This is a genomic window from Heyndrickxia vini (genome assembly GCF_016772275.1).
Classification (GTDB): domain Bacteria; phylum Bacillota; class Bacilli; order Bacillales; family Bacillaceae_C; genus Heyndrickxia; species Heyndrickxia vini.
Genome location: NZ_CP065425.1, coordinates 806,648 through 864,318 on the forward strand (window position 1 = coordinate 806,648; position 57,671 = coordinate 864,318).

The window sequence follows — 57,671 nt, forward strand, 5'->3', positions numbered from 1 at the left end:
CATCGAAACCTTTCGCCATGACTGGAGAAATGTCGTACGGGCAATCGGTCTAAAAATTGGGGACGGCTATTTTAATGTTTTTATTATGTCATTTATTTTGGTTTATGCTACTACTTATTTAGGATACTCTCGTGAAACTGCCCTTGGTGCCTTAACCGTTGGATGTGCGACGATGCTGTTAACCATCCCGATTGTTGGATATTTATCAGACTTTATCGGAAGAAAGGTCATCTATGTTGGTGGATTGATCTTAATGTTCCTTTTGGCGGTACCGTATTTTTCAATGATCAATAAAGGAAGTGCTTGGCTTTACATCATGGAGGTAGTTGTGCTCGGCGTTGTCTGGGGAGCGATATTTGCTACACAGGGAACACTATTCTCGGAGCTTTTCCCAGCAAAGGTTCGCTACACGGGTTTATCCGTCGGTTATCAAGTGGCTGCCGCAATTGTTGGATTCGGTCCAATGCTCTGGACAACTATGGCTGAATCGTATGGACCATCCCCTTGGGTTTTCGGTGGTTTCATGATGGCAGGGCTAGTACTCTCATTAGTATTTTGCCTCTTTACACCAAGCGTTACAACATCCGGTCATTCGGACAAGCAAAAGACAGCTTAAGCATTTGACCCCCTTTTGTGTAAGGGGGTATTTTGGTGAATCAAGTTTCTAAGTTTATTTATGTTTACGGTAAATGGGAAAGGTGTTGGTACCATGATGAAACTAGCACTGTCCCTTCATGGTGTCTGGAAGAAGGTGATATTAAATGATGGGATAATAGACCCGTACCACTGTTCAAAATGGAAAAGAAATTAAAATTCATTATAAAGAGAGAGGGTTTATAAACAAAGTATTGAATAATGTAATAACAAACAGTTTTAAAATAAGGCTGTTTTCGCAAACCTTGTTGCTATTGACCAGTATGAAGGTGATTTCCGCTCCAGGGTGCTCGCTTTCCGCGGGGCGGGCGGTGAGCCTCCGCGGGCGCTTTCGCGTCTGCGGGGTCCCACCTGTCTAGCTCGAGCGCCTAGCCCCTCGAGGTCAAATAACCTTCGCCAATTGAAGTTAAAGAGCAAACTTCATTTGGCGAAGAACATTTGCTTGTCGGGGCTGACCAAGGCGCTTCCGCTTTTCTTACTGTCCCGCTAATCCCGCAGGAGTCTCGCACCCTTCCGCTCCAATCAGTCTTTTTTAACGGAACTTTATGTCGAAATCATTGAGAACAGAAATTCAATTCAATAGGTCGTAGTATTTAATAAATATGAAAACGCAGAGTGGATTGGAGCGGAAGGAACCTGACTCCTGCGGGACATAGAGGAAAGCAGGTTCCTGAAGCGGAAAGGAACGGTCTTTGTTCCCTAAGACAACAATCTTTACGCAAAGAGCCTAAAATAATTAGCAAAGAGGTGAAGCCGTATGCGGGCAGATGCTGTTTTTGAAGGTGGCGGTGTCAGAGGGATTGCTTTTGCTGGTGCCATCCAAGCGATGGAAGAGGCACATGTGGAATGGCAAAGGTTAGCCGGTACATCAGCGGGAGCGGTTGTAGCTGCGCTTTTAGCGAGTGGCTATAACAGTAGTGAAATTAAAACCGTAATGAGTGAATTAGATTTTTCAACTTTACGAGGAAAGACCATTCTCAATCGGATTCCGCTTGCTGGCAGTTTATTAGAGCTCATTATTCATCTTGGCATTTACAAAATTGATTATTTAGAAACATGGTTAGATGAACTCCTTTTAAAAAAAGGCATACGAACTTTTGCTGATCTTCCAGAAGGAAAATTGAAGATTATTGCATCAGATGTAACAAATGGACGAATCCTCATTTTACCTGATGATTTACATCGCTATCATATCACCCCTGCAGAATTAAAAGTATCAACAGCAGTTAAAATGAGTGCCTCACTGCCCTTTTTCTTCCGTCCAGTTAAATGGAAATCAAAAGATCAGCAAAAATCCTATATTTTAGATGGAGGTCTTCTGAGCAATTTTCCAATCTGGCTTTTCGATGTACCCAACCCACGCTTTCCAACATTCGGATTTTACTTTGTGAAAGATGAAGTAGCCATCAATCCAGTCATCCCAACACCAATCCATTTATTCAAAAATATTTTTAAAACGATGCTCCAAGCGCATGATTTAAGGTATCTGAATGCAGAAACACTTGAACGAACGATTCAAATTCCAACAGGTACAATCAGCACAACGGATTTTAAACTAACTGAGGAGGACATCGCCTTTCTCTACCAATCGGGATATGAAGCGGCTAAGAAATTCTTAACTCAGTGGGATTTTGAAAAGCATAAAAAAAATCGGATCAATGGTGTGATTTAGGAACGATTTCCGCTGTCTCTTTTTTAGAGGCAGCATTAAAGAAATGAAGGAATTCGCATAAATACATAGAATACATTACATATCATGCAGCATTTGATAGTGTAATAATTTTGAATAAATGTCTAGGAGGTCCTCATGCATAATAATCGAAATGAAATAGTTGAGACGAATTCACCGGGGCTTATTCAAACGAACAATTATATTCAGAAAGATTCACGTCAATGGTCGAACAAAATTCAATGTTTTTTAGTGATTTGTATTTATGATAAAGATCAGAAAATGAATGAAATGAATAGTATTGTAAAAAAGTATCGGGATCAAGGGAATGTTATGAGTTTCCCAGTTTTTGAGAATGTGAGCGGTTCAAAGTCTTTCGTTATTTGGGACCAAGCGTATAAGGAAAACGAACAATTATTTATAGAATTGCGGCTCGCTTCGAGAAATGAACTCATATCAAAAATCTCTGAAAAAGTGGTTTTCTATTTATTATCAAGATATGAGGAAATTTCTTCTACTCCCCATCCAATTTTACAAGACAAACGCTCATGTGCTCAAGCGATTAGAAGAATTGAGGAATTGTTAAAAAAAGATACCTTTTTAGCGGATTATTCGATTTGGGATGAATTTTGTGACTGGTTTAGAATGTATTTAATTGAATGGGTTCTTGAGGAAATTGCCTTTTCTATCGGTTTTGATGAAATGGAAAGGTTAACTGATCGAGAAATTAATCAATTATTTTATCAATATATTACAAAAAACTTAGAAGATAATATCGAGTTCCAAACGAAATTTACCCATATCGTCAATCGCTATACGAAGGAGTGGGTCAAAAAAATTATAATTGCTTTACGGTTAGAAACATGTTCAATTGACACAATTAATAAACTGCTAAATTATGAGGAAGCCCCATTACATACAAAAGAACACTTACTTAATCTTACAAAAGACTTCACGTTTAACATGGCCATCCACGATCATATTCTTGTTATGAATAATACACCGTATCATTCCGTAAGAGAAGCGATTTACAAAAAGGATTTTCAGAAACAACTTCACTCACCATGGCCAACAACTCCAATTGTAAAAGGGAATACAGAAGGGTATTTGCAAATCCGACCGCAATCGCAGACAAGGGAGCTAAATGATTCAGCATGCATTGAAAAAGTATGGATTCAAGTGCAAACCTTGTCTGATATTGATGTAGATGTATTTGACTCACTTTGCAGTATATTTTTATCAAGGGCAAGAAAGAACGATGAGTTCATCACGATTTCACTCGATGATTTGTTGACGATACGCGGGTTGAAGCACAAATTGGGCGGGGATGGTCGACGAGGTGGCTTTGATCATAAACAACGAAAGAATATTTTGAAATCGCTTTCAATAATTCAGAATCTATGGTTACATTTGGATCAGATTACCGTGTATAGCAATGGTAAACCGGAACAAACCACCCTTCAGGGACGAATCTTTTTGTTCAAAAATGATGAAGAACTTGAAAATGCGAGCTTAACGGATCGATCAATCACTTTTTCAGTGGATCCTATTTTTTCTCGTTATCTCAATGGGAAGACTCGCCAAGTCGCTCTTCTTTCCTTGCAGGCCTTGCGTTATGACCCGTACAGGCAAAATTGGGAGAAGCGATTGGCGCGCTATTTAAGCTGGCGTTGGCGTACCCAGGCACGTAAAGGAAATATTCTTCATCCTAATAAAATTAGTACACTTCTAGAATCAATCGGAAAGTCTTTGGATGACCGTTCACCCTCACGCACCCGTGAACGTTTCGAAAACGCATTAGACACATTAGTAGAGGATGGCGTTATTGTCTCCTGGCATTATGAGAAATGGGATGAATCAATTGCAAATCATAAAGGATGGTCTCGCATTTGGTTGAATTCATTGGTACTCATCGAGCCGCCAGATATTATTCTAGAACAATATCATTCTATAGAAAGAAAAACAAAATCATCTTCATTAAAGAAAAAGAACGATAATCAACTAGGAAAACAGATTAAAAGAAAAAGGAAGAGTCAACAACTTTCTTTATCTCAACTATCAGAGAAGCTTGGGATATCTGCCCCATATATTAGCGGAATTGAAAGAGGAATGAAACATCCATCTTTTAAGCTCCGCACAAAAATATTGAATTGGTTAGAAAATAATTAAGTTCGCCGAAGGGAAATAGAATGGTGTATCCAACTATTCCCTTCTTTTCTTATATTTCCCCGCAACATCGTCTCTGTTCACTACGACTAATTTGCGTTTATCTTGTTCCGTAGTCGCGATTATCGCTATCAAATGTCGTGGCTATTACGTACATAAAATTTTTCACTCAAGCAAAAAGTCCATCTATTATTACATTCTCTATACGATAAAAATTTTTTACTCACCTAATAAGGTTAATAAATTAAATAATTTTTATTTTTAGAAATAAATAGATGGTGATTGTACACTAATGTCACAGATTCTTTCTGTTACTGATTTGGAATGGGGTGAGATTTATGAGTCATGAAACATTGGATCCACTATTTAATCCAAGGTCTGTTGCGATTCTTGGTGCTTCGGGAAAAAGAAATAAGTTAGGATACTTGCAAGTGAAAGCGCTTATTGATGGAAAGTTTACTGGGACTGTTTATCCAATCAATCCAAAGACAGAAGAAATAGAAGGATTAACCTGTTATCCATCTTTACTTGATATACCGAACCCAGTCGATTTAGCAATTTTTTGTTTAAGTGCTGAGAATGTATATAAAGGTCTTGAAGACTGTGCCAAAAAAGGGGTAAAGGCTGCGATTATTTTCGCCTCAGGTTATTCGGAAACTGGAGAGGATGGGGAGCAAAAACAAAGACTTCTAACAGACTTTGCGAATAAGCACGGCATTCGTCTTATTGGACCTAATTGTGTTGGATTAGTGAATACGACAAATGGCTTGTTTGGCACATTTTCCCCTGCAATCTTAGCTGTCCCTCTTAACGAACAACGTGCAGTAGGTTATGTATCGCAAAGTGGGGCATTTGGGGTTTTGACCTATATGGCAGCAGCACAAAATGGACTTAGCTTTAATTACTTCGTGAGTGTTGGAAATGAAATGGATACAGAGTTCTCTGATGTGATAGAGTACATGATTCACGATCCTAAAACGAAAATTATTACAGGCTATTTAGAAGGAGCAAAAAATCCGCAAAAATTACGCTCTCTTGCAAAAGAAGCTCTTGATTATAATAAACCGATCGTTCTCATGAAAGCGGGTCGAAGCTCTGCGGGAAGTCGCGCGGCAGCCTCACATACAGGTTCAATGGCCGGATCGGATAAAATCTATGATTCTTTCTTTCAGCAAACTGGTATTGTTCGAGTGGATGACTATGAGGATATTATTTCTTTTTCTAAGCTCTTTTTGTCCAATAAACTACCATCTGGAAAAAACACTGTTATCATCACAAGCTCTGGTGGACGAGGAATAAATGAAGCGGATCGCTGTGAAGCCTATGGGCTGAATATCATTCCGCTAAAGGAAAAGACAACGACTGAAATTAAGCGTCATATTCCAACATTTGCAAGCGCTTCCAACCCGATTGATTTGACAGCGGCTGCTTCTGTGTCTAATCCGGAATTATTCATTGCTCCATTGCGGGCGCTTATTGAAGACCCCGACGTGGATAATATCGTATTGACTGAATTTCCATTAAATTGGACAGATGATCATCCGTTGTTACAGGAGTTCATAGAAATTAGTCGACAATCAAATAAATTTATTTTTATTACGACCTTTCCTCTCGAAGGTATGTCGATTCCAAAAGGAATTAAATCCCTTGAGAACAATGGTATTCCCGTTATTCCAGGTCATCTAAATCCAATTAAAGGATTGGCCAAACTAGTAGAATACAGTGAGCAAAATAGAAAAAACCAACGTATTTATCAATCGGAAGAACTTGACTACCTACAAAAACCTGATGTTCAGTATCTATTCACAACGAATGAGCGATTAAGTGAATCTCAGGCTTCACACATTCTAGAAAGCTATGGAATCCCGGCAGCAAACAGAAGGGTAGCAACTACTAAGGAAGAAGCAGTCCATTTTGCAAATGAAATTGGCTATCCTGTTGCCTTAAAAATTGATTCTCCTGACATTCTTCATAAAACAGAAGCAGATGCGATTCGATTGAATCTTTCAAGTGAACTTGATGTGGAGCAGGCATTTACTGAGATTTATGAAAATGCCACATCTTATAAAAAAGACGCACATATAAATGGGGTTTCTATTCAAGAAATGTTGCCAGAAGGCATTGAAATTATTATTGGCGCGACGAATGATCCTGTTTTTGGACCAGTCATCATGTTTGGATTAGGTGGGATATTTGTTGAAGTATTTCAAGATATCTCTTTCCGAGTGGCACCTTTAACCCGTTTAGATGCGATAGAAATGATTGAAGAAATCCAAGGAAATTCGATTTTAAAAGGAGCTCGAGGAAAGGCAGCTGTTAATGCCGATCAAATTGTTGATGTGTTGTTACAAGTATCAACACTCGTTATGGATAACAGCGAATGGATTGAAGAGTTAGATATCAATCCTATTATTGTTAACGAGAATGGACTAAAAGCAGCAGATGCAATGATTGTTGTGCGAAATAATATTCAACAAACAACATCGGTGAGGGGGTAACAAAATGGAACTGAAGAAAAGTCTTATTGGCCGATCAGGATCGCCTTTTGTATTTGAAGTAGAAAAAAGACATATTCGTCAATTCGCGGAAGCCATTGGCGATCCGAATCCGTTATATGTCGACGAGGAGTATGCGCGGAATACAAAATTTAGAGGGATTATCGCCCCGCCAACTTTCCCTATTGCCATTGGACAGGAAGGGGAAGGAATTGATTTACCACTTGATCAGAGACGAATGCTTCACGGAGAACAAGAATTTATTTATGAGCGTCCGATACGCCCGGGAGATAGGTTGTATTGTCAAATGAAGGTGACAGATGTGTATGAACGCGAAGGCAAGAAAGGACCAATGCAATTCATCGTCCTTGATACTGAAATGAAAGATGAAAACGGACAATTAGTCGTAATTAGTCGCACCAATATCATTTATCGAAGCATTACTTCTTAATAATCATATTGCAAGGAAGGAGGAAGGAATTGATGTTAAATTACGATGATTTACAGGAAGGACAAAAACTACAATCATTAGTAAAAAAACCCGTAACAAAAGTACAATTGGTAAAATACGCCGGAGCATCTGGAGATTTTAACCCGTTGCATACAGATGATGAGTTCGCCAAAAAGGTTGGTATGCCTGGAGTCATTGCCCATGGCATGCTTGTGATGGGTTTTCTAGGTCAATATATTGGAGAACTTGCCGGAGAAAAAGCGGAAATCTCAACCTTTCAAATGAGATTCGGTGCAATCACTCAGCCAGGCGATCAAATTACTTGTTATGCGGTTGTGAAAAATATATATGAAGAAAATAATCAAGCTTTTGCAGGGCTGGAATTAATCGCTGAAAAAGCACCGGATAAGATAGTAGGATCAGGCTATGCTGTTCTATCGTTTAAATAACCGAAAGTTAATTCTCTATAGTACCTAGGTATCAATGAATATAGAAAAAAGGAGGGTTTTTCATGGGTAATATAAAAGATCGATATGCCATTGTTGGTGTCGGAGAAAGCGAACGTTCGAAAAACTCGGGCACTACTCCATTACATTTAGCTTTAGATGCAGCCCGTGCTGCATTAAACGATGCAGGTTTAACTGCAAAGGATATAGATGGGGTTATGAATTATTCAGAAAATGATTCATGTACATCCCATCAACTTGCAACCTATTTAGGTGTTCGTCCGAAATATGTGAAAGATATTTTGGGTGGTGGAAGTAGTACAGAAATGTTGATTGCTGATGCCATTGGGTTAATTGAAACAGGCCAATTAAACACAGTGTTGATTTATCGCTCAATGAATGGCCGTTCTGGTGTCCGTATGGGTGGCGGCAATTGGGATATGAACATGTTACAGAATGTCATTGAGGGAGGAAGCTACATTATTCCTTATGGTGCAGGAGCTCCAAGTCAATGGTTTGGTCTTTTTGCCTCCCGTCATATGTACGAAACAGGTCTTACAAAAGAGCATCTTGGTCATGTATGTGTTAGTTTCTATGAACATGCCCAACGAAATCCAAAGGCTTTCTTCTACGGTAAACCTTTGACGATGGAAGAATATTTACAAACACCGGAATTAACAAGTCCCTTTAATAAACATGATTGCTGTTTAGAATCAGATGAAGCAAATGCGATAATCGTTACTTCGGCAGAAAGAGCAAAGGATTGCAAGTCAAAACCAGTGTATATTATGGGAATCTCTGCGAGACAATGTATTTCCCATGCGCATTATTGGTCCAATCTTTCGGAAGTAGCGTCTGATTATGTAGCAAAGGACATTTATCAAAAAGCGGGTGTGTCACCAGCAGATATCCAAGTAGCTTCTATTTACGATTGCTTTAGCTGGGTTGTTCTCCGTCAGCTAGAGGCGTATGGTCTTGCTCCTCGTGGTGAAGTCGGTGACTTTGTTGCCACAGGAAATTTAAAAATGGGGGGAAGGCTCCCAACGAATACAGCAGGAGGAATGTTGTCGGAAGGATATACACATGGGATGAATAATGTTCTCGAAATTGTTCGCCAAATCCGACATGAATATGGAGATACGGATCGTCAAGTAAAAAACTGTGAAATCGGAATTTGTACCGGTTGGGCGGGTCCTGATATTGCCGGTGCGATGATACTTAGAAATTAGGAGGAATTATGATGAATTTTGCAAAACCCATTCCGGTGAAAAATCAAGATAATCATCCATATTGGGATGCCGCTGATCGTCATGAACTTGTGGTACAAAAATGTCAAAGCTGCGGAGAATATGCCCATCCACCAGGTCCGAGCTGTGCGAAATGCGGAAGTAGTGAGCTTTCTTGGGAGAACTTTGGTAATGACATCAATGGAACGGTTTATTCGTTTATCGTTTCTTATCGAGCGTTTCTTCCAGGCTTTCAAGATGACCTACCTTTAATCATTGCCATTGTTGAATTGGAGGATGCACCACAAGTGAAAATTATCGGAAATATATTGGATTGCTCTCCAAAGTGCGTTGAAATTGGCATGAAAGTAAAAATGACATGGAAACAGTTATCAGATGATCGTGCCATTCCGCAATGGATTCAAGTATAGTTTTTTCAAGTAGTGGCAAAGGAGGACGAAGGAAAATGGACTTTTCATTTACAAAGCATGAGGAAGAATTTCGCCAAGAGCTAAGAACCTGGTTAGAGGAGCATTTACCTAAGGATTGGGTAATGAGTAATCAAAAGTATGTGAAGGACCCTGTTTTTTTAAGAAATTGGCAAAAGGAACTATATGAGGGAGGTTGGGGAGCAATTGCCTGGCCAGAAAAATATGGTGGCCGGAATGCCACCCTTATGGAGGAAATTATATACGAACAAGAAATGGTTCGTGCAAAAGCACCCTCACCAATTAATTATGTTGGAATCCATATGGTTGGACCGACATTAATGGACATTGGTACTGAGGAACAGAAAGAACAGTACTTACAGAAAATGCTGACGGGTGAGGAAGTTTGGTGTCAAGGATATTCAGAACCAAATGCAGGTTCAGATCTTGCAGCAATTCAAACGAGTGCGGTAAAGGATGGAGATCGTTGGATTATTAATGGTCAGAAAGTTTGGACCAGTTATGGTCATGTTGCCGATCGCTGTTTCTTATTGGCACGGACGAACCATTTTGAGAAAAAACATAAGGGGATTACCGTTTTTCTTTTAGATATGAAACAGGCAGGAGTTGAAACGCAGCCAATCATTCAAATGAATGGAGAACACGATTTTAATGAAGTGTTTTTAAAGGATGCGATTGCGTATGATGCGGACATTGTTGGCGAAGTTGATGAGGGCTGGAGAGTCACTATGGCCCTGCTAGCACATGAAAGAACGGGGATAGGAGCCCAAGTATTTACATTGGAACAGCAATTTCAAGATCTTGTTACCCTTGCAAAAGAGAGGGAAGACCATGGTCAGCCATTAATAAAAAACCCATTCATTCGCAAAAATATGATTGATTTATATGCGCGTTCACGTGGTTCCCTATTAAACTATTATCGGAATTTAACGAAAACATTAAAGAATGGTTATCCTGGACCTGAAGGATCGATGGATAAATTAATCGTTAGTGAAATCACGAAAGATTTGTTTGCCCAATCAATCTCTATGCAAGGACATCAGGGAATCCTTTCGGAAGATGTTGACGGGGAACATTCATACTGGTCCAATAACTATCTCTATTCCTTTGGTCAAACTATTGGTGGAGGAACAAGTGAAATTCAACGGAATACTATTGGTGAAAGAATACTAGGATTACCTAAGGACTTAAGACGCTAGGTTAATGGAGGTGGAAGGAAAATGGATTTTGCTTTAAATCAAGAACAGGAATTGTTTAGGGGATATGTACGCAAATATCTAGAAAGTAAGGGGCTAACGAAAATTGCTAGAGATTATATGGTGGATCAGGGTGAATCATTTCCGGCAATTCATACGGGATTAGCAGAGCTTGGCTGTTCAAGCATTAATATTTCGGAGTGCTACGGTGGAATGGAGCTGGGTGCACTAGATTTAGTTCCTGTCCTTGAAGAAATTGGGCGAGCCCTGCTACCTGGTTTATTTTTGGAAACAAATACATTAGTTGTCCCTCTTCTGGAACAATTTGGAACAGAGGAACAGAAAGCAAGCTACTTACCGGACATTGCTGAAGGAAAAAGTACCTTCACCTTTGCTTGGCTTGAACATGATTACAACTATCAGCCTTCTGGAATCAAGCTTAAAGCACATCAAGAAAAGAACAGTATCATCATAGATGGTGTGAAAACATTAGTTCCAGAAGCTCAGATAGCCGATTATTTCGTTGTTGTCGCTCGAACAGGTAAAGAAGAAAAGGACATCTCCTTAGTAATTGTTGATCGTTCCCAATCCAATATGACAATTCGGCCACAAAAAACGATTGATGAAGCGCGCTGCTTGTCAGAAGTGACGTTTAATCATCTTGAAGTACCACCAACACAAATACTTGGACCAATAAATGGAGGGTGGACTATTCTTCAAGAAGGTCTTTTATCCTTCAATGCCGCTCTTTCAACAATAATGGTTGGAAGCACAGATAAAATTGTCGAGATGGCAGTAGAATATGCAAATATTCGTGAGCAATTCGGTCAACCGATTGGTCGATTTCAAGCGGTTAAACATAAAATCGTGGATATGAAAGTGGACCTGGAAACAGCACGCTCTCTTGCCTACTATGCCAATTGGGCTTTAGAAAATAAGACAGATGATCGCGTCCAAGCAATTACGATTGCCCGTATATTTGCTACAGATGCCTTTATACGTGCTGCATCCAACAATATTCAGATTCACGGTGGGATTGGATTTACTGAAGAAGTGGATTGCCATCTTTATCTTAAACGAGCACGATTTTATGAAAATTATTTAGGAAGTACTCAACAATATTATGAACAGGCAGCCACTGCACTCGGATGGTGAAAATGACTGTGAAAGGATGATTTTTATTGAAAACAATGAATGAAATAAGAGTGTTTCAAAATGTAATCAATGGCAAACTTGTTTCAAGTTCTTCAACAAAAACAATTGAGAGTATTGATCCATCCACAGGAAAATGCTGGGCGACTATACCGAATAGTACGAAGGAAGATGCTAAACTAGCGATCGATGCGGCACGAAAGGCTTTTCCCACCTGGGCTGCGCTTTCCGCTATGGAACGTAGTGAATACTTAAGGAAAGTTGGGGATGTCCTCTCCAAACATGGAGAGGAATTGGCTGAATTAGAAACGAGGGATAATGGTTGGGTTATTCGTGAGACAATCTATGGTCTCATCCCTAGTTTAACGAGTATTTGGTATGATGCAGCTAGTCGGGCTGCTGAAGGGGGAAGAGGTGAGACGGTTCAGCTTGGTGCATCTGCAGTTGGATACACTTTACGTGAACCATATGGAGTAGTAGTTGGGATCACACCTTGGAATGCCCCTTTATTTACATTCACAGTAAAAGCAGCATCGGCCCTTGCAGCAGGAAATACGGTCATTATAAAACCTTCTGAGCTGGCATCGGTTTCCTCCTTGCACTATGGTGCGATTATTCAAGAAATCCTGCCACCGGGAGTTGTAAATGTTATTACTGGTTTTGGAGCAGAAGTGGGGGAACTGTTAGTAAGCCACCCTAATGTAAACAAAGTTAGTTTAACAGGTTCGGGGGCAACCGCACGTGCCATCGCAAAGTCAACCGCAACTAACCCTAAACCATTTATATTTGAACTAGGTGGCAAATCACCGAATATTATTTTTGAAGATGCTAACCTTGACAAGGCAGCTTTCGGTGTCACATTAAATGGGATTTTTACCGGAAATGCGGGACAAATTTGTGTGGGCGGATCAAGGATTTTGATTCAAAGATCCATTTACGACGAAATGATAGCAAAAATGAAAAAAGTGATTGAGGAACAAATGAAATTTGGAGACCCAATGAATCCTGAAAGTGCAATGGGCCCGATCGCGACCCTTGCACAATTTGAAAAGGTTTGCTCCTATATAGAATTGGCGAAGAAAGAGGGAGGAGAAATTATCCTAGGTGGCCGTTATGGTTCAAAATGTCTTCAACCGAATGACTCTCATTTGGAAAATGGGTATTGGGTGGAGCCTACATTAATTCGAGTGGATGATCACTCCCTTCGAGTATGCCAAGAGGAGATATTCGGTCCAGTTGCGGTCGTAATGCCGTTTGATACGGAAGAAGAAGCCCTCTCCATTGCTAATGATACTGAATATGGATTAGGGGCAGGAATATGGACGAACAATCTGGACCGTGCCCATCGCCTTACCCGGCAATTAGAATCAGGAAATGTATGGGTGAACACGTACCGTCGTGTTGGTCCAGAATTACCATTCGGAGGTCAAAAAGGAAGTGGTTTCGGAACTGATTCGGTCCTAGAATACACACGTGAGAAAACCTGTTATATAGAAATTGGATAGTTTTCTATGATAGATAGATTATGAATCGATTGGGGGAGTCGATCATTACTCAAACGAAGGTTTTTTACGGTTGGTATGTGGTGATGAGTGGATTTGTCATTATGTTTGCAGCTTTTTCAATTATTAATGCTCTCCACAGTTTATTTCTTGTCCCTGTTACGGAAGATCTTGGAATGAGCCGTACGACATTTTCTCTTGCGCTTTCCATTACTGGTCTTGGAGTTGCAGGTGCCTCACCCTTTATGGGGAGGTTTCTTGTTAAAAGCAATATGAAACTTATCATGTCGGTTTGCGTGATAGTAGCAGGACTTGGATTTGCTTCGTTTTCACTTGCAAATTCTGCACTATATTTCTGTGTTGTCGGCTTTTTAATAGGAATATGTGTTGCAGGCTTTTCCAATATTCCTATTTCCATCATGATCACTAATTGGTTTTATGAAAAAAAAGGAATGGCAATGGGGATTGCATTTGCAGGATCAGGGGTGGGCGCTGCAGCACTTAGTCCATTATTATCGTCCTTTATCGAGCAATTTGGCTGGCGGATATCTTATGTCATTGCCGGGGGATTAGTCATCGTTATCACCCTTCCATTCGTTTTATTGTTTACGAAGAAAAGTCCGATTGAAAAAGGGGTAATTGCTCTCGGATCCAACAATCAAGTAACAACGGTACAATTGCATGAAGAGGAAAGTGGAATGACAGTAGGAGAAGCTAAGACATCCGCTAAATTTTGGTTGTTTATCATAGGAATTGTTTGCTTTGCTCTTGTGGCCGGAGGAGTACAGATGCATATTCCTGCATATTTAGTTGACATCGGGCACCCGGTTCTTTTTGCTGGAACGATTTTTGGTCTATTATCGTTAACGAACACAGTTGGAAAGCTAATTCTCGGTGTAGTACTTGATAAATTTAGAACGGTAGGTGGAGCGATTTATGTAGGAATATGTATGACCATAGCTATGCTTGCTCTTCTCTCAGCTACAACGCAAAGTCTAGCATTTGTATTTGCTATCGCCTATGGATTAAGCATTTCCATCGCTACCCTTGGACCGCCATTCATGACCGATGACCTTTTTGGCAAAAAGAACTTTGGGCAACTATTTGGTATTGTTCAAGTATTCTTCGTCGCAACAAGTTCACTCGGAGTCATCGTATCCGGGTTCATCTATGATGTAACAAACAGCTACCGATTCGCCTGGATCTTCTTTATGTGCTTATTTATCCTTGGAATGGCATGTGTACTCATCGCCACCTCCATCAAAAAAAATCATCCCTAAGCACTAACATAAGTGCCTGACACCAATTATTCATTTTAGTGAATAATTATTGCAGAAATTGCATAAATGGTACCTGACACTGTGTGAAGCTTTGAATATTAATTTTTTAATTGGGTGGTTGAGCTTGGTGAGTTACGAAGCTGTTATCGCACTTTTATATATGTATTGATTGATGATGGGAGATAACCAGTTGGTTAATCTCCCACTTTTTATGGATTGGAATTATGGTGGAATGAACGGGGAGGCACATATTACTTTCCTTAATTTAAAGAAGTGAAAAATTTTAAGATAATTTTGAATTATGAAAGGGAAAAAATTCTTCTAAAGCGAATAGTCTTTAAATAGATGGAAATCAATTAGTAATTTTGGAAGGAGAGATGTAAAATGGTGAAAATTTATACGAATGGTTCTATCCATACCTTCGATAAAATGTATCCAATCGTTCAGTCTGTTGTCGTTGACAATGGGAGATTTATTGATATGGGGACAACGGAAGATATGCTCCTACAATGGGGAAGACAGGATGCACTAGTTATCGATTTACAAGGAAAAACAGCAACACCCGGATTGATTGAAAGTCATGTCCATATCGGTGGAGTGGCCTTGAACTTTCTGAATTTGGATGTGACGGGGGTCACCTCCAAAAAAGCAATGTTAGCGAAAATCAAAGAAAGAGCAAACATCCTTAAACCAGGTGAATGGCTTATTGGACGTGGCTGGGATGAACATCTATTTACAGACTCGACAATCCCAACGCTTAAGGAGCTGGATCATGTCGCCCCTCATTGTCCGCTTTTTATCCCGAGAATTTGCGGACATGCTGCCCTTGTAAATAGTAAAGCGCTAGAAGTATGCCAGTATCACCCTTCCATAACAGTACCTGAAGGTGGAACAATCGTTAAAGATAATAGTGGGCAGCCAACCGGGTTGCTTTTAGAATCGGCTACAGATCTTTTTACAAAATATATCCCCGAAAAATCGTATCCCGAATTAAAAAATGCCGTACGTCAAGCCGTCCAATTTGCGATGGAAAAAGGATTAACGAGCGCCCATACAAATGATCCAACTTTCTTGAATGGATTGTATCAAACATATCAAATTTATGATGAATTAATTAATCAAGAAAAGTTGGGACTAAGATGTAATTTATTAATTGATTATATGTATATGAACGATCTGAGAGAAAGCGGGATGTATGCAGGGTATGGTAATGAACATTTGCAAATCGGGGCGATTAAAATTTTTGCAGATGGAGCATTAGGACGCAGAACCGCTCTTTTATCCAGTCCCTACCACGATGATCCAACAACAGTAGGCGATGCTATGATGGACCAGGAGACATTGTATTCGATTGTTCACGATGCAAGAATGCTTTCGATGCCAATCGCTGTTCATACGATTGGTGACCAAGCACTTGAAAATGTGTTAGACATATTGGATCAATTCCCAGCAGTCGCCTATCGTGACCGATTGATTCATGTGCAAGTCCTTCGTGACGAGCTTATTTCACGACTTGTATCACCAAGTAGAATAGTAGACATTCAACCAAGATTTATCGTTGGTGATTTCCCATGGGTTCAAAATAGATTAGGAGAATCACGGATTAAAAGATCTTATGCATGGAAAACTCTATTATCTGCAGGGGTGATATGTGCAGGTGGCTCCGATGCGCCAGTTGAACCGATTGATCCACTGCTAGGAATACATGCTGCAGTGACACGTAAAGCACCCGGCCAAGAACATAATGGTTGGAACCCATCCGAAAAATTAACAATGGAGGAGGCAATCAAACTTTTTACGATAGGTGGGGCATTTGCGACGAACGAAGAGCATGTAAAAGGAACGATATCTAGAGGGAAGTTCGCTGATATGACGGTTTACTCTACGAATATTTTCGAGCTTGAACATCCTGATGAATTACTGACGACAAAAATTGAAAAGACCATTATTGGTGGAGAAGTGACTTATGAATCAAAATAGGAAACATATTTTTATCAAAAAATGTAAGCGTTTAAATTTCCGCAAAATCAATTAAATTTAAGGGGGAATTTCAAATTGGCTATTTGGAGATGGTATGCACGTAAATCTTTTATTTTAAAAATTACAGTTGGATTCCTATTAGGAATTATTATTGGCGCTATTTTTGGATCTTCCGCAGACGTGTTATCACCATTTGGAGATTTATTTCTCAGACTTCTTAAAATGATTGTCGTTCCTTTAATTTTTCTTACATTGATTGTTTCCGTCAATAATTCAAGTCCGAAAGAATTAGGGCGAATTGGCGGCAAAATATTTCCTTATTATCTTATTTCCACAGGAATTGCTGTAGGGATTGGTTTAGTTATTGCAAAGCTAATCAACCCTGGTCTTGGACTTCAAATGCCGAAAAACACAACGATGGAGGTACCAGAGGCACCATCGATTATTGATATTATTCTTCAAATTGTTCCGTCAAATATTATTGATTCCATGGCAAAGGGTGAAATTTTAAGTATTGTCTTCGTCGCGCTTATTATCGGATTCTCCATTTCATTTATTCGTCATTCAAATGACCCGAAAATGAAGGAATGGGGAAACTTGCTATTAAAGTTTACTGAGGCAGGCAGTGAAGTAACATTTCGTATCTTAAATGGGATATTACAATATGCACCAATTGGGGTTCTTGGAATAACAGCGACATCAATTGGAAATCAAGGAATGGATACATTACAATCTCTTGCTAAATATGTAGGTGCCTCCTACCTGGGGGTGGCCATTCAAATGCTGATTGTTTTCCCACTTATTTTATTTTTGTTTAAAGTACCCATTATAAAATTTTTTCTTAATACCCGCGAAGCAATTATGACCGCATTCGTTACTTGCAGTAGTTTAGGCACACTTCCGGTTACGATTAAATGTGCATTAAAGGCGGGAATTAGTGACAGGGTTGCCAATTTCACCTTACCAATCGGAGCAACGGTAAATATGAATGGTTCAGCTATCCATTTTGGAGTAGGGGTTGTGCTTGCTGCTGAAATCGTCGGTTATGATTTAAGCGTTGGGGCAATTATTGGAATCATCTTAACCGGAACTTTAGCAGCAGTTGGAACCGCAGGTGTACCCGGTGCGGGATTAATTGGGATGTCCATCGTCTTCACTCAAGCAGGGCTTCCGATTGAAATTGTCGGACTTACAGCCGGAGTAAACGTCATTACCGACATGGTCTTTACGATGTGCAATGTGACAGGTGATATAGTAGGAGCCGCGATTGTTGATAAAAATGAAAAAAGGGAAATCGGACATACCGGTTATTTGGATAAGGAGAATCGTTCTACGGCCGATGTGTAGGTTTAACTGTGAAAAGGAAAAGAGAACCTGTAAATGGAACTGGAATTTACAACCTATAGATAAGTTTATAGATTGTAAAAATGAAGTTCCTAAATAAATAAGTATTTGAATTGAGGAAAGGGCAGATTGGAGTGGAAAGTAATTTTAATCTGATAGAAAGGAACGAATTAGACTCATTCTATTAGTTGTAATTATTTTTGCATTATTTTAACTGAAGAATATAAGTCAAAAGCGTTCAGAAAACTCTGAGCGTTTTTATTTGCTGTTTAAATTGCTAATGTAGGACTTCATCGCATAATTAGAGAATTACAAATGAACCGAATGAACGAGTCATTCGGTTCAAAAAGTTACTACACATGGTAAGAATAATTTCTACTATCTCCAAAAAATAAGTACTTCTAAGTTATTCCCGGTTTAAGTTAATTATTAAATGGAAAAATCGAATGGAAGGAGAATAGAGTTTCAACGTATTCAATGGATTTTGATCTTATCAATCTCCTGTAAGGCTTGGAGTGATTTTATTGTTTCATTATCCTTCCCCGCCTTATTTGCTTTTAGTTGAAAATCAATAATATAGAATGTTTGATTCTCATTGGCTTTCAATTTTACTTGATACGATACCACTACAAGTTGTAGGGAGGAAAAAATATCAAGGATTGTTGGAATGATTGTATCAGAACGAGAATGGATAGATATTTGTTGGTATTTCGCAAATACGGGTTGAAATAATCGATTCAATGCTTCCAAACCTAACAAAACAAGTATCGTTCCACAAATACTCACAATGTACATCCCTGAACCAATGGCCAGTCCAATGCCTGCTGTTGACCATAGTCCGGCAGCGGTAGTTAAACCGCGTATTGATTGACGTTGGACTAGAATTGTTCCTGCTCCTAGAAAACCAACACCGCTAATGACACTTGCAGCTATTCTGCTCGGATCAAGCTTGATTGAATTGTTCACCACATCATAAAATGCATATTTAGATACGATCATGGCAAGGGCACTTCCTACGGCTACCAAAAAATGTGTACGTAATCCTGCCTCCTTAAAACGTTTTTCACGTTCAAAACCAACGACTGCTCCTAAAATACCGGCTAATACTAATCTTGCGATAAGTTCAAGTTCTACCATAAAAATCTCTCCTGGCTATCTTCATTCTTTATCATTAACAATATTATTTCGAGTATATGAATATGTATTGTTCTTTCTTATTTACCCTTCGTTTATGTATAGTATTCTTAACTAAAAGCAAAAAAAAGAACACCCTAGGTGCTAAAAGCCAAACAACATCATGAAAATATTTCTCTTTTTTCCTTTTCTTTTTCATGGATTTGATTAAGTTTAGTGAGCTTGTCAGTGGCCTTCGTTTGATTGGCTTCTGATAATTTTTTTTCTAAAAGCTCAATCCGCTTATTGAGAAGAATCACCTGATTTTCTAATTCCTCCAGTTCTCTTCGATGGGAGAGAAGTTGATATGAAACAACATTATCTGCTTTTTCGTTTACTCTTCTATCTAGGTCATTTACCTTTTCGATTATCGTTTCCATTTCTGGTTTTTTTATTGTATGGACTGCTTTTCCTTTTCGCGCCTTTTTTGCAGGGAGGACTACATCATGAAGAAGGATTCCTTTTTGAACCTGTACTTGAATTTGTTTCAACATAGAAATTTCTTCTTCAGTAAAATCAAAATGCCCTAGATCATTGCGACTCATATCGAGGTCAAGCTGCTTAATCCAGCGTTGAATCGTACTTTTCGAAACACCTAATAAATTGGCAACATTTGTCGTATTCAAAGCCAATCCCTCCTTTACCCTCAATATTCGATGCTGCTACTCCGAAATCCTCCGGCTATGACAAAACAAGAAAAACTTCGGCAAAAAAAGTGAAAGTTCTACCTTTCTCGATAAAACCTCCATCAAAATGCATAAATGGTACCTGGCACCATTTATGCATTTTTTTAAATAAATATTCGTGATTTTGAGTATTTGGTGCCTGGCACCTATTTGAAGGTGAGGAGGATGCCTGTTTTGTCGTCGTGTTTTTTTAGGCGGGGGTATTGGATGCAGGCGGGGTCTTCTTTTTCGATTTGGCTAATTTGTTTATATAGCTCGTTGATTCCGTGATTAAAGGCGATGGCGGCACTTTGTTCCCAGCCATTTTTTTGTGTTCCAGTATCCTGTTGGTGGGTGTGCATTTTCAATCCATCGGTAAGGAGGAGAATGTGTTTAATATTGATAAGAGGGATAACCCCATATTCCATAAATTTTAATCCTTCTTCACTCCCATCGATAATCCCATAGCCTTCGTAAGTATTTAATTTGTTTCGATTTTCTAATAGGAATGTTTTTATTTTATTCTTCTTTTCCTGTAAAAGGGATAAACTCTCCATTTCTGGTAGTTGATTTAAATCGATTCCCTTTTCTGCCTGCTCATCAAGTAACATTCGATGGACTATTGTAATTGCCTGTGTATCTAATATATCCACATGATCATGGGTAACGATACGGATGGAATGATCTTTATATTGTAAAATAATCATACAATCACCATAAGATACGTACTCGAAATATTGACTATCGTTTAATTGAATTGCTGCCAGACTGCAAGTGCTTCTTTCATGCTTAGGAAGGTTTGCAAGCGAAAGGTTCATTAATTCTTCCGTTTTCAGACGCAATTTTTTATTTCCTTCCCGCACTTTCTCACGTAGAGAGTGCTCGGAGATATTTTCCAAACTTTGTTTAATTATATTCGAAGCAACATCACCAGAAAGACCACCAAAACCTGTTGCCCCATCAATTGCAGCGAAAATACGATTTTCCCGATTAATAACGCATGCATCTTCATTTTGACTGTGAGAGCCATTTTTATGAATAAAATCGATTGAATGGATCATTTGGACCCTCCTTTTCGTTTGTATTATGATATTCAAAAACTAAAAAATGAAACTGCCTGTTTGCATAGAGGGATAAAAACTCAAGCTGTAAAAAAGCCACCAATATTTTATCAAACTATTAGGCAAACAGACTAAGTCTTAAATAAATCGAACTTACTGTAATATATGGTGATAAAGGCTAACAATTAATTGAAGAAAAATCATCATTTGAACGAGGCAGGATAATCCTAAAGGTTTATCGAAGAAATGAAGAAGGATAGTTGTAAAGGGGGAAATTTGTAACGAATCAACCACACGCATTTCTGTTTTTATCTTTTATTTATAGACTATAAAAACAGAAGGAGAAATTATTATGTATGAATTACAAAGAAACGAGTATTCAAAAATTAGGCATTTAATAAAAGATATTCCGACCAATCCCGTTATTAATGGGGTGATAGATGGTCATAATAGAGGCCGTATCTATGTAGATGAACATCAAATTCCATCTGCAGCAATGTTGTGGGCAAAGAATGAAATGTTTTATTTGATTGGAAATCCTAACAATAAAGCATTCAATTCCTCGGTAGAAAAGCTAATTATTAATAAGATTAAGACGGAAGCTATATCAATTGGTGATGATTGCTTTAATCTTGAGCTGTATCCTTATAAGGGATGGGAGCCAATGATCAACTTCATATTTACTAATAAGCTTTGCATAGGTGAGAGAGTGCCATTCGAGTTTGATTACAACGAATATGTAAGAAAAACTGTTGATTTGAATTTGACAGTACCTGAACATTATCAGATTGAAAAAATTGATCGGAAGCTGATCAAAATGGATGGTGAAGGCATTATCGAGCAAGAGGTGTTAAAATTTTGGGAAACGATTGATACATTTCTTGAAAAAGGGATAGGCACAGCAGTAATTAATGAAGGGAAAATTATTGGAACATGCCTTTCAGTTTTTGTTAGTGGGACTGATTTTGAAATAGGGATTAACACCTATCAAACGGAGCATAGGGGAAAGGGACTTGCTACAGCAATGGCCAATCGTTTTATCCAAATCTGTATAGAACGCGGCGGAACCCCCTATTGGAAAACCGAAAACTTTCGAAAAGATTCAATTGCAATTGCTAATAAACTAGGGTTTAGACAACTAAACAATTATTACGTGTTTTACCTCCCATTTCATCAATTTCATGCATAAGCTGTAATAACAAACTACATTCTTAAAGATTACTACCATTTTCAAAAAGCACCAAAAAAAGTACCTGGCACCATTTATTCAAAAACGCGCATAATTATGCCGAAAAATGAATAAATGGTGCCTGGCACTATTTGAGGAAGTTTTTAATGCGGGTGATGGCTTCTTGGAGTTGGTCGATGCTGGTTGCGTAGCTGCATCGGATGTATCCTTCACCACTTGCGCCGAAGACGGACCCTGGGACGACGGCGACTTGTTGTTCAATCAAAAGTTTTTCGGCAAATTCTTCGCTAGATAAGCCGGTAGATGTAATATTCGGAAATACATAGAATGCTCCACCGGGTACATGACATGGGAGACCGATTTCGTTTAACTCTTCAACCATATAGTTTCTTCGACTATGATAGCTCCGTATCATTTTTTTCATTTCTGTATGACCATTTTTTAATGCCTCGATGGCAGCGAACTGAGACATGGTAGGTGCACACATGATGGCGTACTGATGAATTTTTAACATTGCTTGTAAAATTTCATTTGGGCCACAAACGAATCCTAATCGCCAGCCGGTCATGGCAAACGCTTTTGAAAATCCATTCATTACAATGGTTCGATCCCGCATTTTCGGCAAGGAAGCAATGCTCGTATATGGCTCATCATAAGAAAGCTCCGCATAAATTTCATCAGAAAATACGAGCAGATTATGCTTCAAAGCTACAGATGCGATTCCTTCTAGCTCCTGCTTATTTAGGACCGTCCCTGTCGGATTATTAGGTGAACAAATAATAATTCCCTTTGTTTTTTCAGTAATTACTTCCTCGATTTGTTCCGGTTGAATTTTGAAATCATATTCAGGTAATGCCCGAACGGTCACTGCCTTTCCACCGGCAAGTTCAACGATTGGAACATAGGATACAAAGCATGGTTCCACAACAATAATTTCTTCACCCGGATTTAACGTAGCTCTTAATGCAATATCAAGTGCTTCAGAAGCACCAACCGTTACGATAATCTCATTCTCTGATGAGTAATGAACAGAAAAGCGCTGCTCCATATAAGCGGAAATTTCTTGACGCAATTCAAGCAAACCGGCATTAGGCGAATAGGCAGTAAAACCTTCCTCCAATGATAGAATACTCGCTTCACGATAATTCCAAGGTGTGACAAAATCAGGCTCTCCCACACCTAATGAAATAACATTTTCCATTTGTGAGGCGAGGTCGAAGAAACGTCGAATTCCAGATGGTTTAATCATTTTGACATTTTCAGATAAAAAATGGGACGGATTCATTAATTCAGATTTCATGGTTGTATAATCATCCTTCGATCTTTTTCATTTTCACCAAGTATAACACCATCGTGCTTAAACTTTTTTAAAATAAAATGTGTTGAAGTGGAAAGCACAGATTCAATAGTCGCTAGTTTATCTGAGACAAAACTTGCAACCTCTAGCATCGTTTTCCCTTCTACCTCGACAGACAGGTCGAATGCGCCACTCATTAAATAGACAGACTTAACTTGTGGAAAACGATAAATACGTTCGGCAACATCATCAAATCCAACGCCTCGCTTAGGCGTCACCTTAACATCAATCATCGCAGTCACCATTTCTTGCTCCGTCAATTTTGACCAATTAATTACGGAAATATAACTCGCAATAATATTCCTTTTTTCCAAATCCTTAATAATGTCGGTCACTTCAGCTTCCGATAAATTCACCATTTTTGCTAATGTATTTAAAGGGATTCGTGCATTATCTTCAATAATTTCTAAAATTCTTATGACTTTTTCATCCAAAGTGATTAATCCTCTCTATGTATTTAATATTCAAGCTAAAAAAAGCTATCGCACTTTATGACTTCTCCAGTTAAGGAGCATGGCGCATTTGCTTTCTTAGTATTATAGCAAAGAATAATTTGTTTTTAAGCAAGAATAATTTAGCCTTCGATATGTAAAATATTGAGCTAAAGTTAATAAATGGCAAGGATTGGATGATGAAACTTTAGTATGTAATAGCGGCTCCAACCCTCTTTTGTCCAAAAAGAGAAAACCATCTAATTATTTTTATATCTTTCCCAACTTTCATCATTATTAGTTCAATAGAACTATATCTCATCAAAAATATGAGTGAATTTGACATTTTTCGATTTTCCTAGTGTTTTAATATGTTAGAATAATCTTAAAATAAACATCATGGAATGGGGAGAGCAAATTGAAGAAAAGGGTTATCGTTACGGGCCTTTGTTTTGCTGCATTATCCACGATTACATTAGAAAAAACAGCTCAGGCAGCGGAGTCTCCAAGCCTACCTAATTCACAAAATACGGTTAAATTTGTAAATGTTGATTCAGGATCATCTTTAATAGTACGTAGCAAACCATCAATGAGCGCCACAGTTCTATCAAAATTGGCCAAAGGAAAAACCGTGACGGTGCTATCTGAATCTAAAGGTTGGTCAAAAATTAAAATAAACGGAAAAACAGGGTACGTAAGTAGTAAATATTTGGCGGCGAATACAAAAAAAATAGATTCAGTACAAAAACCACCTGTGAAAAAAGTAACTCCAGTGAAAACGATCACAAAGTATGTTGCTGTGGATGCAGGATCATTTTTAAATATGCGGAATAAATCGTCAACAAGTGGTTCAGTTATTGCCAAACTTGCCAAGGGAACAAAAGTTAGTGTCTTATCAGAATCCAAAGGCTGGTCAAAAATTACCGCCAACGGAAAAACTGGATATGTAAGCAGTGAATTTTTGATAATTAAAACGACGAAGCCAAATATTCCAGTAAAGCCTACAACTAAACCTGCCACACCTGTGAAAACTGTCACGAAATATGTAGAAGTTGATGCGGGTACGACCGTGAACATGCGAAGTAAAGCTTCTGCAAGTGCATCCATTGTCGCAAAGCTATCGAAAGGTACAAAAGTCGCTGTCTTATCAGAATCTAATGGCTGGTCGAAAATTACCTCAAATGGAAAAACAGGATTTGTAAGTAGCAAAAATTTAGTAACATCAAAGCCAATTGAAACTGTCCCGAAAACAAAGTATGTCAACATTGCATCGGTTTCCGGAATAAGCATGTATGTAAGCCCTTCAACAAATTCATCCGTTATTATCAATATCGCAAAAGGGGTCTCAGTACTTGTCTATTCAGAGTCTAATGGCTGGTCAAAAATTAAAGCATACGGTAAAACAGGCTACGTAAAATCAACTCTATTATCAGAAAAGAAACCAATTCCAGATAATAATCAAGGAAATCCAAATGATAATGCAGCCACTGGAACGATAAAATATGTTAATGTGGATTCGGGATCGAACCTAAATATGCGTTCATCCGCTTCTGTAAATGCGACTATTATTGCTAAATTAACTAGGGGAACGGCTGTCACATATTTTTCAGAAAGTAATGGTTGGGCAAAAGTTACTGCGAATGGGAAGACTGGTTATGTGAGTGCACAATTTTTAACAACAAAATTACAAGATTCAACGAATGATTCGAAAACAACCACCTATACTCAATACAATCTTACTTTAGATGATATGGTCATGATTCAAATGGCAGCGAATGCGCAAACAGATAATAAATACCGTACATATATTAGAGAAGATGCATTGAAAATGGATTCTGCTTCTAAACCGACGGTAGGAGTGGTGCAAGGTAGCGACTGGAACGTAAGAGGCGGAGCTGGGACGAATTTTTGGTCTGTCGGTCAAGTCGCTAAAGGGACAAGTCTTCCCATTATTTCATCTGTTAAAGGTTCAGACGGTTATACATGGTATGAAGTAAATTATAAAAAGACATGGGTTAATGCCAGCCCGGATGATGTTAAATACTATTTGGATCCAAGTAATTTCGTTAATGATCCAATTAAATCATTGCAATTTATTAATCTATCAAAATCAACTAATCTTCAAGCGACAGAAGTAAATGATCGAATTCTTTCGGGAAAAGGTATATTAAGTGGCAAAGCATATTCTTTTATCACTGCAGGGAACCAATTTGGAATCAATGAAATGTATTTAATCTCTCATGCTTTGTTAGAGACAGGAAATGGAAGTTCACAGCTAGCTAATGGTGTCCAAGTAAATGGAAAAACCGTCTATAATATGTACGGGATCGGAGCTTATGACACTGATCCGATTATTGGCGGTGCGAATTTTGCCTATAATGCAGGCTGGTTTACACCTGAACAAGCGATAATTGGCGGAGCACAGTTTATTGCTAATGGCTATATCAATGCCGGACAGAATACGCTATATAAAATGAGATGGAATCCTGCTGGCGCGAACTTAACTGGAAAAGCAACACACCAGTACGCAACTGATATTGGCTGGGCCGAGAAACAAATCGTCCAAATACACAATTTATATAGTTTAGTAAGTTCCTATTCTCTCATATTTGAAATTCCTGTCTATAAATAAGGAAGGGCAAGGAGTTAGCTCAACTATCTTTAATATATATAATTGGGTCAATTGTCCTAATTGTAGGAAAAAGGTCATATTTGTTTTCCTTTTGTAATGTTGTCATATAATTTAAAAGAAATGTAATCGTTGTGTTCTGTATATGGATAAATGTATATGTTAGGGTATGTACCATACTGTAAAAAAACATCAGGAGGTAGCACCCATGAAAAACATATTATTGAAATCCATTGTTGTAGCATGTGTAGCTACAACTGCTTTTATAGGTATACAAAACCGAACTGCCGAGGCGTTTACAGGACATCGAGCAGTAGATTCGGATCGTGCTTGGGATACTGAACAACAAAACAAAGAAACTACTTCAAATATAGATCAAGGACAAAAGAACAACCAAACTGAGGTTCAAATAAAAAAAATGGCACAAATACCTGATAAATCAAAGGTATTAGCAAAAAAGTCAGTTAAACAATTCATAAAAAAACGTGAAGAAAAAAATGGTGTTTCTATTTCTGCAAATGAGAAAGATTTATTAGCTCGTCTAGTAGAAGCAGAAGCAAAGGGTGAATCGTATAAAGGAAAAGTAGCAGTTGCCACTGTTGTTTTAAATCGCGTTGATTCGCCAGATTTCCCTAACACGATTACAAGTGTTATTAAACAAGTAGTGGGCCATAGTTATGCTTTCTCACCCGTTCAAAATGGAGAAATAAAAAAACCCGCATCATCCGAAACAAAAGAAGCAGTAAATCAAGCATTAACGAGAAAAAATCGATTACACGGATCAGTCTTTTTCTATAATCCTAAAATTGCCACAGATAAATGGATCCGATCACGTAAAGTAGTAACTACAATAGGAAATCATGTGTTTTTAAAATAATTTGGACGAGGGGGGCTAACTCCTTGTCCTTTTATTATGTGATAAAGGAATACTTGAGGGTGTAGCAGCACCATCCTTTCCCATATCCATCAATCGCTGAAATCCGTAATTCAAAAAGGAATATGAAAATGCCGTTAGAAAAAGATGAATTGGTTTAAACTTTTTTAATTTATAAAGACCACATTTGTCAAATAAGCAATTCAGTGGAAATGCTAATGTCATATCCATTAATAAATTAATGAGTGTATATAACCAAAACTTCCTGTAGGTTAAATGAAAAATCCATATATTTCCTACGAAAAAAGGACCAAAAATAAATGTTAGCGCATTATTTGCAGATGCTTTTGCTCCACCTTTCACCTTCCACCACTTTCGGGAAGTTCCCAAAAGATTTTCTACTAAAAGAATACATGCCGAAAAAAACGTGACAGGCAGAAATTTAATAAAAGATTTTTTCGGTAGAAAGATTGCCGAAATCCAAGAAGCGGCAACAAGACTTATGCGAATGATTGATACAAGCATATTCATCACTCCGTTAGTTTTTTTTAGTATGGATAAAACGGTAATCGTTTATTCATATTGAAACATAGTGTTTCCACATTCAAAAAAGTGCCTTGAGCATATCATTGGATAAATGTAGAAGTTAAACAGGGGAAAATATTGCAGAAAAAAATTCGTTTTAAATGTAAAGGAGTGGGAAAAGGATATTTATCACAGTAATAAAGGAGAGATAACATGCAAAACAATAATCGTTCTCGTTCAAATAAGCAGGAGCCACAACAAAATTATCTCGAACCTGATATTCAATCCGAAATGAGCCCACATCCAAAAATAGATAATAATAATGATAAGGGAAGTGGAAAATTAAAAGGAAAAGTTGCCATAATAACTGGTGGTGATAGTGGAATCGGCCAAGCTGTTGCTTTAGCGTTTGCAAAGGAGGGGGCTGATGTGGCGATTGTCTATTATGAGGCGCATAGTGATGCAGAAAAAACAAAACAACTTGTGGAAGAACAAGGTCAAAAATGTATCGCGATGGCAGGTGACGTTGGTGACGACCGGTTTTGTACGGAGGTCGTAGATCAAACCATTGAACAATTGGGTCGTCTAGACATCCTTGTAAACAATGCAGGAGAACAGCATGTTTGCGAGCGAATCGAAGATATAACAAATGAGCAGCTTGAACGAACTTTCAGAACGAATATTTTCTCTATGTTTTATTTAACAAAAGCCGCTATGAAACACTTAGGAGAAGGTAGTTCAATTATTAATACAACCTCAATTACTGCTTATAAGGGAAACCCGCTATTGCTCGATTATTCATCAACCAAAGGTGCAATCGTTTCATTCACTCGTTCATTATCCCAAAATCAAGAGATTGTAGACAAAGGAATTCGTGTCAATGGTGTTGCTCCGGGACCGATTTGGACACCTTTAATACCTGCAACTTTCCCAGAAGACAAATTGGAAAATTGGGGTAAAGGAAATCCAATGAAACGTCCGGGTCAGCCGAAGGAGTTGGCACCATCCTATGTATTTCTTGCTTCCGAAGATGCATCCTATATTTCAGGACAAGTGATTCATGTTAACGGCGGACAAGTGGTCAATGGTTAATCTAAGTAAGGAGCTTCGAAATACTAAGTGACAGCCATTATATTTTTGTATATAGGTTGTTTCTATGTTATTTGAAAATTGGAATACTATTCACCCAAAACTACTTTATCCTTAAATTATGGGAGAATTTAGCACTGTTATTCTCCCATAATTAATCATTAAATAATATATGGAGCATAGAGTACACTTAATCATCCAAAATCAATGGAATGGCCAAAAGTGGGGGATAAAAAACCACAAAAACGTATTAATCATCGTATTTTTCCACGAAATTGAAAGGAGCAGCCACTTTAAATGAGTGAACTGCTCCCTTAAAAATATTTACTTAGAAAAAGTATCCTTTATTTTCCCAACCTTTTCTTGTACTTTCCCTTTTCCTTTGTCGAATTCTCCTTGCGCTACTTTTCCGTCATCACTTGTCACTTTCCCCCAGGCTTTTTCAATTTCTCCTTTAGCCTGATTTAGTTTCCCTTTTACTTGATCGTCTTTTCCACTCATATGAACAACTCCTATTTTTTATTTAATTGATTAATGTTTTATTACCCGATGAATAAATGTTTAAACAACATATTTAACTATCCGAACGAATGCAAAAGGATTATAATTAGAATAAAAGTTTATTAGAGAAAGCAGGGTAATTACTAAATGGGGAAGAAGAGAAGATTCGGAATTCGTGCGAAAATCGTAACTGGTAATCTCATCGTTGTTCTGTGTCTAATTGCTTCAATTATTTTGGTGAACAATCATGTTTCATCCCTCCAGAAAGAAAGAAATTATATTATCAATCACGATATTACTGTACATGATTTTACCAATCGAATTGAAAAGCGGTTATTAGATATGGAAACAAGCCAGCGTGGTTATATTATTTCGGGTAATGAAGATTATCTTAAACCATATCAAGAGGCTGAATCCAAATGGGAAGACGAATATAGCCAATTATATGCGCTGTTGTCTGATAATCCAAAACAACAAACAAAGTTGAAAACTATTAAAACGAAAATTAATCATTGGATTCGTACGGCAGGGGATCCGACGATAAAGTTAAAAAAAGAAAACAAGACGAAAGAACTTAATCAATTTTTTTCATCCGGGAATGGACATAAAGATATGGATGAAATCCGAACACAATTTGATACATTTCGTAATACAGAAAAAAGTTTAACGAATAATCGAGCAGAGAAACTAGACAAACAAAATGCAATATTATCGCTTGGTTTATTCGGCCTAATCATTCTGCTTACAGTTATCGCTCTTGGAGCAGCAATTATGGTTTCTAAATCTATTATTAACACTGTTAATGAAGTAGTCCATACAATTAAACAGATGGCAACGACAAAAGGAAATATTGAAAAGCGGATAAATGTGAAAACAAATGATGAAATTAAAGATCTAAGTGACGCAACGAATTCTTTAGTGGATGTGCTGAGCCAACGGAATTGGCTGCAAAGGAAAATTGCTGATATTGTGAAAATGTATCAAGGTGTTTCCTCTTTAAATGTCCTTAACGAGAAATTTGTTGCCGGAATGACGAAGGTTACTGATGCTTCATTCGGTGCACTTTATCTCCGTGAAGAAAAAGGAGAAGATGTTCGTTTTATAAAAAAAGCGGTTTACGCAGACCCACATGAGGAAATAGGAAGAGAAAGCTTTGCTTTAGGGCAAGGTATTATTGGTCAATGTGCTGCAGAAAAAGAAGTGAAGGTGATCAATCAGATACCTGGAAACTATCGATTCATTACTTCTGCATTAGGTGACATTGAACCACGAAGTATTTTAATTGCGCCGATTACGTTCGAAGGGAAAACAATAGCTGTATTAGAGTTAGCTAGCCTTCATGAATTTACGTCTATCCAGCAAAATCTTGTTGACGAAGTATTAAGTACATTTGGTCTAACCATGCATAGTGTGATGGGCAGAATGGAAATTGAAAGATTGCTAAAAGAATCGCAGGCAATGACAGAAGAGCTTCAGGCCCAATCAGAAGAGCTGCAAACGCAGTCGGAAGAACTCAATATGCAGTCTGAAGAACTGCGGATGATCAATGAACAATTAGAAGAACGAACAGAAGAGGCGGAAGAAAGAACAAGAGAATTAGAAGTAGCGAAAGAAGAATTAGAGGCAAAAGCTAGACAGCTTACGCTTAGCTCGAAATATAAATCTGAATTCATGGCTAACATGTCTCATGAATTGCGCACGCCATTAAATAGTATTTTGATCCTCTCAGAAATGCTTGCTGAAAACAGTGATAATAATCTTTCAGAAGAGAATGCTGAATTTGCTCGAGTGATTCATACATCAGGAAAAGATTTACTTGCCTTAATTAATGATGTTCTTGATTTATCAAAGGTAGAAGCCGGGAAGCTTGATATGGTGTTTGCTGAAATGAATATGAGTGAACTGCCATCCCATCTTGAACGAAACTTTTCACATATTGCCAAACAAAAAGAACTTGATTTTCACATCTTAATCGATGAAAACGTGCCAAATATTTTTTATACAGACGAAAAACGGTTTCAACAAATCATTAAAAATCTGTTATCGAATGCATTTAAATTTACGACAACCGGATCAATATCCGTCGCCATTCGACCTGTAGAAGAAGCTGTTGTTTCTAGGTGGCTAAGGATCGAAGGGGCCGAATATTGGGTAGAAATTACGGTTAAAGACACAGGCATTGGTATTCCAAAAGATAAACAAGCCCTTGTGTTTGAAGCGTTTCAACAAGCAGATGGCGCAACTGTCAGAAAATATGGTGGAACAGGTCTTGGGTTATCGATTTCCCGTGAATTTGCACAATTGCTTGGAGGGAAAATTTCGCTACAAAGTGAAGAAGGTGTAGGAAGTGTATTTAAACTATATCTTCCAAGCCTGCCGAATGGATTACAAATGATAGATACTATTGAAGAATCAGCGGAAATTGCCGCAACTAGTCTTCAAGAAAGTGTGATGATTCTTGAAGAAGAAGAGACATTTATGTTAGAAAATGAATTACCTTCAAGAGATCAAAAGAGTGTGTTTAGCGGGAAGAATGTGTTAATTGTTGATGATGATAATCGGAATATCTTTGCATTAAAAACGGCACTGAAAAAAGAAGGAATGAACATCATCACAGCAAATGATGGGGTAGAATGTCTCGAGATTATGAAAGAAAAAAGTGACTTTGATATTATTCTGATGGATATTATGATGCCGGGCATGGATGGGTACGATACGATGCGGCGTATCCGTGAGGACGAAGCATATGAATCATTACCAATTATCGCTTTAACGGCGAAAGCAATGAGAGATGACCGTGAAAAATGCTTAGAAGCCGGGGCTTCAGATTACATTAGTAAGCCACTGGAACTTGAGCAACTTTTCTCAGTGATGAGGGTCTGGCTAACAAGATAGGTGGATTGGACAAAAATGTTTATAGATGAAAATGAGATTGATCATACAACAAATATGGAGATAGAGTTGCTATTAGAAGGAATGTACCGGTTGTCGGGATATGATTTTCGCAACTATATGAGGTCATCCATTTGGCGTCGCATTCAAAATAGAATGAGGATTGAAAGGGTTGCGACAATCACCGGTTTACTTGATAAAGCAATACATGAACCGGGGTTTATTGATATATTGTTAAATGATTTTTCGATTAATGTAACAGAGATGTTTCGTGATCCACATTTTTTCTATTCATTTCGAAAAAAAGTTGTACCGTTATTAAGAGACCTTCCTGAAATTAGAATATGGCATGCGGGGTGTGCAACTGGGGAAGAAGTATTTTCCATGGCCATTCTAATGGATGAGGAAGGACTCGGAGAAAAGACAAAAATTTATGCGACGGATATGAATGAACAGGTTTTGGAGAAAGCAAAATGCGGAATTTTTCCTTTGAGCAAGATGCAAGTGTACACGAAGAATTATATGCAGGCTGGCGGTACACATGCATTTTCGGAATATTATACAGCGGATTTTAAGCAAGCTAATTTCAATGCGTCATTAAAGAAAAATATTATCTTTTTTCAGCATAATCTTGTGACTGACCAATCATTTAATGAATTTCATGTAATAATTTGCCGAAATGTACTCATTTACTTTAATGCTGAACTTCAAAATCAAGTTCATGAATTATTTTATGAAAGCTTATGTCCAAACGGATTTCTAGGACTCGGTGATAATGAATCACTACGTTTTGCTACTCGAACATCTTCCTATGGAGAGTTTGATAATGCTGAACGAATCTATCGGAAACTATAACTTTGAGAAGTAATATTCATAGGAAAAGGCTAGGGATTTCATTTTCCCTAGCCTTTTTTCGCGTTTGTCAGAAAAATAATGACTGACGACTTAACGTATAATTTTTATAAAAGATCCATTTTATCTTTGTCTATTCCGCTTTTATCATTAATATACACATATCATCTGGCTGATTCGTATGCTTCTCTTCGGGAAGTACCATATGTATAGGTGATTCGTTCATTTCCCATTTTTGTTCTGTAAGTGCCTTCATTTTGTTGATAATCTTTTCTTCATGAGGAATATTTGCATCAATTACCCCATCAGTATACAGCAAAATCTGAATACTTTTTTCATATTGAATGGTAGATTTTTTGACGTCAAATTCCTCAAATAAACCGACAGGACAGCACCCTCGCTCAAGGGAGTGAAAGTCTTTTTCGTCAATATAAGCATAACCTGGCGGATGCCCCGCATTAACATATTCAACTGTTTTGTTTTCCGTATCAATAACAAGGTAAATGGCTGTAAAATAGTAATTCATTACGTTTTTGGGATTATAAAGATGTGTCATATAACGATTTAAATCCCTAATCACATGTTCTGGATCTACAAGGCGTGCTACTGATTCTCGTAATACGGAAGATATGAACATGCAAACGAGCGATGCAGATAAACCATGTCCCATCATATCAAACAAAATAACGGCATATCGATGATCATCAATCTTATACCAGTAATACATATCTCCTGCCAATTTAAATGATGGAAGATGTGAAACTTGTATCTGAATTTTATTCTCTTTCATTGGAGGATTTAGCAAACTTCTTTGTACTTGTGTAGCTAAGTCCAATTCATTACGGAGTTTTTCATCTTGTTGTTTATGCCAATCTTTTTCATATTTTAAGCGAAGGGCTACACGAATGCGGGCGAGCAGCTCTGTTTTATTAATAGGCTTTGTAATATAATCTGTACCGCCTACATCAAGTGCCTCGGCTAACTTATTCGTATCATCGATGGCAGTAATAAAGATAATTGGAATATCTTTAAGAACATCTACTTGTTGAATTCGTTGGCAAGCTTCAATACCATCAATTTCCGGCATCATAATATCAAGTAGGATTAAATCAACTGACTCGTATTTAGGATTAAGAGAATCGAGCTGAAGATAATCAAAAAGTTCGATTGCTGATTTAAGAGAAATACAATTTGAATAACCGGCACTTTTTAGTATTTTTTCAATTACAAAAAGATTAACTGGATTATCATCTACTAGAAGAATTGTCATGCTATTTGCTACCCCTTTATATTTCAACCTATTAATATATTATACTCCAACAATACACATAACGGTATTTTTACAACCATAACCTAATAATATAATCCATTTAGACTACAGAAGTGCCACACAAGTACCTGGCACCAATTATGCAAAATTTGAATAAATATTCCAAAAATGCATAAATGGTGCCTGGCACCTTTTTGAAAAGGGTCGAAAGTTATCAGAATTTATAATAAATGGTCGAAATATTTAAAATATTTACTCTTTAGGTATAAGGTTGTATCATATATAATTTTAAGTATTAAGAAAATTGCTAGGGGGAAAAAGGATGAAGAAAAAGACATTGAAAGCTACTCTCTTTTCACTGGTTATTGGACTACTAATGCTTGTTTCAGCTTGTGGAGCAACTGAAAAAGCAACGAGTGGTGGAACTGATTCGAAGGAGAAACAGAAATTAAGAGTTGTAACAGACGCGGCTTATGCTCCGATGGAATCAATGGATGGGGATAAAATCGTAGGTTTCGATGTAGATGTTTTGGATGCGGTTTTGAAAGAGGCCGGGTATGATTATGAGCTTGTGCATGTAGGATGGGACCCATTATTTGTCGAGCTTAAAAGTAAAAGAGCTGATATTGGAATTTCATCGATCACCATTGATGAAGACCGAAAACAAACCTATGATTTCTCTGTACCATACTTTGAATCTATTAATAAAATCCTCGTCCCCGAAGATAGCGGCATTCAAAGTGGCGCTGATTTAAAAGGGAAAACAATTGCCGTGCAAAACGGAACAACAGGTCAAGCGGTTGCGGAAGGTATTCTTGGAAAAAACAATAAGGATATTAAGAAATTTGAAAACAATGTTTTAGCAATTATGGAGCTATTAAAAGGCGGAGCTGATGCTGTCGTGGCTGATAATGCAGTTGTCGAAGAATATGTAAAAAACAATCCAAACAAAAAACTAAAAGTAGTAACCGATTCTTCATTTCCATCCGAATTTTACGGAATGATGCTCCCGAAAGGAAGCAAAATTAAAGAAGATATTGATAAAGCGATTAAGAAAGTTGTCGAAAATGGAACATATGCAAACATGTATAAAAAAGTATTTGGTTCCGAGCCTGATCTTAAAGAACTTGAGAAACAGTATTAAGCTATTTTTTTCAAAAACAGCCACATGAAAAATTGCGTTACACTTACGCAATTTTTCATGCCCAGTCCAGTAAAGGAGATGTCGCATGGATTTTCGTTTTGATCTAATAGCCGATTATTTACCACTATTTTTACGAGGAACACTTATTACAATCGAAGTTTCTGTTTTAGGCATTTTATTTGGAACCATCCTCGGTCTATTTATCGGCCTCGGAAAAATGACGAAGAAAAAATATATTAGACTACCATTTGTTTGGTATATTAACTTTTTCCGTGGCACGCCATTATTTTTGCAAATCCTTCTTGTACATTTTGGTGTCATTCCAGCGTTTATCAATGATACGAACGCATTTATTGCATTAGTTACTGCTTTATCGTTGAATTCTGCCGCCTATATAGCGGAAATATTCCGTGCTGGCATTCAATCGATTGATAGGGGACAAATGGAGGCAGCACGATCATTAGGTATGAATCATAAACAAGCGATGCGCAATGTTATTTTACCCCAAGCGTTTAAGCGGATGATCCCACCCCTTGGCAATGAATTTGTAGTGTTAATTAAAGATTCTTCACTAGGAGCCATCATCGCAGCTCCGGAATTGATGTATTGGGGACGCGCGATGCAAGGGCAATATTATCGTCCGTGGGAACCATATCTGACAACAGCACTCATTTACTTAATTTTAACCTTGACCCTATCCTATGTATTGGAATATGTTGAACGGAAGGTGAAAACGGAATGATTGTCGTAAAGAATTTAAAAAAATCCTTTGGTAAAAATGAAGTACTTAAAAATATTAGTGTTGACGTAAAACCACAGGAAGTCATTGTTGTTATCGGTCCATCTGGTTCAGGGAAATCAACTTTCTTAAGATGTCTAAACTTACTTGAGACGATCACGGATGGTAACGTTTCCATAGAAGGAGTCGATCTAACCGATAAAAAAACTGATATTAATCTCATTCGAACGGAAGTTGGAATGGTCTTCCAGCAATTCAATTTGTTTCCACATAAATCAGTGATTGAAAATATTATGATGGCACCAATAAAGGTAAGAAAAAAGAGCAAGGAAGAGGCTCGGCAAAAAGGGATGGAACTCCTTAAAAAAGTTGGTCTCGCTGATAAAGCGGAAAGCTATCCCGACTCCTTGTCCGGAGGTCAAAAACAACGTGTCGCCATCGCCCGTGCTTTAGCGATGGAACCGAAGATTATGTTGTTTGATGAGCCAACCTCCGCCCTTGACCCGGAAATGGTTGGTGAAGTATTAGAAGTCATGAAGCAGCTTGCGAAGGAAGGGATGACAATGGTTGTCGTCACCCATGAAATGGGATTTGCGCGTGAAGTGGGCGATCGGGTATTGTTTATGGACGGCGGCTATATCGTTGAGGAAAATATACCCTCTCAATTATTTGATCATCCGCAAAACGAAAGAACAAAAGTATTTTTGAGTAAAGTGTTATGAGAAGACCAAATCGCCTGATTTGGTCTTTCTTTATACACCAAATATCAACCAAAATAATCATGTAACTGTTATAATTTGAATATTTTATATTGTTTTACCATTGTAACTGTAATAAAATGTTTAAAGGTTAAATGAAAGGATTTTAACTACTAAGGGGGTTTTTTATTTGAAGTGTCCAAATTGTCATCATGAAAATGAAGGAGGGAATTTTTGCGAAAATTGTGGAACAAGGTTATCAGAACAAGCAGGAAATGAAGTTGCAGCATCATCTACTCATCCAGTTCATCCTCCATCTGAAAAAGCCCAATCCAATCAATATGTTGAAGCAACGAAGAAAATTTCCAAGCAATATTTTCAATATTTTATTCAAGTATTAAAGAAACCATATGCCAATAGTCACTCTGTCGGTGAGGAACATTTCGTTAATGGAATAATTACGATTATTTTATACGGCCTTTTTATTCCCTTTACCCTTTATTTTGGCGTAAAAAGTATCTTTTCCGGGATCAATCGTCTTGGTTCATTATTTGGTGCTAATGTAAATGCAGGCCCGCCATTTGCGGAAACTGTAATTTTACCGTTTTTCGGGTACATCGTCCTAACTGTTTTAGTGATCACTTTTACCTTTGCTGCAATTAGATTAGGAAAGGTGCAAGTAGGATACAAGGAAGTATTGGCGCGTTTCAGCTCATTTTTAATCCCGTTCGTTGCAATTTTACTTATCGGATTAATATTCGCAATCATAAAAATAAAATTTTTCCTAGCAATATTTTTATTAGGATTTTTCGGTTCAATTCTTATGATTCCACCATTAGTCATTGCCAGTTATAAAAAAGAAAACCATGATGGATTAGATGTTATTTTCGGCTCTTTGATTATCTACGTATTAACGTACGTATCCATTTTAATCATGGGTGATTTACTATTTAATGCGCTGAAAGTTGCTTTTAATAGTATGTTCGGTGGTTTTTTAGGATTATAGAATTAAGCAAAATAAGCTACCCCAAGGTGGGTAGCTTATTCTTTAAGATGATTTAAATGTGACATGCTTTTAATAATCGATACCGTCTGGGTATACGTTTCTTTTCTTGCAGGATCCTGCAGTAAGTGAGTAGTCATTCTATCGATTAAAAAAAGTGCGCTTAAATCAAGACCGGGGGAGAATATCCCATTTCTAATCGGATGAATCGTCCATAAAACTTCATGAGAAAGTGCTGTTAAGGGGGTGTCACCATATGCGGTGAACGAAACAATTTTCACACCATTTTCCTTTGCCTTCTCAATCGACATAAGTAGGTCTCTCGTTTGTCCAGAACGAGAAAATGTAAGAAGAAGATCGCCTTCCTTTAACAAAGCACTTCTAATCACCATAAGATGCGGGTCAGTAACAGCTTCAGAACTAAAACCCATCCGGCTTAAACGATAGTTTAATTCCTGTGAGGCAAGTCCCGAACTGCCTAAGCCATAAATGAAAATTCGATTTGCCTCTTGTATCATTGTTAGAACACGAATAAAGGATTTTTTTTCTGATAGTGCCCGAATATCATTAAACATGTCCCGATATTGTTGCTGTAAGGCTTCATCAATATCATCGCTTTTTTCTGTATCGGTTTGTCGAGCTAATTTTAATTTTAACTCGACAAAGTTGCGACACGAAACTTTTTTTGCAAATCTAGTAATAGAGGCTACTGAAACGCCTGTCTTCGATGCAATCTCCTTAATATGGCTTTGTGAAGCTTCATCAGGTGACGAAAGTAAATAATCTGCAATTTGTCGTTCTTTATCAGAAAAGGAAGAGTACCTTGACTGAATGTCCCTTAATAATGAGGTCACAAAGAGCTCCTTTCTCCTTCGGAAACAGTGCTATCCCTTTTGAATCTTCTCAACAAAACGAGCAGTAATTTGTTGTGGTCTAGATATAGCACCGCCAACTACAACTGAATGCGCCCCAAGGTCTAACACCTGTTTAGCCATTTCAGGTGTTATGACATTTCCTTCTGCGATAACAGGAATAGAAACGGATTGAAGGACTTTTTTCAAAAAGTAAAACTCATTATCAAATAGTTTACTACCTTTTGTATCATTTGTGTATCCAAAAAGAGTAGTAGAAATACAATCAAAACCGATTGTTTCAGCATTAATTGCCTCTTTAACTGTTGAGATATCAGCCATTAATTGTACATTTGGCGCTTTTTCTTTGATATAGGATACTAACTCTTCTAATGTTTCCCCATTTGGCCGAACACGTAATGTAGCATCAAGAGCGATCATTTCACACTTACTTTCAATTAATAGATCCGATTCACGCTTTGTAGCAGTAATAAACACATCACTATTAGGATAATCTTGTTTAACGATTCCGATGACAGGTAGATCAATTTCCTGTTTTATTGCGATAATATCTTCTTTGGAATTGGCACGTATCCCACAAGCGCCGCCTTGTTTAGCAGCTAAAGCCATTTTTGCCATAATAAATGGGCTATGAAGTGGTTCATCTGGAAGCGCTTGACAAGAAGTAACAAGCCCTTTTTTTATGGTTTCTAACATTATTATTCGCCTACCATTTCTTCTATTTCGTTTTTAATAATTGTCACATCTGGACCATAGATTACTTGAATCCCTTTACCTTTTGAGATAACCCCTCTTGCACCTGTTTTCTTCAATAAGTCTTCATTTACAACAGTTTCATTTTTGACCGTTACACGTAATCGAGTAGCACAGCAATCAACATTATCTAAGTTTTCTAATCCACCCAATGCATCAACAATGACTTGGGCACGTTCGCTTTTATTATTGATTGATACAGCTGCTTCTCCCTCTTCTTCACGACCAGGTGTTTTAAAATTGAATTTTTTAATAAGGAAGCTGAAGGAAAAGAAGTATAGGAAGAACCAAATGATTCCAACGACGGGAACAAGTACCCAATTTGTTTTTGCATTACCTTGTAAAATACCGAATAAAATAAAATCAATAAAACCACCGGAGAATGTTTGACCAATCGTAATATGAAGAATATGAGCCATCATAAACGCTAAGCCATCGAAAAAAGCATGTAAAACATATAGAACTGGTGCAACAAACAAGAATGAAAATTCAAGTGGCTCCGTTATTCCTGTTAAGAAAGAAGTTAAGGCAGCTGACCCCATTAATCCTGCCACAATTTTTTTATTTTTAGGCTTCGCTGTTCGGTAAATTGCATAAGCTGCACCCAGTAATCCGAACATCATCGTGATGAAACGACCAGACATGAAACGAGAAGTTCCAACGTAGAATTCTTTTGTATCTGGATCTGCAAGCTGAGCAAAGAAAATTCGTTGTGTCCCTTCAACTAAATGACCATCCACGACAAGTGAACCGCCAAGGCTTGTTGTCCAAAAAGGCATATAAAAAATATGATGAAGTCCAAAAGGTCCAAGTAAACGAAGGACAAAGCCGTATATGAAGGTTCCTATATAACTAGTTGCTTCAACTAAACCACCCATTTTGAAAATTCCACTTTGAATAAATGGCCATACAATAAACATTACAACACCGAGAATAATTGCCGCAAAAGATGAAATGATCGGTACAAAACGTGAACCACTAAAGAAACCTAGGAATGGTGGTAATTGAGTTTTGTTGTAGCGATTGTGCAGCCATGACGCTAAAATTCCAACAACTACCCCGCCGAATACACCTGTTTCTAATGATTGAATCCCAAGTACCATGCCTTGCCCAGCGGCAGCGGGATTGTCTACATTCATTTTTCCTGTAATTGTAAGTAAGGCAGACATCGTCGCATTCATAACTAAAAATGCTAGAACTCCAGCTAAACCGGCAGTTCCTTTATCCGACTTCGCTAATCCGACAGCAAGACCTACTGCAAACAATAATGCAAGATTAGCAAAGACAATATTGCCCGCACTCGACATAATCGTGAAAATGCCCTGTAACCAAGATACATCCAAAAAAGGATAGGCTTTGATCGTATTAGGATTGGATAATGCACCACCAATACCTAAAAGAAGACCCGCTGCTGGTAAAACAGCTATCGGCAACATGAACGATTTTCCGAATTGCTGTGCTTTCTCAAAGAAACTATTCATCATTTTACCCCCAAACATGAAAATTATTTACATGTTTAGTATAAAGTATTACAATAAAAAAAATCAACAAAAAAATAAGCGTTTTCATAACTTGTTAAAGGTAACCAAAAAATAGTGAAAAAGCGTTATCATTTGGAATGGAGCATTTAAGTATGTTACGTTTTTTCTATGATAAAAAAGAAGGAGAAATGAAAAATGTTTAAATCATTATTTAAAAAAGAAAATAAGTCCATTACATTAACTGCACCATTTAATGGGAAGGCAGTTTCAATAGAAGAGGTACCAGATCAAGTATTTTCTGAAAAAATGATGGGGGACGGCATGGCAATTATTCCGAGCGATGGCACATTAGTCTCACCAATTGATGGTGAAGTGGTAGATGTATTTCCTACAAAGCATGCGATTACTCTTCGCTCTAAAGAAGGAGTCGAATTATTAATACACATGGGACTGGAAACAGTAAACCTTAAAGGTGAGGGTTTTGATATCCTTATTACAGGAGGAGCGAAAATCAGCAAAGGAGATTCCCTTGCAAAATTTGATATTGAAAAAGTTAAAGAGTTAGGATACAAAGTGATTACACCGATCGTTCTTTTAAATGGTGACGATTTTGAAATTCAACAACGGATATCAAATGAAAAAACAGTCGATTACAAAGATGTAATTATGGAGATAAGGAAAAAAGCTTAACTGCCAGCAATCACTTAACTTTTATTAAAATGTGTGATTTGATTGCTCACCGTATAAAAGATATAGTGGTAGGTGAGTGAAAGGCAGAAAGGAAGAGTAAATTGTCAAACCAACTACAGAAGCGTGATATTCGTTTAATTGCTTTAGATATGGATGGGACATTACTGAACAGTAAAGAGGAAATTTCTGAAGAAAATAAGCGGGTCATTGCTAGAGCGAAAGAACTTGGAATTCATATAGTACTAAGTACTGGTCGTAATTTTGCAACCGTACATGAATTTGCCGAGGAATTAGAGTTAAATTCCTTCTTAGTCACCGTAAATGGAGGGGAAATTTGGGATTCTTCCGGTAATTTATTGGAGAGGAACTTGTTGCAAGTCGAACAAATCAAAATGATGTGGGATTTAAAAAATCTTCACAATACGAAATTTTGGGCTATCACCGTTGACAAAATCTATCGAAATGAGTTTCCAGACGAAAAAACCATTGCTAGTTATGAATGGTTGAAGTTTGGCTTTGATGTAGAAGATGATAACGCAAGAAAAATCATCATGGATGAATTGGAAAAGAATAAGCTACAAGTAACAAACTCTAGTCCGACTAATCTAGAAGTAAACCCATATGGGATCAGCAAAGCAAAAGCACTCGAAAAAGTATGTGAACGGATTGGAATCACAATGGAAAATGTCCTGTCGATGGGCGACAGCATGAACGATATCGCAATGATTACAAGTGCTGGAATAGGCGTAGCAATGGGAAATGCGCAGGAAATAGTAAAAGAAGCTGCCGACTGGATTACAGATACGAATGATAACGATGGGGTGGCAAAGGCTATTCAACGGTGGGTTCTATAGCGAAAGTTTAGAATACCGGTAAATAAGAAATCCCCTAATTTTGGAATAGTAGAGTTAACTAAAAACTATATTCTAAAAAGGGGATTTTCTATACGGCTAAGACTTTTTTCCATTCATTTAGAATGCAACAGAAAGGAAAGCAATCTGAGCACATAATTCACTTAAATTCCTTATTATCTAATACAATTACTTTGTCTTTCTGTTGTTTTCCAGTTTGTTTTGTATGTTCGACCAAACGAATAATATCCTTCGTGCAAATTTTTGCCCCTGCAACTAATAATGGAACACCTAAGAAATCAATTTTTAGTCCTCTAGAAAGAAATCCTCCGATTGACATGGGAAAGGGAACGGTAGGAGAGGTGTTTGAAAAAATGATCTTTTCTTCTCCGTTATATCTTTCTTGTAGGAGAAGTCCCAGTTCTTTCATTGCAGGTACTACAAATTTTTGATTTCTTCTACCCACTGTATAGACTGGATTTTTATCCTCATCTATACCGTGAAAAATCAATTTGCCGAAATCAGAAGAAGTTAATTTATTGAAGTAGGGGATAGCTAGTATTTCTTCCTTTGTTAGCTCACGATCTGTGGGCAGCATTTTTAAATGAAAGGCTGCCGCCATAGACGTCGTATGGGTTCCGCCGTAATCATTATAAATATAGATCACCATATCAACCTTCTTTATTATTTCTGTTATTAATTACTATCCCCACTAAGTGTTATTTAATTCTTAATCATTGATGGCTAACAAAAATTTTTCACACGATTTTTCTCAATATACATTTCTTTATCTGCACAGTGGATCATTTCTTCTAATGAAAGCTGGATTCCTGAATGATAGTGGAATAACCCATGGCTTACTGATAATTGATACGGTTTGGAAGCTTTTATATTTATTTCATACATTTTCTGATGTATTTGTTTCCAATAGTCTTCAGCATGATCCAGCGACTTTTCAAAAAAGACGATTATGAATTCATCGCCACCATAACGGAAAAGAAGATCCTTTTCATCTAGTTGTTGATTGATGATTTGACAAATTGTATTGACTAGTTCATCACCTTCTTGATGTCCAAACTGATCATTAACGATTTTTAAATTATTAACATCGACAAAACAGATGACGAATTCCTGATGATTCATTTTTGCCATTTGGTAACGATTTTCTAATAATTCCATTCCACGTCTTCGATTAAATGCACCAGTTAACATATCGAATGATGCGTGTCTCAAGAGTTCTTCTTCTTTTCTCTTAACATCCGTTATATCAGTCAATCCGGCCAATATGCATTGTTTATCCATATAGTCAATCAACTTGTAATTGACGAGGACCCATCTAGATGAGCCATCTTGATTTTCTAGCTCTAGTGTATAATTTTCCGCACTTCCATCCTTTTTCAATCTCTCGATAATAGTAGATCTTTCTTCTTTATTTTTATAAAATGTATTCAAATTTGGCAGTATTTTCTCGGTCGAAAGATAAAAGAAATCAATTGCTTTTTGATTAATCAATAAAATTTCTCCTGTTTCAAGACTGCTAAGGGTTTGGGGAAAAGGATTGACTTCAAATAAGTTTCGTAGATTTTCTTCACTTTGTTTTATTTTTATATTGCTTTCAAATTCCTTTTTTCGATACATATAAAAGACTAAGTTAAGGATAAATGCAAAGGTAGCGGTTCCGGTCGTATTAATTTGTTTTGAAACGAGATCAAAGCGATTGCCAACATCCATAGAAGATAAGCCGAGAAGAAAACCTATATGTATGATGCAAAGAATCATGAAGAAATGCTTTGGTCGAATAGGGAAGATTACTGCGGCACAAATAAGAACGATCAAATATGTGCTAGTGTTTCCATTCAAAAGTTGACTATTAATCGATGCCACGGCACCACCTAAAATATAACCAAAAATATAAATATTAATAATGGAAGTTGACCATTTTGTGTTGTCTTTAATGCTAGATAGTTTTCGATAAATCAATAAGTAGACAATTGAAATGGTAAAGCATAGTAAGTGGATGCTCGTTAAAATATACCGATATCGAGTATTAGGAATCCCTTCTAGTAAGAAAATATCAATATAAAAGAAGTAAAGTGTCAAAAAGAACAAGATAATAGAAGCTATTTTGATTCTACTAAGAATCAGTAGATTATTAGACCTGTGAAATTCATTGTTTTTTGTATATTGTCGATTGGTAATAATAGATGAAAAAAAAGATGACATTTTCAACAAATGGATTCAATCCTTTTTACTTAATCATATTTTCAAAATAAGTATATTGGACTAGTTTTGGAATTGCAATGATGGACTATTGCAGATTATGAAATTGATCATTTAACTTTTTAGAAGTAGACGCTAATAACTGTCTGCCTCCTTTAAGAAAAGATGTGCAGGATTTTTGGATTAACCGAAACTGTGAAATGGTACCAAATTAGAAATGATTAAAATGCCGAGCAATCTCCTTGCTCGGTAATTTTATGCAGTAAATATTTGTACCGGAAGGTTATCCACAGTAATCAACAGGTGATTCACAACTTATTAACAGTGTTATCCACATTATCCACTTCTTCATCTTCTGAATCATGCTCGTTTAAATAATCATTTTCCTTTGTCGCAAAATTAACTGAAAGAAGACTCATATCCGGATCTATTCCATACATTTTTTTTATTAATGCCTCTTCTTGTTTATCATGTTCATATGGGTTTAGCGTCATAATCATTTCCACTTCCTTAGATAATTTGTAAATTAGAATTTACAAATTGAAAAATTTTATCCACAGAAAAAAATGTATAGGAATTGAATTCTATCTAAAAAAGGATAATACTGTATATAAGTTATTAATATTTATAAAAAAAAGGGGAGACTAATGGGAAATCAAAAACTAACACCTAAGGAATTGGATAATCGGATTAAAGAGAATAAAGATGTATTCATTTTAGATGTTCGGTCTGAAGATAAATTTAATGACTATCATCTTGAACATGCGGTGAATGTTCCTAAAACGGCCATTTTTGAAATGGAGGAAGCAAACACTAGTTATGACATCTCTCTTCCGAAGGATAAAGAGATCATTATTGCTTGCACAACTGGAAATTCGGCAACAAAATGTGCAAACATTTTAGCAAAGCATGATTTTAATGTTACGGTTTTAGAAGGCGGTTTAACTGCATGGAAAGAGTACACGAAATCGAAATAAACACATGAAATAAGTTAAAGGGGGATTCATCATCTGAATCTCCCCTTAACTTTTTTAAAAGTAAATTCCCCCATCTTTTTATCCCCTGCTAAAATTCCTGTCTTTTTGTATAATCGTTCTTCATGTAAAAGGATATAAAACAATATCGTAAAAAATAGTACCTGGACACTAAGTTCAGGTACTATTTTTACATTTGGTGGTGTCCTTTGTTGATGTTTCGGACTGTATGGGCAGTTTCTTCCAATATGTAGATGACAGGGATTTGGGTGGTGATGTTAGCTTCACCTAGGAAAACTTCTGTAACATAATATGCGATGTTGATATCGGACAATTTTGCTAATGTGCAGTTTTTACTGTTGGTAATGCTAATGATTTTGCTTCCTTCGCCTTTTAAAAGATTGGCTAACCTTAATGTGAAATCCGTTTCACCTGAAACAGATAAGATGATTGAGGCACTGTCCCTAAGTTCCTTGCTATTTATCGGGTAGAAAGGGTCCTTAATAAAAGATGCGAACTTTCCTAAACTAGAAAAATATCTAGCACCAAATTCAGCAAGAATACCTGAGCTCCCCGTACCAACAAATATCACTTTATCAGCATTTGAAACGAGTTCAGCAGTTTCTTGAATATACGCTTCGAAATTTCCTTTCATTGTTCGTTCCACAAATTCGGATAGATAATGTTTCGTTGATTTTAAGTTTGCTTCCTCATTTCGGTCCAAATAGAGTTTTAGTTTTACTTTGAATTCTGAAAATCCTTCACAATTTAATTTTCGACAAAAACGTAAAATTGTTGAGGTGGATACATGTGTTTGATCGGCAAGTTCTCGGATTCGCATATAAATGACTTTTTCACTATGTTTCATAATGTAATTATAAAGTGAAATTTCCAAATCATTAAACGAAGATATTACTTCATTAGTAAACACCATCGTTTCCGCCTTCCTAAAATAAAGATTTTTAAAATTTTGATAATATTTATTTTAAATAAATCATATCACGAATTACGATATAAAAAAACAAGATGTTTCACAAATGTAACAAGTTCCATTTAGCGGAAAAACGGACTAAATGCTCATTTTTGCTTACAGAAAAAATGAAAGCGAGTACAATTCAATTAAAGAGGAGGGATTTGATGAATGACAGTGGAAGAATGAGCTTTCCTCAAAATTTTTTATGGGGGTCAGCTTCAGCAGCATACCAGGTGGAGGGAGCGTGGGACCAGGACGGCAAGGGTCCATCTGTTTGGGACACATTTACTAAAATCCCAGGGACAACTTTTCAAGGGACAAATGGTGATACAGCAGTCGACCATTATCATCGGTTTCGGGAAGATGTTGCATTGATGGCAGAAATGGGTTTGAGGGCCTATCGATTTTCAATTTCTTGGAGTCGTATTATTCCAAGCGGTAGAGGGAAAGTCAATGAGGCAGGATTGCAGTTCTATGATGATTTAATTAATGAGCTAATAAATTATGACATCGAACCGATCATAACTATCTATCATTGGGATCTACCCCAGAGGCTTATGGATTTATACGAGGGATGGGAATCACGGGAAATTATTAATGATTTTAATGAATATTGTATTACCCTTTATAAACGTTACGGTGATCGAGTAAAGTATTGGGTTACGTTAAACGAACAAAATGTTTTTATTCAATTGGGCTATGGTGTAGGTATACATCCGCCAGGTGTAAAGGATAATAAACGGATGTTCGAAGCAAATCATATTGCTAATTTAGCGAACGCGAAGGCAATTCAATCCTTTAGGAGATATGTTCCGGATGGCAAAATCGGACCAAGTTTCGCCTACTCGCCAACCTATCCATTTAACTGTCATCCCGACAATATGATTGCCTATGAAAATGCGGAAGAACTAAATAATCATTGGTGGTTGGATGTGTACTGTTGGGGTAAATACCCCCAAATTATGTGGACTTATTTGGAGAATGCAGGACTCGCTCCTACAATTCATGAGGGTGATTTAGATTTATTAGCTTATGGGCGCCCTGATTTTATTGGTGTAAATTATTATCGCACAGGAACAGTAGAAATGAATCCAATTAGTAATGGGACTGGGAAAGGTCTTATGAACTTAAACACAACGGGGAAAAAAGGTTCCACACAAGAACATGGGATTCCGGGATTATTTAAAACGAAGAAAAATCCTTATTTAGAATCAACGAATTGGGATTGGGAAATTGACCCTACAGGTTTAAGGATCGGGCTTCGCCGTTTGACTAGCCGTTATCATTTACCAATTTTGATCACGGAGAACGGTTTAGGTGAATTTGATCAGTTAGAAGATAATAATACTGTAAACGATGATTATCGCATTGACTACCTACGTTCACACATTGAGGCATGTGGTCAGGCAATTAACGAAGGGGTAGACATACTTGGTTATTGCACATGGTCATTCACCGATTTATTAAGCTGGTTGAATGGATATCAGAAACGCTATGGATTCGTTTATATTGATCGTGACGAACACCATGAAAAGGATTTAAAAAGGGTAAAAAAGAAAAGTTTTTATTGGTATAAAAAAGTCATTGAAACTAGTGGAGTGGATTTGAGTTAAGTGGAGCATCATTCACTACACATCATACAAGGGGGCTGTTATATGAAAAAACTTTTATTAGTTTGTGCAGCAGGAATGTCTACAAGTTTACTAGTTAATAAGATGAAAGATGCAGCAAAAGAAAAAGGTTTGGAACTTGAAATCTTTGCACTACCTGTATCAGAGTGTGAAAGTGTGGCGAGTGAAGTGGATGCCGTTTTACTTGGTCCGCAAGTCCGATACCAAAAGCCGCAAGTCGATGCAATCATTGAGGGCAGGGTTCCTGTTGAAGTAATTGATATGAGGGATTATGGCACAATGAATGGAAAGGCTGTTTTGGAGAAGGCATTAAATCTTATTGGATAAGATTATGTTGTTTTTACATCAAAGGGGAGCAAGAAGTAATTTGATTAACCATTTTACTATTTAGGGGGAATTTTGAATGGGGTTTATGGCTGCTTTTGAAAGGGTCGCAGAAAAGGCACTCGTTCCTATTGCAACGAAATTGAATTCACAAAGGCATATTATTGCTATCCGTGATGCCTTCATCCTAGCTTTTCCAATAACATTAGCGGGATCTTTAATTGTTCTTTTAAACTTTGCCATTTTGGCACCAGACGGTTTTATTGCGAAAATTTTATTTTTGCATAAATTATTTCCAAATTTAGCTGATCTTCAGTCAGTCTTTTCACCAGTGCTGAATGGATCTACGAATATTCTATCAATGTTTATCGTTTTCCTCGTGGCGAGGAATATGGCTATATCTTTAAAGGCAGATGAATTATTGTGTGGGTTAACCGGTTTATCTACATTTTTTATTATCTATCCGCCGTATAAAGTTGTAGACGGAGCTAGCTTTTTAACAACTCAATGGGTAGGGGCGCAAGGACTTTTTGTTGCTTTAATCGTAGGGCTTGTTGTAGGTGAATTATTTAGTCGATTATCTAGGTCCAAAAAATTACAAATCAATATGCCGGCATCGGTTCCGCCTGCGGTTTCGCGTTCATTTAAAGTGCTTTTCCCAATAATTATTATAACTGTTGTTTTTGCTATTGGAAACGCTATCATTAATGCTTTCTATCCGAAAGGGCTACATGAATTTATCTATGCTGTCCTTCAAACTCCATTAAAACATTTAGGAACAAATATCTTTTCGCTTGTTGTGTTATGTATTGTTTCCAACCTATTATGGGTCTTTGGGATTCATGGACCAAATACTATTGCAGCCATCCGTGAAGCAATGTTTGCTGAGGCAAACCTAGAAAACTTAAACTATGCGGCAGCACACGGTACAGCATGGGACGCACCATACCCGGTTACTTGGGCAATTAATGATGCCTTCGCTAACTATGGTGGATCAGGGATGACCCTTGGCCTATTAATCGCGATATTTATGGTATCGAGGCGGAAAGAATATCGCGATATCGGTAAATTGTCAATAGCTCCAGGTCTTTTCAATATTAATGAACCCGTGATCTTTGGGCTTCCAGTTGTATTAAATCCAATATTGATTCTTCCATTTATATTGGTGCCAGCAGTCAATGTCATTATTGGTTATGTAGCTATATCAACAGGCTTAATCCCCGCCATTGCCTATGCTGTTCCGTGGACGACACCTGGACCACTTATTGCATTCCTCGGTACTGGCGGAAACTGGGTTGCTTTAATTTTAGGATTCGTCTGTCTTGCAGTTTCAACGATTATTTACTTGCCGTTCGTTATTGCCTCCAATAAAGCGGCTGGCAGCGGTTATAGCAACAGTTCAGAATCGGAAAAAACAGCGTAAGGAAAGAAAACGATGATGAATGAATTATATGTTGAAATTTCATGTGGTCAAATTAAATTTATTAATGAGTTTTTTGAAGAATACAAGGATGAAAGAGTTACAGTTAAGTTAACTAAATCTGAAAAAATAAAATCCATTTTTTTAGTGACAACAAATGTATCATCAGATGATACAGTGAGACATTTGAAGAATGTTTTTAAAGAAACGCCTCATGGTACAGCATTGCACTACGCAATGCGCGTGTTGGAGTAGTAAGTTTAACAAAAAAATGCCAAAAACGAGGTGTTGTTTTTGAAACAATATATTTCTTTCGATATCGGCGGCACAGATACTAAATATGCAGTTTTAGATGAAAATGGGACTTTCCTTGAAAAAGGAAAGTTCCCAACTAATCGATATTCCGGCCAATCGATTTTAAATCGCATAGTAGAAATTACAAAGGAGCGAAATGATCTTACTGGGGTAGGATTAAGCGTTCCGGGTTTCGTCAATGTAGATAGCGGATTTATTGAAGTGGGAGGAGCCATTTCAGATTTTAATCAATTCAACATAAAGGATTATTTAGAAAAAGAGCTACAATTGCCAGTCAGTGTCGAAAATGATGTGAACTGTGTTGCCCTGGCAGAAAAGTGGAAGGGAAATGCACAGCATGAAACAGATTTTTTATGTATGACAATTGGTACAGGAATTGGCGGCGCATGTTATTTGAATAATCAATTATACCGAGGATCATCCTATATGGCTGGTGAATTTGGCTATATGATTACAACTGGTTTGCAAAACAATACAGTTGGAAGATGCACATTAAGTAGTACCGGCGGCATGTGGGGGTTACGTGAACGTTTCGCCCAATATAAAGGATTGACTGTTGAAGAAGTAACAGGATTGGATGTATTTGATGCTTATGAGAAAGGAGATCCTCATGCATTGCATGAGGTGAACCAATTTTATGATAGCCTGTCTATTGCGATTTACAATCTATTATTTCTTTTTAATCCGAATAAGATTCTTTTAGGCGGCGCCATTAGCCAAAGAGATGATTTAATAAATGAACTAACGTGGCGTATTAAGCGGTTTCCTTCATATAGGGGAGAGGTGCCAATTGATTGCTGCTATTTAAAAAATGATGCAGGGGTACTTGGAGCTTTATATCACCATTTAGATACCCGCCAGTTATTAAAAAAATAGTTTCCTTATTTGGGGGATTTATATTTTTTGTTAATACACATTGTTGAATGGATGCTACCGAGCCGCCTGCGGAAAGTGAGCACATGGAACGGAACAATAGCCAAGAATACTTCTCCTATTTGAAGGATTTCCATTTTAATAGAAAGAAAGGGGTGAACAAATAGATGGAAGGAATGGAGTTAGTCGCTTTTAATATTATTAGTAATGCAGGAACAGCAAAAAGTTTAGTTATGGAAGCACTATATGCTGCAAGAGAAGGTCGATATGAAGAAGCGGAAAATAAGTTGAATGAATCCCGTCAATATTTAACGGAGGGGCATAAAGCACATCATCAACTTATTCAAGAAGAGGCTTCAGGGAATAATCTTACTTTTTCACTGCTAATCATGCATGCGGAGGACCAAATGATGAGTGTTGAAACAATCAGTGATTTAGTAAAGGAAATGATGCGAATGTATAAAGATATACATTATTTGAAAAGCGAAATTAATAAAGATTCCGTGGTGAAATAATTTACTATTATATTAAATTAGAAGCTTTGATAATCTAGAGGAGGCAGACATGACTAAAGGGATAAAAATCGTAACAATCGGTGGCGGATCTAGTTATACTCCGGAATTAATTGAGGGATTTATCAAAAGGTATCATGAACTTCCAGTTAGAGAACTCTGGTTAGTTGATATCGATCAAGGGAAAGAAAAACTGCAGATAATCGGTAATTTAGCTAAGAGAATGGTTGAAAAAGCAGGGGTTCCAATTGATATTCATATTACACTAGACCGAAGGGAAGCATTAAAAGATGCGGATTTCGTAACGACACAATTCCGTGTTGGATCATTGGACGCGCGTGCAAAAGATGAACGCATCCCACTTAAATATAATGTCATTGGACAGGAAACAAATGGACCGGGTGGCTTGTTTAAAGGACTTCGAACGATTCCAGTTATTTTAGACATATGCAAAGATATTGAAGAATTATGTCCAGATGCATGGCTTGTGAATTTTACAAACCCTGCGGGTATGGTGACAGAAGCGGTACTTCGTTACAGTAATATTAAGAAAGTTGTAGGCTTGTGTAATGTTCCAATCGGCATGCGAATGGGAATTGCAAAAGCATTAGAAGTGGATCCAAGCCGCATCCACGTTGATTTTGCAGGCTTGAACCATATGGTATTTGGTTTAAATGTTTATTTAGATGGTGTGAGTATACTAGATTCTGTAATTGAGAGCATGGCGGATCCAAAGAATGAAATGACAATGAAAAATATATCTGGGCTAGCATGGGAACCCGATTTTATCCGAGCATTAGGGGTTATTCCTTGTGGCTATCATCGTTATTATTATAAAACGAGCGAAATGCTGACAGAAGAACGTGAAGCAGCAGAAACTGTTGGTACACGAGCGGAAGTTGTTCAAAAATTAGAAAAGGATCTATTTGAATTATATAAAAGCCCTGATTTAGACATAAAACCACCACAATTAGAAAAACGTGGAGGTGCTTATTATAGTGATGCAGCATGCAGCCTCATCAACTCAATCTATAATGACAAACGTGATATTCAACCAGTGAATACAAGAAATAATGGTGCAATCGCAAGTATTCCGGTTGATTCAGCTGTTGAAGTGAACTGTGTCATCACTAAAGAAGGGCCAAAACCGATTTCAGTTGGTGATATCCCAGTTGCTGCAAGAGGTCTTGTTCAGCAAATTAAATCTTTCGAACGTGTAGCGGCAGAAGCGGCAGTGACGGGAAATTACAAAACGGCTTTATTAGCAATGACAATAAATCCGTTAGTTCCGTCCGACAAAGTTGCCAAGCAAATACTAGACGAAATGTTAGAAGCTCATAAACAACATCTGCCACAATTCACACAAAGCGTTACAATATAATACAAATTTCAGTGAATCCCATGCCCTTAGTGCATGGGATTTTTTCTTAGAAAACTATTAGTATTTCTTTTGAATTTAATCATATAGTCACACTTCAATATATTTTCGTTCTTTTAAAAGTAAAATGGTGGTGAAATCTGCCTAAAGAATATGAGCTTTGGAAATAAAAACAGCATTTCGTCGAATTAGTGATAGTTATTTCGTTAAAATATGTTGTATTTTGCCATTTCAAATAGAAACCTTTCTAATGATGGTAGATTCTATCGTTACCTCTAAATGAGTTTTTGCCTATAAAAATACTGGAATTTTAAATAGAGTACATGAACTGCCACAATGCGACTAAAATTTCAATAATTATGTCGAAATAATTTTTGAAAAAGTCGATAAAATCCTCCATATTGTTCTAAATATTCGTAAAATAACCTACCATTCGCTATTTACAAGATTTTTTCACCGTGTTACATTTTGTACACTTAGGTAAATTTATCTAAAAATTTAGTTTACTTAAGGATACTTTTAGGGGGGAGGTTCTATTTTATTATATTGGTATATTAATAGATTAGAAAATGGAGGGAAGCTAGTGAAGAAGTTTAGGGGATTTAAAAAGAGTGCAGCAATCGGGTTAATTTCTATCCTTACCTTATCTAATGCTGCATTTGGGTCAGTGGCCTTTGCGCAGGATTCAGGAAGTGTGGACAAGCTCCTTGAACAGAGCAAAACAGATAGAGATAAAGTTCAATTAACACAAAGATATAATCCTCATGAAAAAGTTCGCGTAGTTGTTGAATTGGAAGGTGAACCAGCCATCTCAGTCCCAACGAAAAAAGGAATTAGATATAAGGATTTGCCGGAAAAAACAAAAAATCAATTACAATCTGAAGTAAAAGAAGAACAATCTGATTTTATATCAGATGTTAAAAAAGAAAACATAGATTTCAAAGTACAAAATACATTTACGACTGTCGTCAACGGTCTCAGCGGAGAAGTTGAATTTGGTCAAATTGAAGAGCTTGAAAAAATACCTAATGTTGAATCTGTAAGCGTTGTTAATGAGTATGAAAGACCGAAAGAAAAGCCGGATATGCTATCTAGTAAAGATATGGTAGAGGCCATTCAAACTTGGAACACTGGTTATAATGGAGAAGGTATGGTTGTCGGGATTATCGATACCGGAATTGACCCGAACCATAAAGATATGAAGTTAAGCGACGCTAGTAAAGCGAAGCTAACTCAAACAAAAGTAGGCGAGCTTAAAAGTACTGGTAATTTACCAGGGAAATACTATACAGCCAAAGTCCCATATGGTTATAACTATGCCGACAAAAATAGCGAAATTATGGATTTAGGTCCAGATGCAACTATGCATGGAATGCATGTGGCTGGAACTGTAGGTGCAAATGGCGACGAAACGAAAGACGGCATTAAAGGGGTAGCACCTGAGGCACAATTATTAGCACTAAAAGTATTTGGGAATGACCCGGCAATGCCATCCACTTTTGGTGATACTTATATTAAAGCCATTGACGACGGGATTATTTTAGGTGCCGATGTCCTGAATATGAGCCTAGGTTCAACTGCAGGTTTTGTTGATTCGGAGAGCCTAGAACAAAAGGCGATTGATCGCGCAGTAAATAACGGTGTACTAATGTCTCTTTCTGCAGGAAATTCTGCTCAAATGGGAGATGGACATGCAAATCCATTAGCAACAAATCCTGATATTGGACTTGTTGGTTCACCTGGCCTTTCTACTAACTCGATTTCAGTTGCCTCAATTGAAAATACGAAAATTTCAATTGACGAAATGAAAGTAAAAGTAGGCGATGAAACATTAACAATTGGGTACAAGAAACAATCTTCACCGGATCCACTCGAGATATTTGGAACTACAGCTGAAAAAGATGTTGTGTATGTGGGAGATGGTAGTCCCGCTCAATACAAGGGGAAGGATGTAAATGGAAAAGTCGTATTTGCCGTTAGAAACGCTACGAATCCGAACTATGGTGAAATCCAGAAACAAGCGGAAGCTGCGGGCGCAGCTGGTGTAATTATTAGGGGGCATGTCAGTCATGGCGATTATGTAAGCATGGCACTGAATAGCCCAACAATCCCATTAGTTTCACTGAGTATAAGTGATGGAAATGCTCTTGAAACAAAAATTAAAGCTGCCGGCGGTGGAAAGGTAACGTTCACTGGAAAAACAACACAAGTTGCAAACAGTGCTGCGGGTACAATGGCAACAACCAGTTCGTGGGGTGTGACACCTAGTCTTGAGCTTAAGCCTGAAATTACGGCTCCCGGTGGTCAAATTTACTCTACATTTAATGATAATAAATATGGATTAATGAGTGGTACATCAATGGCTGCTCCACATGTTTCGGGGGGAGCTGCGTTAGTTCTGCAACGTATTAAGGAACTTTTCCCAGACTTGCATGGTGCTGATCTTGTAAAACGTACAAAAACAATATTGATGAATACAGCAAAAATCGTGAAGGACAAAAATAACGGAAACATCCCTTACTCACCTCGCCTTCAAGGTGCGGGAATTATGCAGCTTCATTCGGCCGTTTCTACACCTGTTTATGTTGTAAATAAAGGCACACAGGATGGGAAAATTGAGTTGAAGGAAATCAAGGATGATATATTCTATTTGACAGTGACAGCTACAAACTTTAGTGATAAAGATATGACTTATAATGTGAATGCATCTGTATTAACAGACGCAGTATCAGGATCACAAATCGCATTAAAAGAAAATGTAATTTCTAAAGCAAAAGTGATAGTGGATAAGCCAAAAATAACGTTATTTGCGGGTGCTTCATCAGATATTACGGTCAAAGTAGATTTATCCAATGCAAAAGCAGATTTAGAAAAATTGATGAAAAATGGATATTTTGTAGAAGGATTTATCACCCTTTCAAGTGATGATCAAAACAATCCGTTACAAGAAATTTCCGTTCCATACGTTGGTTTTAAAGGAGATTGGAACAAACCACCGGTATTGGATGCTATGAAATACGATTCAGGATCTTTTTATGGTGTATCAGGAATGGTTGATGACCTTGGATATTATATGGGTGCGGATCCATTCACAGGTAAATATAATAAAAACTACATCGCAATTTCTCCAAATGGAGACGGTGAAAACGATGGAATTGCACCTGTTTTATCGTTCCTAAGAAACAGTAAAACAGTCGAGTATGCGATTACCGATGCAAATGGAAAAAAAATACGAACCCTCCGTACAGATAAAGAACAACGGAAAAACTACGATGTCGCTAAAGGCAAAATATATACGTATAAGCCGTACTATACATTATGGGATGGATATGCGAAAAACCAATTAGTTGAGGATGGATTGTATTATTATCAAGTGAAAACTCAGGTCGACTTAGCTGGTAAAGAACAGCAGGTGACGAAAATCCCAGTCGTAGTTGATAATACGAATCCTGTAGTTACAGATATATCGTACAGTAAGAAAAATGGAACTCTTGCTTTTAGCGCTGATGACGGCAATATTGGAAGCGGTTTACAGTACGTGGATATTTACATTAATGGTGAATTGTTAGGAAGCTTGAATCCAAATGGCAAAAAGTCTTACCAGGCGAAGGTAAATGTCGGATCGGTAGAAGATGGCGGTTCAATTGAAGTCGTTGCCTACGATTATGCCAACAACCATGCTGGTGTAGCCGTATCAAGTCCTGGTGATAATACAATTCCTTACATTATTTCTGACATTCCGGAAGCACTGGGTGTATATGATACACGTGTTGTACCTGTTTCAGGTTATGTATTAGATAGTTCCAGGGTAACATCCTTAACAATTAAAGGGGACAAACTGCAAGGCTCCCCAGTGAATTTGAATCCAGTTTACGACGAAAAAACGAAACGTTGGAACTTTGGTTCTCAATTAACATTTACAGCGGATGGTATACACAATATTTACTTTGCAGGGGAAGATGCTGTAGGTAACAAAATTGAATTCGAACGTAAAATCATTGTTGATACCGAGGGACCAACATTAGATGTAAAAGGGCTTCCGGAAAATAACTTTGTTGCAGCAGGTACTGAAAACCCTGAAATCACAGTGAATGTAAAGGATAATTTTGATGATATCCGTCTCTTAATAGACCAAGATGAGGTCTACACAAATGCATTTGATGAACCGTTCGTCCAAAGACCACTCGATTACGATTACAAATATACTCCTGATTTGAAAGAAGGTAGAAATGATATCGTGATTGAGGCAGAGGATTTGGCAGGTCATAAGGTGAAGAAAACCATTACGATTTATAAAGGGAA

At 37.4% G+C, this 57,671-nt stretch carries 50 protein-coding genes (2 of these 50 running past the window's edge); 35 read left to right on the forward strand and 15 right to left on the reverse strand.

Annotated features, from left to right (window positions below):
• The 14 genes from I5776_RS04115 to I5776_RS04180 all read left to right on the forward strand — a co-directional run.
• On the forward strand, positions 1-616 hold the end of the coding sequence (locus I5776_RS04115) for an MFS transporter (protein WP_202779099.1). The gene continues 665 nt to the left of window position 1, outside the view; 616 of the gene's 1,281 nt are visible here — the last part of the coding sequence; the start codon falls outside the window, past its left edge; its stop codon occupies positions 614-616.
• Between the two features lie 795 nt (positions 617-1,411).
• Positions 1,412-2,326 carry a patatin-like phospholipase family protein gene (locus I5776_RS04120; protein WP_202779100.1) on the forward strand — a complete coding sequence of 305 codons (915 nt, stop codon included), beginning with the start codon at positions 1,412-1,414 and terminating at the stop codon, positions 2,324-2,326.
• 135 nt (positions 2,327-2,461) lie between these two features.
• Entirely contained in the window at positions 2,462-4,492 is a 2,031-nt protein-coding gene (locus tag I5776_RS04125) for a helix-turn-helix domain-containing protein (RefSeq protein WP_202779101.1), read from the forward strand.
• Between the two features lie 335 nt (positions 4,493-4,827).
• Entirely contained in the window at positions 4,828-6,987 is a 2,160-nt protein-coding gene (locus tag I5776_RS04130; protein ID WP_202779102.1) for an acetate--CoA ligase family protein, read from the forward strand.
• Positions 6,988-6,991: 4 nt separating this feature from the next.
• The gene (locus I5776_RS04135) at positions 6,992-7,435 is read left to right on the forward strand and encodes a MaoC family dehydratase N-terminal domain-containing protein (RefSeq protein ID WP_202779103.1); all 444 of its coding nucleotides are present in this window, start codon (positions 6,992-6,994) and stop codon (positions 7,433-7,435) included.
• 32 nt (positions 7,436-7,467) lie between these two features.
• Positions 7,468-7,884: a MaoC/PaaZ C-terminal domain-containing protein gene (locus I5776_RS04140; RefSeq protein WP_202779104.1), complete on the forward strand. Its 417-nt coding sequence runs from the start codon at positions 7,468-7,470 to the stop codon at positions 7,882-7,884.
• 62 nt (positions 7,885-7,946) lie between these two features.
• Positions 7,947-9,110, forward strand: a complete 1,164-nt coding sequence (locus tag I5776_RS04145) for a thiolase C-terminal domain-containing protein (RefSeq protein ID WP_202779105.1) — start codon at positions 7,947-7,949, stop codon at positions 9,108-9,110.
• A gap of 11 nt (positions 9,111-9,121) precedes the next feature.
• Entirely contained in the window at positions 9,122-9,538 is a 417-nt protein-coding gene (locus I5776_RS04150; protein WP_202779106.1) for a Zn-ribbon domain-containing OB-fold protein, read from the forward strand.
• A gap of 35 nt (positions 9,539-9,573) precedes the next feature.
• Positions 9,574-10,755: an acyl-CoA dehydrogenase family protein gene (locus I5776_RS04155; RefSeq protein ID WP_202779107.1), complete on the forward strand. Its 1,182-nt coding sequence runs from the start codon at positions 9,574-9,576 to the stop codon at positions 10,753-10,755.
• Between the two features lie 21 nt (positions 10,756-10,776).
• Positions 10,777-11,907: an acyl-CoA dehydrogenase family protein gene (locus I5776_RS04160; RefSeq protein WP_202779108.1), complete on the forward strand. Its 1,131-nt coding sequence runs from the start codon at positions 10,777-10,779 to the stop codon at positions 11,905-11,907.
• Between the two features lie 35 nt (positions 11,908-11,942).
• The gene (locus tag I5776_RS04165) at positions 11,943-13,409 is read left to right on the forward strand and encodes an aldehyde dehydrogenase family protein (RefSeq protein ID WP_246483985.1); all 1,467 of its coding nucleotides are present in this window, start codon (positions 11,943-11,945) and stop codon (positions 13,407-13,409) included.
• A gap of 20 nt (positions 13,410-13,429) precedes the next feature.
• Positions 13,430-14,686 carry an MFS transporter gene (locus I5776_RS04170; RefSeq protein WP_202779110.1) on the forward strand — a complete coding sequence of 419 codons (1,257 nt, stop codon included), beginning with the start codon at positions 13,430-13,432 and terminating at the stop codon, positions 14,684-14,686.
• 384 nt (positions 14,687-15,070) lie between these two features.
• A complete protein-coding gene (locus I5776_RS04175) occupies positions 15,071-16,666 on the forward strand; it encodes an amidohydrolase (protein WP_202779111.1) in 1,596 nt (531 codons plus the stop codon).
• A 75-nt stretch (positions 16,667-16,741) separates the two neighbouring features.
• On the forward strand, positions 16,742-18,013 hold the full coding sequence (locus I5776_RS04180) for a dicarboxylate/amino acid:cation symporter (RefSeq protein WP_202779112.1): 1,272 nt from the start codon (positions 16,742-16,744) through the stop codon (positions 18,011-18,013).
• Positions 18,014-18,484: 471 nt separating this feature from the next.
• On the opposite strand, the gene I5776_RS04185 is transcribed toward I5776_RS04180, so the two are convergent.
• From I5776_RS04185 to I5776_RS04195, 3 genes are all read right to left on the reverse strand, one after another.
• Positions 18,485-19,147, reverse strand: coding sequence for an MgtC/SapB family protein (locus I5776_RS04185; protein ID WP_202779113.1), 663 nt, complete (start codon positions 19,145-19,147; stop codon positions 18,485-18,487).
• Between the two features lie 158 nt (positions 19,148-19,305).
• Positions 19,306-19,809, reverse strand: coding sequence for a MerR family transcriptional regulator (locus I5776_RS04190; RefSeq protein ID WP_246483912.1), 504 nt, complete (start codon positions 19,807-19,809; stop codon positions 19,306-19,308).
• 206 nt (positions 19,810-20,015) lie between these two features.
• Entirely contained in the window at positions 20,016-20,909 is an 894-nt protein-coding gene (locus I5776_RS04195; protein WP_202779114.1) for a protein phosphatase 2C domain-containing protein, read from the reverse strand.
• Between the two features lie 352 nt (positions 20,910-21,261).
• On the opposite strand from I5776_RS04195, the gene I5776_RS04200 reads away from it, so the two are divergent.
• Complete coding sequence (locus I5776_RS04200) at positions 21,262-22,098, forward strand: GNAT family N-acetyltransferase (protein ID WP_202779115.1); 837 nt, start codon at positions 21,262-21,264, stop codon at positions 22,096-22,098.
• A 127-nt stretch (positions 22,099-22,225) separates the two neighbouring features.
• Here I5776_RS04200 and I5776_RS04205 read toward each other — a convergent pair whose 3' ends face one another.
• Together I5776_RS04205 and I5776_RS04210 are read right to left on the reverse strand one after the other, a co-directional pair.
• Positions 22,226-23,398 (reverse strand): aminotransferase, encoded by a 1,173-nt coding sequence (locus I5776_RS04205; RefSeq protein WP_246483913.1) that lies wholly within the window; start codon positions 23,396-23,398, stop codon positions 22,226-22,228.
• A complete protein-coding gene (locus tag I5776_RS04210) occupies positions 23,395-23,895 on the reverse strand; it encodes an Lrp/AsnC family transcriptional regulator (RefSeq protein ID WP_202780677.1) in 501 nt (166 codons plus the stop codon). Before I5776_RS04210 ends, I5776_RS04205 begins: the two co-directional genes overlap by 4 nt.
• 409 nt (positions 23,896-24,304) lie before the next feature.
• On the opposite strand from I5776_RS04210, the gene I5776_RS04215 reads away from it, so the two are divergent.
• Positions 24,305-26,518, forward strand: coding sequence for an SH3 domain-containing protein (locus I5776_RS04215; protein ID WP_202779116.1), 2,214 nt, complete (start codon positions 24,305-24,307; stop codon positions 26,516-26,518).
• A 205-nt stretch (positions 26,519-26,723) separates the two neighbouring features.
• Positions 26,724-27,392, forward strand: a complete 669-nt coding sequence (locus I5776_RS21715; protein WP_202779117.1) for a cell wall hydrolase — start codon at positions 26,724-26,726, stop codon at positions 27,390-27,392.
• Between the two features lie 15 nt (positions 27,393-27,407).
• Here I5776_RS21715 and I5776_RS04225 read toward each other — a convergent pair whose 3' ends face one another.
• On the reverse strand, positions 27,408-27,914 hold the full coding sequence (locus tag I5776_RS04225) for a hypothetical protein (RefSeq protein WP_246483914.1): 507 nt from the start codon (positions 27,912-27,914) through the stop codon (positions 27,408-27,410).
• A gap of 213 nt (positions 27,915-28,127) precedes the next feature.
• Here I5776_RS04225 and I5776_RS04230 point away from each other — a divergent pair, with 213 nt between their 5' ends.
• On the forward strand, positions 28,128-29,006 hold the full coding sequence (locus tag I5776_RS04230; protein ID WP_202779118.1) for an SDR family oxidoreductase: 879 nt from the start codon (positions 28,128-28,130) through the stop codon (positions 29,004-29,006).
• Positions 29,007-29,327: 321 nt separating this feature from the next.
• Here I5776_RS04230 and I5776_RS04235 read toward each other — a convergent pair whose 3' ends face one another.
• On the reverse strand, positions 29,328-29,504 hold the full coding sequence (locus tag I5776_RS04235; RefSeq protein ID WP_202779119.1) for a CsbD family protein: 177 nt from the start codon (positions 29,502-29,504) through the stop codon (positions 29,328-29,330).
• A 147-nt stretch (positions 29,505-29,651) separates the two neighbouring features.
• Between I5776_RS04235 and I5776_RS04240 the strand changes: the two genes are divergently transcribed.
• On the forward strand, positions 29,652-32,399 hold the full coding sequence (locus tag I5776_RS04240; protein ID WP_202779120.1) for a CHASE3 domain-containing protein: 2,748 nt from the start codon (positions 29,652-29,654) through the stop codon (positions 32,397-32,399).
• 15 nt (positions 32,400-32,414) lie between these two features.
• Complete coding sequence (locus I5776_RS04245) at positions 32,415-33,251, forward strand: CheR family methyltransferase (protein WP_202779121.1); 837 nt, start codon at positions 32,415-32,417, stop codon at positions 33,249-33,251.
• 130 nt (positions 33,252-33,381) lie between these two features.
• On the opposite strand, the gene I5776_RS04250 is transcribed toward I5776_RS04245, so the two are convergent.
• A complete protein-coding gene (locus I5776_RS04250) occupies positions 33,382-34,518 on the reverse strand; it encodes a SpoIIE family protein phosphatase (RefSeq protein ID WP_202779122.1) in 1,137 nt (378 codons plus the stop codon).
• Positions 34,519-34,840: 322 nt separating this feature from the next.
• On the opposite strand from I5776_RS04250, the gene I5776_RS04255 reads away from it, so the two are divergent.
• The 4 genes from I5776_RS04255 to I5776_RS04270 all read left to right on the forward strand — a co-directional run bounded on the left by I5776_RS04255 (position 34,841) and on the right by I5776_RS04270 (position 38,105).
• On the forward strand, positions 34,841-35,662 hold the full coding sequence (locus I5776_RS04255; protein ID WP_202779123.1) for a basic amino acid ABC transporter substrate-binding protein: 822 nt from the start codon (positions 34,841-34,843) through the stop codon (positions 35,660-35,662).
• A gap of 85 nt (positions 35,663-35,747) precedes the next feature.
• The gene (locus tag I5776_RS04260; RefSeq protein WP_202779124.1) at positions 35,748-36,404 is read left to right on the forward strand and encodes an amino acid ABC transporter permease; all 657 of its coding nucleotides are present in this window, start codon (positions 35,748-35,750) and stop codon (positions 36,402-36,404) included.
• Positions 36,401-37,123, forward strand: a complete 723-nt coding sequence (locus tag I5776_RS04265; protein ID WP_202779125.1) for an amino acid ABC transporter ATP-binding protein — start codon at positions 36,401-36,403, stop codon at positions 37,121-37,123. The genes I5776_RS04260 and I5776_RS04265 overlap by 4 nt, the downstream gene beginning before the upstream one ends.
• A gap of 166 nt (positions 37,124-37,289) precedes the next feature.
• Positions 37,290-38,105 carry a zinc ribbon domain-containing protein gene (locus I5776_RS04270; RefSeq protein WP_202779126.1) on the forward strand — a complete coding sequence of 272 codons (816 nt, stop codon included), beginning with the start codon at positions 37,290-37,292 and terminating at the stop codon, positions 38,103-38,105.
• A 35-nt stretch (positions 38,106-38,140) separates the two neighbouring features.
• Here the strand turns inward: I5776_RS04270 and I5776_RS04275 are convergent, their stop codons facing one another.
• From I5776_RS04275 to ptsG, 3 genes are read right to left on the reverse strand one after another with little or no spacing between them, the layout of a single operon-like run.
• Positions 38,141-38,956 carry a MurR/RpiR family transcriptional regulator gene (locus I5776_RS04275; RefSeq protein WP_202779127.1) on the reverse strand — a complete coding sequence of 272 codons (816 nt, stop codon included), beginning with the start codon at positions 38,954-38,956 and terminating at the stop codon, positions 38,141-38,143.
• A gap of 30 nt (positions 38,957-38,986) precedes the next feature.
• Entirely contained in the window at positions 38,987-39,670 is a 684-nt protein-coding gene (locus I5776_RS04280) for an N-acetylmannosamine-6-phosphate 2-epimerase (protein WP_202779128.1), read from the reverse strand.
• 2 nt (positions 39,671-39,672) lie between these two features.
• Positions 39,673-41,208 (reverse strand): glucose-specific PTS transporter subunit IIBC, encoded by a 1,536-nt coding sequence (gene ptsG, locus I5776_RS04285; protein ID WP_202779129.1) that lies wholly within the window; start codon positions 41,206-41,208, stop codon positions 39,673-39,675.
• A gap of 195 nt (positions 41,209-41,403) precedes the next feature.
• Between ptsG and I5776_RS04290 the strand changes: the two genes are divergently transcribed.
• The gene (locus I5776_RS04290; RefSeq protein WP_202779130.1) at positions 41,404-41,898 is read left to right on the forward strand and encodes a PTS sugar transporter subunit IIA; all 495 of its coding nucleotides are present in this window, start codon (positions 41,404-41,406) and stop codon (positions 41,896-41,898) included.
• 101 nt (positions 41,899-41,999) lie between these two features.
• Positions 42,000-42,752: a Cof-type HAD-IIB family hydrolase gene (locus tag I5776_RS04295; protein WP_202779131.1), complete on the forward strand. Its 753-nt coding sequence runs from the start codon at positions 42,000-42,002 to the stop codon at positions 42,750-42,752.
• A gap of 157 nt (positions 42,753-42,909) precedes the next feature.
• On the opposite strand, the gene I5776_RS04300 is transcribed toward I5776_RS04295, so the two are convergent.
• The 3 genes from I5776_RS04300 to I5776_RS04310 all read right to left on the reverse strand — a co-directional run bounded on the left by I5776_RS04300 (position 42,910) and on the right by I5776_RS04310 (position 45,469).
• Positions 42,910-43,416, reverse strand: coding sequence for a DUF3189 family protein (locus I5776_RS04300; RefSeq protein WP_202779132.1), 507 nt, complete (start codon positions 43,414-43,416; stop codon positions 42,910-42,912).
• Between the two features lie 77 nt (positions 43,417-43,493).
• On the reverse strand, positions 43,494-44,972 hold the full coding sequence (locus I5776_RS04305) for a sensor domain-containing diguanylate cyclase (RefSeq protein WP_202779133.1): 1,479 nt from the start codon (positions 44,970-44,972) through the stop codon (positions 43,494-43,496).
• Between the two features lie 305 nt (positions 44,973-45,277).
• Entirely contained in the window at positions 45,278-45,469 is a 192-nt protein-coding gene (locus I5776_RS04310; RefSeq protein WP_202779134.1) for a hypothetical protein, read from the reverse strand.
• A gap of 147 nt (positions 45,470-45,616) precedes the next feature.
• On the opposite strand from I5776_RS04310, the gene I5776_RS04315 reads away from it, so the two are divergent.
• Positions 45,617-45,946: a rhodanese-like domain-containing protein gene (locus I5776_RS04315; protein WP_202779135.1), complete on the forward strand. Its 330-nt coding sequence runs from the start codon at positions 45,617-45,619 to the stop codon at positions 45,944-45,946.
• Between the two features lie 187 nt (positions 45,947-46,133).
• Here the strand turns inward: I5776_RS04315 and I5776_RS04320 are convergent, their stop codons facing one another.
• Entirely contained in the window at positions 46,134-46,874 is a 741-nt protein-coding gene (locus I5776_RS04320; RefSeq protein WP_202780679.1) for a MurR/RpiR family transcriptional regulator, read from the reverse strand.
• A 206-nt stretch (positions 46,875-47,080) separates the two neighbouring features.
• Between I5776_RS04320 and I5776_RS04325 the strand changes: the two genes are divergently transcribed.
• The 8 genes from I5776_RS04325 to I5776_RS04360 all read left to right on the forward strand — a co-directional run.
• Positions 47,081-48,529 (forward strand): glycoside hydrolase family 1 protein, encoded by a 1,449-nt coding sequence (locus I5776_RS04325; RefSeq protein WP_246483915.1) that lies wholly within the window; start codon positions 47,081-47,083, stop codon positions 48,527-48,529.
• Between the two features lie 42 nt (positions 48,530-48,571).
• Positions 48,572-48,874: a PTS sugar transporter subunit IIB gene (locus I5776_RS04330; protein WP_202779137.1), complete on the forward strand. Its 303-nt coding sequence runs from the start codon at positions 48,572-48,574 to the stop codon at positions 48,872-48,874.
• Between the two features lie 76 nt (positions 48,875-48,950).
• Positions 48,951-50,294, forward strand: coding sequence for a PTS sugar transporter subunit IIC (locus I5776_RS04335; RefSeq protein WP_202779138.1), 1,344 nt, complete (start codon positions 48,951-48,953; stop codon positions 50,292-50,294).
• A 12-nt stretch (positions 50,295-50,306) separates the two neighbouring features.
• Positions 50,307-50,546 (forward strand): hypothetical protein, encoded by a 240-nt coding sequence (locus I5776_RS04340; RefSeq protein ID WP_202779139.1) that lies wholly within the window; start codon positions 50,307-50,309, stop codon positions 50,544-50,546.
• 39 nt (positions 50,547-50,585) lie between these two features.
• Positions 50,586-51,482: an ROK family protein gene (locus I5776_RS04345; protein WP_202779140.1), complete on the forward strand. Its 897-nt coding sequence runs from the start codon at positions 50,586-50,588 to the stop codon at positions 51,480-51,482.
• A 164-nt stretch (positions 51,483-51,646) separates the two neighbouring features.
• Entirely contained in the window at positions 51,647-51,994 is a 348-nt protein-coding gene (locus tag I5776_RS04350) for a PTS sugar transporter subunit IIA (RefSeq protein ID WP_202779141.1), read from the forward strand.
• A 49-nt stretch (positions 51,995-52,043) separates the two neighbouring features.
• Positions 52,044-53,372 (forward strand): 6-phospho-beta-glucosidase, encoded by a 1,329-nt coding sequence (locus tag I5776_RS04355; protein WP_202779142.1) that lies wholly within the window; start codon positions 52,044-52,046, stop codon positions 53,370-53,372.
• A 580-nt stretch (positions 53,373-53,952) separates the two neighbouring features.
• On the forward strand, positions 53,953-57,671 hold the 5' portion of the coding sequence (locus I5776_RS04360; RefSeq protein ID WP_202779143.1) for a S8 family serine peptidase. 643 nt of this gene lie beyond the right edge of the window; 3,719 of the gene's 4,362 nt are visible here — the first part of the coding sequence; the start codon lies at positions 53,953-53,955; its stop codon lies beyond the right edge, outside the window.

Bases quoted from the DNA above. Each gene is read 5' to 3' on its own strand.
- I5776_RS04120 (WP_202779100.1), top strand. From the start codon at position 1,412: ATGCGGGCAGATGCTGTTTTTGAAGGTGGCGGTGTCAGAGGGATTGCT.
- I5776_RS04125 (WP_202779101.1), top strand. From the start codon at position 2,462: ATGCATAATAATCGAAATGAAATAGTTGAGACGAATTCACCGGGGCTT.
- I5776_RS04130 (WP_202779102.1), top strand. From the start codon at position 4,828: ATGAGTCATGAAACATTGGATCCACTATTTAATCCAAGGTCTGTTGCG.
- I5776_RS04135 (WP_202779103.1), top strand. From the start codon at position 6,992: ATGGAACTGAAGAAAAGTCTTATTGGCCGATCAGGATCGCCTTTTGTA.
- I5776_RS04140 (WP_202779104.1), top strand. From the start codon at position 7,468: ATGTTAAATTACGATGATTTACAGGAAGGACAAAAACTACAATCATTA.
- I5776_RS04145 (WP_202779105.1), top strand. From the start codon at position 7,947: ATGGGTAATATAAAAGATCGATATGCCATTGTTGGTGTCGGAGAAAGC.
- I5776_RS04150 (WP_202779106.1), top strand. From the start codon at position 9,122: ATGAATTTTGCAAAACCCATTCCGGTGAAAAATCAAGATAATCATCCA.
- I5776_RS04155 (WP_202779107.1), top strand. From the start codon at position 9,574: ATGGACTTTTCATTTACAAAGCATGAGGAAGAATTTCGCCAAGAGCTA.
- I5776_RS04160 (WP_202779108.1), top strand. From the start codon at position 10,777: ATGGATTTTGCTTTAAATCAAGAACAGGAATTGTTTAGGGGATATGTA.
- I5776_RS04165 (WP_246483985.1), top strand. From the start codon at position 11,943: ATGAATGAAATAAGAGTGTTTCAAAATGTAATCAATGGCAAACTTGTT.
- I5776_RS04170 (WP_202779110.1), top strand. From the start codon at position 13,430: ATGAATCGATTGGGGGAGTCGATCATTACTCAAACGAAGGTTTTTTAC.
- I5776_RS04175 (WP_202779111.1), top strand. From the start codon at position 15,071: ATGGTGAAAATTTATACGAATGGTTCTATCCATACCTTCGATAAAATG.
- I5776_RS04185 (WP_202779113.1), bottom strand. From the start codon at position 19,147: ATGGTAGAACTTGAACTTATCGCAAGATTAGTATTAGCCGGTATTTTA.
- I5776_RS04195 (WP_202779114.1), bottom strand. From the start codon at position 20,909: ATGATCCATTCAATCGATTTTATTCATAAAAATGGCTCTCACAGTCAA.
- I5776_RS04200 (WP_202779115.1), top strand. From the start codon at position 21,262: ATGTATGAATTACAAAGAAACGAGTATTCAAAAATTAGGCATTTAATA.
- I5776_RS04205 (WP_246483913.1), bottom strand. From the start codon at position 23,398: ATGAAATCTGAATTAATGAATCCGTCCCATTTTTTATCTGAAAATGTC.
- I5776_RS21715 (WP_202779117.1), top strand. From the start codon at position 26,724: ATGAAAAACATATTATTGAAATCCATTGTTGTAGCATGTGTAGCTACA.
- I5776_RS04225 (WP_246483914.1), bottom strand. From the start codon at position 27,914: ATGCTTGTATCAATCATTCGCATAAGTCTTGTTGCCGCTTCTTGGATT.
- I5776_RS04230 (WP_202779118.1), top strand. From the start codon at position 28,128: ATGCAAAACAATAATCGTTCTCGTTCAAATAAGCAGGAGCCACAACAA.
- I5776_RS04235 (WP_202779119.1), bottom strand. From the start codon at position 29,504: ATGAGTGGAAAAGACGATCAAGTAAAAGGGAAACTAAATCAGGCTAAA.
- I5776_RS04240 (WP_202779120.1), top strand. From the start codon at position 29,652: ATGGGGAAGAAGAGAAGATTCGGAATTCGTGCGAAAATCGTAACTGGT.
- I5776_RS04245 (WP_202779121.1), top strand. From the start codon at position 32,415: ATGTTTATAGATGAAAATGAGATTGATCATACAACAAATATGGAGATA.
- I5776_RS04250 (WP_202779122.1), bottom strand. From the start codon at position 34,518: ATGACAATTCTTCTAGTAGATGATAATCCAGTTAATCTTTTTGTAATT.
- I5776_RS04255 (WP_202779123.1), top strand. From the start codon at position 34,841: ATGAAGAAAAAGACATTGAAAGCTACTCTCTTTTCACTGGTTATTGGA.
- I5776_RS04260 (WP_202779124.1), top strand. From the start codon at position 35,748: ATGGATTTTCGTTTTGATCTAATAGCCGATTATTTACCACTATTTTTA.
- I5776_RS04265 (WP_202779125.1), top strand. From the start codon at position 36,401: ATGATTGTCGTAAAGAATTTAAAAAAATCCTTTGGTAAAAATGAAGTA.
- I5776_RS04280 (WP_202779128.1), bottom strand. From the start codon at position 39,670: ATGTTAGAAACCATAAAAAAAGGGCTTGTTACTTCTTGTCAAGCGCTT.
- ptsG (WP_202779129.1), bottom strand. From the start codon at position 41,208: ATGAATAGTTTCTTTGAGAAAGCACAGCAATTCGGAAAATCGTTCATG.
- I5776_RS04290 (WP_202779130.1), top strand. From the start codon at position 41,404: ATGTTTAAATCATTATTTAAAAAAGAAAATAAGTCCATTACATTAACT.
- I5776_RS04305 (WP_202779133.1), bottom strand. From the start codon at position 44,972: ATGTCATCTTTTTTTTCATCTATTATTACCAATCGACAATATACAAAA.
- I5776_RS04310 (WP_202779134.1), bottom strand. From the start codon at position 45,469: ATGATTATGACGCTAAACCCATATGAACATGATAAACAAGAAGAGGCA.
- I5776_RS04315 (WP_202779135.1), top strand. From the start codon at position 45,617: ATGGGAAATCAAAAACTAACACCTAAGGAATTGGATAATCGGATTAAA.
- I5776_RS04325 (WP_246483915.1), top strand. From the start codon at position 47,081: ATGAATGACAGTGGAAGAATGAGCTTTCCTCAAAATTTTTTATGGGGG.
- I5776_RS04330 (WP_202779137.1), top strand. From the start codon at position 48,572: ATGAAAAAACTTTTATTAGTTTGTGCAGCAGGAATGTCTACAAGTTTA.
- I5776_RS04335 (WP_202779138.1), top strand. From the start codon at position 48,951: ATGGGGTTTATGGCTGCTTTTGAAAGGGTCGCAGAAAAGGCACTCGTT.
- I5776_RS04340 (WP_202779139.1), top strand. From the start codon at position 50,307: ATGATGAATGAATTATATGTTGAAATTTCATGTGGTCAAATTAAATTT.
- I5776_RS04350 (WP_202779141.1), top strand. From the start codon at position 51,647: ATGGAAGGAATGGAGTTAGTCGCTTTTAATATTATTAGTAATGCAGGA.
- I5776_RS04355 (WP_202779142.1), top strand. From the start codon at position 52,044: ATGACTAAAGGGATAAAAATCGTAACAATCGGTGGCGGATCTAGTTAT.